This window comes from Enterobacter cloacae complex sp. IR5458 (genome assembly GCF_049238025.1).
In the GTDB taxonomy this organism is placed as follows: Bacteria; Pseudomonadota; Gammaproteobacteria; order Enterobacterales; family Enterobacteriaceae; genus Enterobacter; species Enterobacter kobei.
In genome coordinates this window covers 57,318-114,988 of record NZ_JBMKIF010000018.1, presented here as the reverse complement: position 1 = coordinate 114,988, position 57,671 = coordinate 57,318, and the positions used below count along the sequence as shown (strand labels likewise).

Sequence of the window (57,671 nt, the reverse complement as noted above, 5' to 3'; positions counted from 1 at the left end):
TCAGCGCCTGGCGCACCAGCACGTTATCAAACGGTTTTTTCTCGGTGTTAAACGCCAGATAGCCGACGTTCAGCGCATCAACCGAGTGCAGCGTCAGGTCTTTGTTCTTCTTAATCACCTCAAACTGCACCGGAGACGGCGCGGGTATAATCTGGCATTCGTTGGTCTGCAGTTTCGCCAGACGCGTCTCCACATTTGGCGTGATGGAGAAGATCAGATGTTTGGTTGGCACCTCGCCATCCCAGTAGTTCGGATTAGCGACGTAGCGGATCAGTGAATCCACTTTGTACTGCTGCAGCACATAAGGACCGGTACCGATCGGCCAGGTGTCCACGTTTTCAGGCGTACCTTTTTTCAGCATCGCATCGGCGTATTCTGCGGAGAGAATCGAGGCAAAATCCATCCCCCAGTCGGCCAGGAACGCGGCGTTGGGTTCACTCAGTGTGAACTGAACGTGGTAATCGTCGACTTTTTTGACGTCCTGAATCAGCTTATCAAGACCCACGTCGTTAAAGTATTCATAGTTACCCTGGGACACGTTGTGGTACGGATGCTTAGGGTCTTTCTGACGCATAACCGAGAAAATAACGTCATCGGCGTTAAAGTCGCGGGTCGGCTTGAAGTATTTGTTGCTGTTGAACTTCACCCCTTTGCGCAGGGTAAAGGTATAGGTCTTACCGTCCGGTGAAATCGTCCAGGATTCCGCCAGCGACGGAACCGGCGTGTTTTTCACCGGGTCGAAATTGATCAGGCGGTTGTACAGTACCTGAGAACTGGCGACAAAAGAGGGGCCGGAACTGGCGATTTGCGGGTTGAACGACTCGGGTGACGCTTCAGAACAGTAAATTAAGGTGTCGTTGTTTGCCGCCCACGCGGCACCGGCTGGTAAAAGCGCGCTCAGCGCAAGGGCGAGCAGTGTTTTCCCTGTAGACATGGTTATAACCCTGACAGTTTTATTATATAGGACAGTAATAACAGCACAGCCGTTATGACCTGGCAAATAACGAAACACTATCAGGTTATTCTAAAGCCGCGTTTTTTGCTGGTTTTACGGTCAGCATCCGAAAAGATGATTTGCCTTAAGTGCCATTATCCGTCAAGCACAACCGTCACTTTCTATGCCGCAAGAAATCGGCCCTTTTAGCCTCTCTTCCTCCGTTTGTTTTCTTCCTCGTTTCGTTAAAGTAACGGCGTGAAGAAGTATATGGGATCAAATCGTGGCTAAAACTCTTTTACGCAGCGGTAACCTGGATGATTTTCAGGCCGTGGGCGGCGGCGGACAAGCCGTTTTTGAATCAGCGTTACAAATTCGGGAAGCGCTCCGGTTGCGCAAACAACAGGCTATCGTTGACTGTCTGGCGATTCCGCAGGTCAACGACAGCGGCGACCGCGTGGACTGGTACTCCCCGGTGGAGGGAAACGTCACCAGCTGGAAAGCGGCTGATGAGGACGACCGCTATCGCGCCCTGCGCTACCTGGAAAACACCCTTGCGAGCGTAGAGTCGTTAAGCAAGAAATGCCTTCAGTCGCCGAAAACAGCGCAACAGCTCTTCGGCTCGCTGCTGTCGAAAGCATTTCAGTTCCCTGGGGAAAATTTCGTTTTTCTCGTCGACGGAAAACCGATCCTGTGCTTCTGGGGTTTTGTAAACCTGAATGAAAATGCGCGTGACGATGTCCTCGACTGCCTGCGTGAATCGCTGATCCCTGAGCCCGCCCCTGTTGTGATTGAAGATCCTGAGCCCGAGCCCGAGCGGGTGCCCGAACCGGCCATCACCTTTGAAAAAGCTGACGAGCCGCTGATTGCCCCGGTCGCCGCGATACGGATTACGCCGGAAGACCTGTATGCGCCCGAGCCCGCACCGGTTGTTGCGCAACCTGCGCCTGAACCCGCACCTGTCGTCATCACGAAGAAGCGTCGCGTTCCCCTTTGGACGCTGCCGGTCGCGGCGGTGATCGTTGCCGCTATTGCCGCCCCGCTGATGTGGCCAAAACCGGCCCCTTCTGCAGAGCCCGCGCCTGCGCCGGTCCCTGAGCCCGTGGCTATCGCCCCAAAACCGATCAAAGCCGTTGAGCCACTGGCGATGAATTTACCCCTGCATCAGGCTGAGGTGGTGGCGAGCAAAGAAAAAGAGCCTGAACCCGCTCCCGTGGTGATTGTCGCGATCCCGAAAGATGCCATGGTAATGGAGGCCGGTCAGGTGAAAGCCGGATCGACACGCTTCCTGAACGGTACCTGGCGCGCGATTCTCGACGTGAAAGACCCGGTCACCGGCAAGCCACCGTCAATGCGCTATCAAATCCAGAACAATAAAGGTTTCGTCCGCATAGTCCATGGCGACAATATTGTCTGCCGCGCGGAGATCTTCTCCGGGCTACACAGCAATGGTGAGCTGATGATCAAGAGTCGCGGCACGGCCCGCTGCACCGACGGTTCCCGCTACCCGATGCCGGAAGTCGCCTGTAAAGCCGGCACCAGCGATATCGCAGAATGTCGCGCCCGTTATGATGCCAACACCGTCGTCCCCCTGACGTTCAAGAAAGCAGGTGCCTGATCCTATGCTGGTAAATCTTTGCGACTATAAACAAAGCGTTACGCTTATTGCCAACAGCGGCGTGCAATTCCTCGATTTCGGGCTGACGCCGCAGGACACCGCCAGCCACGGGCGCTTCGTACGTAAAACCGCCAACGGCCCTCTTTTACGCCTCGATTTCGATCTGGTTAACGGGCGCTATACCGTGCCGGGAACGCACGGCGGCCAGCCTGAAGTGGTTAAACCGGAAACGACTATCCCGCTGCAGCAGTCCCTTGCGGTGCTGGACGGCGTCTGGCTTCCCGTCCCGTTTCTGCGTTTCAACCCGCCGCGCACCTTTGTGGAGGGGCCGGATAACTGGGCCCGCGTGCAGGTCCGCAAGCTCGACACCCCCGACACCGCAGGCAATACGCACCGCGTGACCCTCGCCCTCGACAGCCAGATTGCGGAACATGCCACCTCCGCGCTGTCGCCGGTTGAAAACGATATCCTGAACGGCACCCGTTTCGCGCTGGCCTGGCGCGATAGCGAGGTTGAAAGCTTCCTCGACCAGACCTGGATTGACGGCTGGCTGCGTGAAGCATTTACCCAGTATGCTGACGGCGTTGAAAATCGTTCTGAACGTGACCTGCATCAGGCGATGCGCAGCTTTGAATATCAGGCTCACTGGCTTAACCTGCTGACCATGCTCGGTGAACAGCTCACCGTGCCGGAAGTGAAATTTGTTACCCATACCCTCAGTACGCCAGCGATTCCGGTCGACCTGATCCTAGACGTCGGTAACACTCACACCTGCGGCGTCATTATTGAAGACCACGGCGATGCGAACGATGGACTGCGGCAGACCGCCGAGTTACAGGTTCGTTCATTGAGCGAGCCGCAATTCCTCAATGAGCCTCTGTTTACCAGCCGTCTCGAGTTCTCCGAAGCACGCTTTGGCAAACAGCACTTCTCGGTTGAAAGTGGCCGCGAAGATGCGTTTGTCTGGCCGTCGATCGTTCGCGTGGGTGATGAAGCCCGCAAGCTGGCGATGCAGCGTCTGGGAACCGAAGGGAACAGCGGCATCTCCAGCCCGCGTCGCTATTTGTGGGATGAAACACCGGTGGTGCAGGACTGGCGCTTTAGTCAGATGAACGGCAAAACCCAGCGTGAGCCGCTTGCCACGGCGTTCCCACTGATGAACCTGATGAACGATGACGGTGAACCGCTGTTTACGTTGCCGCAGGACGAGCGACTGCCTGTCTTCTCGCCGCAGTACAGCCGCAGCACCCTGATGACGCATATGCTGTGCGAGCTGCTGGCGCAGGCGCTGGGTCAGATCAACAGCGTCGCCACCCGCCTGCGTCTGGGCTTCCCTGCCTCGCCACGCCAGCTGCGCACCCTGATCCTGACCCTGCCCTCGGCAATGCCAAAGCAGGAGCGCGAGATTTTCCGTCGCCGCATGTTCGAAGCCATCGCCATCGTCTGGAAAGCGATGGGCTGGCACCCGCAGGATGAGGATTTTGCCACCCGCAAACAGCAGGAAAAAAGCGTGGTGCCGGTCCCTGAAATCCAGATGGAGTGGGATGAGGCCAGCTGTGGTCAACTGGTCTGGCTGTATAACGAAGCGATCTCCCATTTTGGCGGCCAGACGGAAGCCTTCTTTGCCTCGCTCGCCCGCACGGATCGTGAGCCTGAGCCGGGTGTGCAGCCCGGCCGCGCATTGCGCGTCGCGTCTATCGACATCGGTGGCGGCACCACGGATATGGCGATCACCCATTATCAACTGGATGACGGCTCCGGTAATAACGTCAAAATCACGCCGCAGTTGCTGTTCCGCGAAGGGTTTAAAGTGGCGGGCGATGATACCCTTCTGGACGTGATTCAGCGCTACGTGCTGCCCGCCCTGCAAACGCAACTGCAGAAATCCGGGATTGCGGACGCCTCGCTGCTCATGGCGTCGCTGTTCGGCGACTCCGGGCGTATTGATACCCAGGCCGTGCTGCGCCAGCAAACGGCGCTACAGCTCTTTATGCCGATTGGCCACGCCATTCTTGCCGCGTGGGAATCCAGCGACGTTGACGATCCGCTGGCTGGCCTGCATGCCACCTTTGGCGATCTTCTGCCGCAGAAACCAACCCGCAACGTCATGAATTATCTGCAGCAGGCGATTGATCATGCCCTGCCTGCGGGCTCAGAAGCGTTCGACCTGTTCGCCGTACCGCTGCACGTCAATTTCCGCGAGATGCAGGATGCGATGCTGGCCGGTCAGTTTACGCTGACCTCTCCGCTTCACGCAGTCTGTGAAGCGATTTCCCACTACAGCTGCGATATTCTGCTGATTACCGGTCGCCCTGGCTGCCTGCCAGGCGTTCAGGCGCTGATCCGTCACCTGCAGCCGGTGCCGGTCAATCGCATCGTCTGGCTGGATAAATACCAGGTACATGAGTGGTATCCGTTCAGTCAGCAGGGGCGCATTGGTAACCCTAAATCAACCGCCGCCGTGGGTGCCATGCTGTGCAGCCTGGCGCTCGACCTGCGTCTGCCGCGCTTCAACTTTAAAGCCGCGGACATTGGCGCGTATTCTACCGTGCGTTATCTCGGCGTGCTGGATAACACCGTTAATACCCTGCGTGAGGAAAACGTCTGGTATCAGGATATCGACCTCGATAAGCCGGGCGCAAAACTCGACGCACGCCTGCACTTCCCGCTACGCGGCAACGTCACCCTCGGCTTCCGCCAGCTGGCGAACGCACGCTGGCCTGCCACGCCGCTTTATACGCTCAACATCAATTCGGCTGAACTGGCGAAAGCGATTGCCGGTGACGGCGTGCTGAACGTGCGGCTTAAGCTCTGCGGCGGCAGCAAGCAGGAAGGTCCTGAGTCCTTTGAACTGAGCGATGCCTGGCTACAGGACGGCACACCGGTAGCGCCTGACGCCTTAACCTTCAAACTGAATACTCTGGCCGATCGCCGACACAGCGGTAGCCACTACTGGATCGACAGCGGGAGCGTATACCTGAAATGACAGCGACGACCACCACCACTCAGGCGTTAATCGGGTGGATTAATGAGACGCGCATGAATGCCCCTGTGCTGGACAACGATGCTGACGCCCTGCTTGCCCGCATCAACGCGGCGCAGGCGCGAGAGCAGGCTATTGAACGTGCCCTGACCCGCCAGAGCAGCATTGGACTTTACGGTCATTCGCAGAGCGCAAAAGCACACCTGCTGCTGTCGCTGTGCGGCAGCGGTAATGGACGGCTAAACGTTACGCCAGGCCAGCGCACCTTTGACTATTTTTCGCATATCAATCCGGGTCATGCCCTGACCAACATGGCCATCCGCTTTACCCGGGAAAACCGGGAGGTGGTCGATGAGGCGTTTCCGCTACGTCTGAGTCTGATCACCGAGGCCGAGCTGGTACAGCTGTTTATTGCCCGCACGACGCTGCATCCGCAGATGCGCGCAGTGGATAAGGCGGTCATTGAGACCCGTCTTGAGAAATGGCGTGGCCTGCGTCAGCCGCAGGGCGTACCGGGTATCACGGCGCAGGAAGTGGGTGCCATCGCCCGCTTCTGGCAGTGCACAATACCCGCTGCGAAACAGCAAATTGATGATACCCTGTGGTATGAGCTTGCCCAACTGGTGCCTTCACTTGATCTCAGCACCCGGGCAAGCGTCTGGTCGCTGCTGTGGGGTGAGCAACAGGAATTCACCCAACAGTGGCTGAAGCTCGCCCATGTTCTGCATCAGACCAGCCATGCCAGCGAGCTTGCTGCTCCGCTGAGTCTGCTGGTAGATAGCTTTGGCTTGCCGGGTGAAGGGTTCCTGACGCATGGCACCTTAACCCAGCAGGACGCACAGGAGACGCTGCTGCATCCGCTGAATAACGGCGACATGCTCAACGCCATCAGCCTCCCGGTTGACGTGCTGGCCTTCCTGACCCGCGAGCTGGTCCTGCCGGTTGAGAGTGGTGCGCTGGATAACGTTGATATCATTGATATTCCGGTCTTTGAAGACAGCAGTGCCGATCCGTTAGCGCAGGCAAAATGTCAGTGGCTGCTCGACCATTACCGCCAGCAGCTACAGCCTGACGTGCTGGTTATCTGCAATGCGACAGCGCAGCACGAGCAGACGGCCAAAAAAGCAAAAGTGTTAATGAACTGGGTCAAAGAGACGCAGCCTGCTGAAGAGTCTGCCCTGCCGGGGCTGGTGTGGGCGATTACCCCGCATGACGCCCGCTTTACCACCCGCCAGAATCTTGATGAAGCCGTACAGCATCTGCTCGGTAAACCGGGTTTACGCTGGGGCACGCTGCAGGCGCTGGATAGCCACAGCATGCAGCGCGTCATTGAGTGGTTGTCTCAGGCCACGCTCCCTGCGCAGCGGCAGAAGCGCCTTGGAACGCTGAAAAGCTTGCTTCGCCAGGAGCTTTCGGCGCTAATGCGCAGCTATCTCGCCCCGCTGGTTGAGGAACCGGCTACCCGACGCGCACAGGCCGAAAACATGGTGCGCACCCTGCAAAGCAGTGCCGCCCGTCACGGCGAGCTTCTTGAAGGATTGATGCCGCCGATGAAAGCGTTTGAAACGCTGCTCGCCGTCCAGCAACCGCGCGAGGAGCAGGTCAATGGGCTGTTTACGGATACCATTGATCTGTTTACCGATAACGCCCAGGAAAGTGCTGGTCAGTTCCAGACGAAGGACAAGGCGCGTCTGGCACACAGAGTATGGATAAATCATCTGCGTCAGTGGAGCCGTAATGAGGCCACGGCCGCCCGTCTCGGTCTGGAACCCGCAGTATTACAGCAAATCGCGGATGTTCTGGTGGTCACCAGCTACCGGCTTAATCTGGCGCAACAGCTTCAGCGTATTGTCGAAGCGGATAAGAGTAGCGCCGCGCAACTGCACGCCGTGATGGGCAATTTCGTTGGCTGGCTGGGGTATGACCAAACGCCTTCAGCAGAGCGTCCGGCAAGCCGCATCCGCAAGGGACAGGCTATCTTCGTTACGCCCGTCGTCAGCAGCGCCGCGCCACGTCTGACGCGTCTGGCGGAACAGCCAGTCCATGCGGCCACCGCGTACGTTTACGACTGGCTGGTTGCCCTCTATAGCCGGGCGATAGAGAACATTGATTACCAGCATCCGCATGATATTCAACCTGACGCACGTCAGGCATTACGGGCTTTAATCATGTAGTTGCCTTTCTTGCCGGGTGGCGCTGTGCTTGCCCGGCCTACATTCCGCCATAATATCAATACCTTGCACAATTCATCGTAGGCCCGTGCAAGCGTCGCGCCGCCGGGCGGAACTCACAGATTGCACGTTGCCATACACCCGGCTAACGTCTGAGCCAGTGCTGACGGATTTTCCCACGACATAGAATGCCCCGCCGCAGGGATAATTTTTACCTCAACGCCTTTCTGCTTCAGATTATCAACATCGTCGTCAGGCAGAGAATGTTCGCCGAAGATTAGCGTCACCGGGCACGTGAGCGACAGGAATTGCGTTTCCCATACCGGCACTACCCCCTCAACCAGGCTCTTTGCTCCGCGCCAGACTGCATACGGCGCATTGCTTTGCAGACACCCCGCCCACGCTGAGGTTTCTGCGCTGAGCATGGCGTCATAACCCTGTTCCAGAAACTGCTGTTCGGTTTGCGCCGCAATCGAGCGGCTGAACATCCCACCACCCGCGTGAAAATTAGGTTCCGACACCATCAGTCCTTTAACACGCGTTCCCAGCATTGCCGCCGTTTCAATCGCGATACTGCCGCCCATGCTGTGGCCGTATAACCAGAAGGCATCCAATTCAAGATGGTCAATCAGCTCTGCCACCACGCGGGCCTGATCAGTCGTGCGGTAGCTGTAATGCTCGGGTTTATCGCTGTAACCGCTGCCGGGCAAATCAATGAGAATGGCCCGGCGTGCGCCAAACTGAAGGTCACGGACAACGCGGGGATATTCATAGGAAGAGGCACACCCCAGCCCGTGGATGAAGACCACGGGCTCGCCTGAGCCGGGCAAATCATGCCAGCGCACGGTGCAACCCGCCTGCTGCGAGTAAAAACTGTTCATAAGCACTCCTTTTACGATGTACTGTGTATTTATACAGTTATCGAATCAGGAATGCCATGTTCATCTGGAAAAAGTGGAAGCGTGCTTCAGAAAAGCGAGATCAGGAGCGCAACGGGGAAGCTCATCGGCCAGGTCGACCCCACCAGAAACGCGCTGAGCAGGCGGATGCGTTTGCGATCTTTTGAAAGGAACCAGGTAATTAATGCACAGATGGAAGCCATCACTGCGTAAAAAACCAACATCTTTTGATACAACGTCATTCTGTATACCAGAGCCGAAAAAATAACCGCACGCAATATGCGTCATATGTTGATACAGATCAAGTTTTTTCGTTACAGAATAACCACTTAAATGTTATGGCTAATAACAATGGAGTAGCTTGCTTAACACGCAGGGCGAAGAAGGAGAATGCCCGGCCGCGCAAGCGGCCAGGCAGGATGGCCTAGTGTTTGATCATGACATGCCGGACGACCGTATAATCCTCAAGCCCGTACACCGACATATCTTTGCCGTAGCCGGATAACTTCATGCCGCCGTGCGGCATTTCGCTCACCAGCATAAAGTGGGTATTCACCCAGGTGCAGCCGTACTGCAACCGCGCACTCAGACGATGAGCACGGCCCACGTCTTTGGTCCAGACCGATGACGCCAGGCCATACTGTGAATCGTTCGCCCAGGCCAGCACCTGCGCTTCATCGTCAAATTCAGTGACGCTCACCACCGGCCCAAACACTTCACGCTGAACAATGGCATCGTCCTGTTTTGCCCCCGCCAGCAGGGTCGGCTGGAAGTAGTAGCCATCCCCCTCCTTTTTGCTTCCGCCCGTCACAACGCTGATATGACCGAGCGCTTTCGCCTGATCGACAGCCTGACAGACGCGGGAAAGGTGAGCGGCCGAGCTGAGCGGCCCCAGTTCGGTAGCGGCATCTTCCGGCGCCCCCATTTTGAGGCTGGCGACCGCAGCTCCCAGCTTTTCAACCAACGCAGGATATATGCCTTTCTGGGCATAAATGCGGCAGGCCGCCGTACAGTCCTGCCCGGCATTGTAGAAACCAAACGTTCGCACCCCTTCGACAACCGCGTCCAGGTCAGCATCATCAAAAACGATCACCGGAGCCTTACCGCCCAGCTCCATGTGGGTGCGCTTAATGGAGGACGCCGTATGGCCGATGATATGCTCACCGGTGGCAATTGAACCGGTCAGCGACACCATGCGGACTTTGTCATGCCCGGTGAGCGGATCGCCAACCGTCTTACCGCGACCAAATAACACGTTCACAACGCCTGCCGGGAAGATATCTTTCGCCAGTTCTCCCAGTTTTAACGCCGTCAGCGGCGTGATTTCAGAGGGTTTGATCACCACGCAGTTACCGGCAGCCAGCGCGGGTGCCAGCTTCCATGCTGCCATCATCAGCGGGTAGTTCCACGGCGCAATCGATGCAACTACCCCCACCGGATCACGGCGGATCATCGAGGTGTGCCCCTCAAGGTATTCACCTGCGGCCAGACCGTTCAGGCAGCGGGCCGCCCCGGCGAAGAAACGAAACACGTCGACCACCGCCGGAATTTCATCCCCCAGAGCACAGTGGAGCGGCTTCCCGCAGTTGAGCGATTCAAGCCTGGCAAATTCTTCACCCTGCGCCTCAATGGCGTCAGCCAGTTTCAGCAGACATTCCGCACGCACTTTGGGCGTGGTCTGCCCCCAGTCGATAAAAGCCCCATCGGCGGCCTGAACAGCCGCGTCAACTTGCGCGACAGAGGCTTCAGCAATCTCCAGCAGTACTTCTCCGGTGGCCGGGTTATATACCGGCTGCTTTTCGCCTTGTCCGGCGACCAGTTCACCCTTTATCAGCAGATGTGTTTGCATAGCATTGTCCTGTTCAAATCAATGTTATTTCCCGCTGCCGGCGATGTTCTCGCCATCGCGGGTTAGCCACCAGGCACCCAGAATGGGGAAAGTTGTCACCAGCATGACCAACAGTGCAACAACGTTGGTGACCGGCACGTCGCGAGGACGGCCGAGCTGATTGAGCAACCACAGCGGTAACGTGCGCTCGTGTCCCGCCGTAAAGGTTGTGACGATGATTTCGTCAAACGACAGGGCAAAGGCCAGCATTCCGCCCGCCAGAAGTGCTGAACCCAGATTGGGCAACACCACATAGCGGAAGGTTTGCCACCCGTCGGCCCCGAGATCCATTGACGCCTCCACCAGACTCCAGGAGGTGCGTCTGAACCGGGCAATGACGTTGTTGAACACCACCACCACGCAGAATGTGGCGTGCCCGACAACGATGGTGAAAAAACCCGGTTCAAGGTTGATCGTTTTAAATGCGGTCAGCAGCGCCAGACCGGTAATGATTCCCGGTAAGGCAATGGGCAACAGCAGCAACAGTGAAATGGCGTTTTTGCCAAAAAAGTCGCTTCGCCACAGTGCCGCTGCAGCAAGCGTGCCAAGCAGCAGGGCAATGGCGGTGGAGAGCGCGGCAATTTGAAGTGACAACGTCACGGATTCAATGATATCGCCACGCCCCGCAGCCACGCTAAACCACTTGAGCGTCAGTCCCTGCGGCGGGAAGCTGAAGGCAGCATCTTCAGTGTTAAAGGCGTAGATCGCGATAATCAGCAGCGGGAAGTGCAGGAAGATGACGCCTCCCCATGCCGCCACTTTCAGGAACAACGGTGCGCGTTCAGAGTGCATCGAATGCTCCCAGACGTTTCACGAACGCCAGATAAAGCGAAATCAGCACAATGGGAACCAGAGTAAACGCAGCCGCCATGGGCATATTGCCGATAGCGCCCTGCTGAGCGTAGACCATGTTACCGATGAAATAGCCCGGCGGCCCCACCAGCTGCGGGACGATGAAATCCCCCAGCGTCAGGGAAAAGGTAAATATCGAACCCGCGGCAATTCCCGGGATCGCCAGCGGCAATACAACATAGCGAAAGGTCTGGCGGGGGCGCGCGCCGAGGTCGGCTGAAGCCTGCAGTAACGACGCTGGCAGACGTTCCAGCGCGGCCTGCACGGGCAGGATCATAAACGGCAGCCAGATATAGACAAAGACCAGAAAGCGCCCCAGCCCGGAGGTGGATAACGTGTTACCGCCTATCGCCGGGAGCGTAAGAAGTGAGGTGAGGATCGGCTCCAGCCCCATATGACTGAGAAACCATTGCGCCACACCATCCTTCGCCAGCAGCAACGTCCAGGCGTAGGCTTTGACAATGTAGCTCGCCCACATCGGCAACATCACGGCGATATAGAAGAACGCTTTCCACTTGCCGCGGGTGTAACGCGCCATATACCAGGCCATCGGGAATGCCAGAATGGCGCTGGCCAAAGTGACCGCGATCGCCATCGTTAAGGTGCGCAGGATGATGTCGTAGTTTGCCGGATTGAAGAGCGCCTGAATATTCGCCAGCGTCAGGTCCGGCGTGACCGCCATGGTGAAGTCGTCAAAGGTGTAAAACCCCTGCCACAGCAGGGTCAGCAACGATCCGAAATAGACGATGCCAAACCACATCAGCGGGGCAAGCAGCAGCAGGAACAGGCCGAGCGACGGCTTACGCCAGAACAGTGCCGTCACGCGGCTCAAGCGGCCGTGCGGTGCGGGAGGATGAGCGACACTCATATCCATTTCACCTTTCCTCATGCAGGCGAATCATCGCCTCGCGTGACCACGAGGCCATCACCGCCTGCCCCGGCGCAATGCCGCTCAGCAGCGAGACATCGCTGAGGTTGGCCTGGCTGACCAGCAGTTTGGCCCCCTCGGCAAGCTTCAGCTCCAGGCGCGTGGCGGCTCCCTGATACTGAACGGCCTGCACGATACCCTGAACCTGAACCTCACCGCCCTCGTTCAGGCGAATATGTTCCGGGCGCAGGGAATAGATACCTTCCATGCCGCAAATTTTCTGCGCAAGCGCTGCATCAAAGACGTTGGACGTGCCCACAAAACCGGCGACAAACGGCGTGCGCGGACGCATATAGAGATCGCGCGGGGTATCCACCTGCTCGATGCGGCCGTTATTGAATACCGCCACCCGGTCCGACATGGAGAGCGCTTCGCCCTGATCGTGGGTGACGAAAATAAAGGTAATGCCGAGTTCCTGCTGAAGTTTCTTCAGCTCGAATTGCATCTGTTCGCGCAGTTTGAGATCGAGCGCGCCCAGCGGTTCGTCCAGCAGCAGGACGCGCGGTTCATTGACCAGCGCCCGGGCGATGGCGACACGCTGGCGCTGGCCGCCGGAAAGTTGCGAAGGTTTGCGGGCGATGGCAAAGCTCAGCCCCACTTTTTCCAGGGCATCACGCGCCTGGGCATGGCGTTTCTTCTTGTCGACGCCTTTCACCATCAGCCCGTAGGCGACATTATCGAGAATCGACATATGCGGGAACAGCGCATAATCCTGAAAGACGGTATTTACATCCCGCTCCCATGGCGGTAGCGCGCTCGCCTCTTTGCCGAAAATAGAAATCGTGCCGCCTGACAGCTGTTCAAAACCCGCTATCAGGCGCAGGCAGGTAGTTTTGCCGGAGCCCGAAGGCCCCAGCATGGAGAAAAACTCCCCGTCGCGAATGGCAATGGTCACCCCGTCCACCGCCCGCACGTCGCCATACAGCCGGGAAACATTGTTAAATTCTACTGTGTACGTCATGTTCTGCTCCCGGGCGATTATCGTCCACCCATGATGGCGATGTAATCCTGCGTCCAGCGGCTGTACGGCACGAATTTGCCACCTTGAGCGGTCGGGGTTTTCCAGAACAGGATTTTGTCGAACTCGTTATAACCGTTTGTTTCACAACCTTTATCACCCAGCAGCGTACTGGCTTTACACCCTTCAGGCACGACGGGCAGTGAGCCGAACCATGCCGCCAGATCGCCCTGCACTTTTGGCGTCAGCGACCAGTTCATCCATTTGTAGGCGCACATCGGGTGTTTTGCCTTGGCGTGGAGCATGGTGGTATCCGCCCAGCCGGTTACCCCTTCTTTCGGGAAGACGGTGGCGATGGGCTGGTTCTCAGCCTTCAGCGCATTTGCCTGATATGGCCAGGCGCTGGAAGCCACAACGCCTTCATTTTTGAAGTCGCTCATCTGGACGGTGGTGTCATGCCAGTAGCGGTGGATCAGGGCATGCTGGTCGCGAAGCACTTTCAGCACCGCGGCATATTGTTCTTCGGTGAGCTGGTAGGGATCGCTGATGCCCAGCTGTGGCTGGGTGGCTTTGACGAACAGCGCCGCATCGGCGATATAAATTGGCCCGTCATATGCCTGCACGCGACCCTGATTGGTTTTACCGTCCGGCAGATCCTGTTTGGTAAAGACCACACTCCAGCTGTCCGGTGGCGTCGGGAAGGTTTTGGTGTTGTACATCAGCAGGTTTGGCCCCCACTGATAGGGCGTACCGTAGACCTTGCCGCCCACGTTAAACCATTCCCCCTTCACAATGCGCGTGTCGAGGGTTTTCCAGTTCGGGATGAGTTCGGGATTTATCGGCTGAACGCGTTTGCCCATGATCAGGCGAAGCGATGCATCGCCTGACGCGGTGACCAGATCGTATCCCCCTTTCGCCATCAGGCTGACCATTTCATCTGACGTGGCCGCCGTTTTCACGTTAACGGCACAACCGGTCTCTTTTTCAAACTGGGTGACCCAGTCATAGTTTTTATCGGTCTGCCCACGCTCGATATAGCCCGGCCAGGCAATAATATCAAGACGACCTTCCCCGTCACCCATCGCCTTAGGTGGTTCTGCGGCGTGCGCTGTCATGATAGTCATGCCGAGCGCGCACAGGCTGCTGCGGGCAAATTTTTTGCTCATAAGAATTACTCCTGTCGCAATGAAATTTAGCGGCAGCCGTGCCGTAAAAATATCTCCCTTATTAAACGTAGACCGCGCAAATGCGCCGCACCGTTTGGCTTCAGGAAATTTCATCAAGGTGTGACCGAGGGCGCATTCCCCGTTAACTGGATTATAGACAAGGGGTTAGCGGCGCGAGGCAGTATGCAGATTTCCTATGACCGGGCACTGCGAAATATTCGTAGCGCCGTCATCAGGATAAGAAATGTTTATTTAAATAAGGGGAAAAAGATTATTTCAACATCGTGCTAATTAATTTTCCTAACTGAATCACCGCCTGCTCTTCTCGCTCTCCCCACGCCCAGGAGGTATTAAAACGGAAGAACGGTGTCCATGCGTCAGAGGTGGAAAACATTTTTCCTGGCGCAATGCTGATATGGTGCGTTAAGGCCTTTTCACTTAGCAGCCCGGCATCCAGCTGTGCCGGAAGCTCCAGCCATAAAAAGTAGCCGCTGTCGTTATGGTGAATTTTGACCCCGGCGGGCATATGGCGCAGCAGTGACTGCCAGGCTTGCTGTTTTCGCTCAGCGAGCGTTCGTCGCAGGCGGCGAAGATGGGCGTCGTAGCGTTTAGTCGCCAGGTAGTCCACCAGTGCCAGCTGCATAGGGGAGCTGGTCGATAACGTGCTCATCAGTTGCAACTGCTGAATGCGTCGCGCATGTTTTCCGGCCGCCACCCAGCCGATACGGAATCCTGCCACCAGACATTTTGAAAAAGAGGAGCAGTGAAGCGTCATGTCGTCCCGATCCCAGGCTTTTGCCGGAAGCGGTTTTTCGCGGCCGAAATAGAGCTCGCTGTATACATCGTCCTCAATCAGGGTGACGTTATGCTTTGTCAGGAGGGCGACCAGACGGGCTTTTTTCTCTGCACTTAGCGTAAAACCAAGCGGATTCTGGCCGTTGGTCATCAGCCAGCAGGCTTTTACCGGATAGTCATTCAGCGCCTGTTCAAGGGCGTTCAGGTCTATCCCCTCCCGGACGTCCGTGGCGACCGACAACGCTTTGAGCTTCAGGCGTTCCAGCGCCTGCAGCGCGCCATAAAAGCAGGGGTTTTCGACAATCACCCAGTCGCCAGGCTCCGTCACCGCCTGCAAACTCAGGTTCAGCGCTTCGAGCGCACCTGCGGTAATGACAATTTCGTCCGGCGAGATGTTCATCCCCTGCTGCGCATAGCGGCGCGCAATGGCGTGGCGGAGTTCAGCGTTACCCGGCGGCAGGTTTTCAATCACGCTCATCGCAGTCGCCGTTTTGCTGACGTTAGCCAGCGAGCGGTTGAGCTGCTGAAGCGGGAAAAGCCGGGGATCGGGAAAGGCGGATGCGAAAGGAACGACAGACGGATCGCGGCTGGCCTGAAGGACATCGAAGATATAGGTGTTGATATCCACCGCTTCGTCACGCATCACCTGGGCAGGCGGCACAGGCTGGTGCGTGGTCGGGCGGGAGGCAACGTAATAGCCCGATTGTGGCCTGGCGACAATGCGTCCCTGACTTTCCAGCATCTGATACGCGTGGCCAACGGTCATGAAACTCATGCCGCTGCTCGCCACCTGCTCTCGCAGGGAAGGCAGTTTATCGCCCGGCAGCCATACGCCAAGCTCAATTTGCGAGATAATTTGTTGCGCCAGACGCTGGTATTTTTTCATCAGATTCTCCTTATTGCCGACAGTGTATATCAGCAGGAGAAAAAGAGAAGATTTTGCTAACTGTTATGAAAAACCGGGTAGATTACTTACGGTACTCTGTGGTGTGATTCATCGCGGAACGCGCAGCAGCGAGGTGGTCGAGCGTGATCATCGACGATTTGCAAAAAATGCATTTTGCGCCGAATGGGTTTTTCTCAGACACATCAAAGACTGAAGTGCGGTACTGCGAGCCATGACAGCATGGGCAGCGGAAATGGATATAAGAAGTCATAGGATTCTCCTGTTAACGTAAAAACGTAAATTACTAATGGGCCGATTGGGCAATATTGGTTTTAAACAAAACGAATCGGAATGTAGATAAAGACCCAAGAGAGGCTGCGGAGAGGCACAACGTGATGAGAACTGCTTTATAAAACTACGTCAGATATTTTTTTGGACTCAAAACCAGAAATCCATTAACGCATGTTGCTGACGGCAAAGCAAGCGGATTGATGCGTAAAATTCATAAAAATAATTTTTTTATTCCGTAACGGTAATCTATATCAGTTTGTAAAAGCGGGAGTCTGAATCAAACTGTTATGGTTAAAATTCGCTGTTCTGCGTCTGATAGTCCTATCTCTGCGCCTATACCATAACAACACACCGTTTGACATTGAGGCTGTGCATGTTTGGTTTGGATGCTTTTCACCTTGCGCGGATACAGTTTGCCTTTACCGTATCCTTTCACATTATTTTCCCGGCAATCACCATCGGCCTGGCAAGCTATCTTGCCGTGCTCGAAGGATTATGGCTGAAAACAAAAAATCCGGTCTGGCGCTCGCTTTACCATTTCTGGTCGAAGATTTTTGCCGTTAACTTTGGCATGGGCGTAGTCTCCGGCCTGGTCATGGCCTACCAGTTTGGCACCAACTGGAGCGGCTTTTCACAGTTTGCGGGCAGTATTACCGGCCCACTCCTGACCTACGAAGTGCTTACCGCCTTCTTCCTTGAGGCCGGTTTCCTCGGCGTGATGCTGTTCGGCTGGAAGAAAGTCGGACCGGGACTGCACTTCTTCTCCACCTGCATGGTGGCGCTGGGGACTATTATCTCCACCTTCTGGATCCTCTCTTCGAATAGCTGGATGCAGACCCCGCAGGGCTATGAGATTGTCAACGGCCAGGTGGTGCCGGTGGACTGGTTCGCTGTGGTGTTCAACCCCTCCTTCCCTTACCGCCTGCTGCATATGTCGATCGCCGCGTTCCTCAGTAGCGCCCTGTTTGTTGGTGCATCCGCAGCATGGCATTTGCTGCGCGGGAATAATAATCCTGCCATACGGGCAATGTTTTCAATGGCACTGTGGATGACGCTGATTGTCGCTCCCCTCCAGGCTATGGTTGGTGATATGCATGGGTTGAATACTTTAAAGCATCAGCCCGCCAAAATTGCCGCCATTGAGGGCCACTGGGAAAACCCACCGGGTGAGCCGACCCCGTTGCTGCTGTTTGGCTGGCCTGACATGGAGCAAGAGCGCACCCGCTTTGGTCTGGAGATCCCGGCGCTGGGAAGTCTTATCCTGACGCACAGCCTGGATAAACAGGTCCCAGCCCTTAAGGAGTTCCCGAAAGAAGATCGCCCAAACTCGACCATCGTCTTCTGGTCATTCCGCATCATGGCGGGCTTAGGCATGCTGATGTTGCTGCTTGGGGTGATGGCGCTCTGGTTGCGCTACAAAAAGCGCGTTTATTCATCCCGCCCGTTCCTGTGGTTTGCCCTGTTAATGGGCCCATCCGGGCTGATTGCGATTCTGGCAGGCTGGGTCACCACCGAAGTGGGCCGCCAGCCGTGGGTGGTCTATGGACTCCAGCGAACGAAGGATGCGGTATCAGCCCACGGCGATCTGCATATGAGCGTGAGTTTGCTGGCCTTCTTCGTCGTCTACACCTCGGTGTTTGGCGTCGGCTACAGCTATATGGTTCGCCTCATCAAAAAAGGCCCGCAGCCACACGAATCTTTCGCCACCGCGTCCGATGGACGTCCTGCACGCCCGCTTTCAGCCGTCACTACTGAACATAAGGAGCAGCCGTAATGGGTATCGATCTTTCCATTATCTGGTTTGTGATCATTGTCTTTGCCACGCTGATGTATATCGTCATGGACGGCTTTGATCTGGGGATCGGGATGTTGTTCCCCGCAACGCCAAACGCTGACGATCGTGATGTGATGGTCAACAGCGTCGCGCCGGTATGGGACGGCAATGAGACTTGGCTGGTGCTTGGCGGCGCCGCCCTGTTCGGCGCATTCCCGCTGGCGTATGCGGTGATCGTTGATGCCCTCACCATTCCGCTGACATTAATGCTGATCGGACTTATTTTCCGCGGGGTGGCATTCGAGTTTCGTTTTAAAGCCATGCCCGCCCACCGCCCCTTCTGGGATAAAGCGTTTATTGGCGGTTCCATTCTGGCAACGTTTACCCAGGGCGTTACGGTGGGCGCCGTCATTAACGGTTTTACCGTGACAGGCCGAACGTATACGGGTGGTCCGTTTGACTGGTTTACCGCATTTAACCTGTTCTGCGGTGCGGGTCTGATGGTGGCCTACGCGTTGCTGGGATCGACGTGGCTGGTAATGAAAAGCGAAAATGCGCTGCAGCAAAGGATGCGGGCGTTATCCAAAACGTTACTGATTATCCTGCTGGCATTTATTGCGGCGATCAGCCTCTGGACGCCGCTTGCCCACCCGGCCATTGCCGCACGCTGGTTTACGCTGCCGAATCTGTTTTATCTGTTGCCGGTTCCTGCGCTGGTCGTGATTTTTAGCCTGTGTCAGTGGCGCTGCCTGAATAATCCTGACAGCCATAACCGTCCGTTTATCCTGACGTTAGGGCTGATATTCCTTGGTTTTAGCGGGCTTGGGATCAGCATCTGGCCGCATATTATTCCGCCATCCATCACCTTGTGGCAGGCCGCTGCGCCAACGCAAAGCCAGGGCTTTATGCTGGTGGGTGCGCTGTTGATCATCCCCGTCATTCTGGTCTACACCTTCTGGAGTTACTACGTATTTCGCGGCAAAGTTCAGCATGGGGAGGGTTATCACTGATGCAACAACCGGTCTGGAAAAGAGTGTTGTGGCTGGCCATTATCTGGGGCGGCAGCGTACTGGCGCTGGCTGCGGTCAGTATGCTCTTTCGCATATTGATGACGGCAGCCGGGTTTAAATCTCATTAATCGTCATTCCGGGCAACCGCTGCGTTGCCCGGCTCTCCCCGCACTTTCAGATAAACCCCATTAACGCACGTCAGCGTATCGTTACACTGGTAAAAGATTCACAGTATTTATTATTTGAGAACAAAAATGAAAAAGCTCATTGCGTTAAGTGTTATCAGTCTTGTCCTGACCGGCTGCGTTAATCCGGGCAAAGCGTCCGTTCAGCCAGAGCAGCTGAAGAACCATCGTTTTGTACTGGAAAATGTGGATGGCAAAGCCGTGAAGGGCATGACAACACCACCTGAGATCAGTTTTAACGCGCTGCCCGCTCTGAACCTGGTAGATAACATCAGCGTGTCTGGCACGATGTGTAACCGCTTCAACGGACAGGGGAAATTGTCCGAAGGTGAGCTGACAGTGAAAACGCTGGCAATGACGCGCAAACTCTGTACTGAACCGCAGCTTAACGAACTGGATCACACCCTCGGCGACATGCTGCGCAAAGGGGCGCAGGTCGACCTGACGGAAGACCAGTTAACGCTGGCGACCGCCGACAAAACGCTGATGTTTAAACGTGTTGACTGATCAGTAATTACCGCAGCTGCCAACGGCAAGCGACTGTTCACTGCAGCGTTTGCCGTTTGGCAACGCGCACATCCCAATAGCTGAACCATCAAGCTGGCGGGCAACCGACAGCGAGCCGCCAATCATGGCACAGTTGGCTTGTCCTGAGCTGGACATTGACGCTCTCATTCCCGGCGCTACGTGAGCCGCCGTCGCCTGCTGAACAGGCTCACTGCTACATGCCGACAATAATAATGCGGCACACCCAATCAAAAATGCTGAACGCATGCTCTCTCCCCCGTAAATAATGCGAAACCTATGCATAATAGGCATCACCTCCCGTGTCGTCGAGAGCGGAAGTGCGTATTTATGCGCTACTGAAACAATTTCTCGCAATTTTTTTACCCTTTAGTTGATCTACTCATTGATGACGAGAATATCGAGGACACAAAAGCGAAAATCGTAAAACCCCCTGTTTGCTAGACTAAAGAGATAATATTCAAGGCTTGTCGTCTTATGACAGGCCCTCTTTTTTGCGCAATGTAAGGGTGTCGTCCTATGCAAACTATTGACGGTAATGGTGCAGTTGCCTCAGTCGCGTTTCGCACCAGCGAAGTTATCGCCATCTACCCGATTACGCCAAGCTCGACCATGGCGGAACAGGCGGATGCCTGGGCGGGAAACGGGGTAAAAAACGTCTGGGGTGATGTCCCGAGAGTGGTTGAAATGCAGTCTGAAGCGGGAGCGATCGCTACGGTTCATGGTGCGCTGCAGACAGGCGCGCTCTCCACGTCGTTTACCTCCTCACAGGGATTGTTGTTGATGATCCCGACGCTGTACAAACTCGCCGGCCAGCTGACCCCCTTCGTCCTGCACGTCGCCGCACGTACCGTTGCGACCCATGCGCTCTCCATCTTTGGCGATCACTCCGACGTGATGGCCGTGCGTCAGACAGGCTGCGCCATGCTCTGCGCCAGCAGCGTTCAGGAAGCACAAGATTTTGCGTTGATTTCGCATATCGCCACGCTTAAAAGCCGCGTGCCGTTTATCCACTTCTTTGATGGTTTCCGCACGTCTCACGAAATCAACAAAATCGTCCCGCTGGCGGACGATACTATCCTGAATCTTTTGCCGCAGGCGGAAATCGACGCGCATCGCGCCCGTGCCCTTAACCCGGAACACCCGGTAATTCGCGGGACATCAGCCAATCCGGACACCTATTTCCAGTCCCGTGAAGCCACGAATCCGTGGTACAACGCGGTTTATGACCACGTCGAGCAGGCAATGAATGATTTTGCCGCCGCGACCGGGCGCACGTACAAGCCGTTCGAATACTACGGCCATCCGCAGGCTGAACGCGTGATTGTGCTAATGGGTTCCGCCATCGGCACCTGTGAAGAGGTGGTTGACGAGCTGCTGACACGTGGAGAAAAGGTCGGCGTACTTAAAGTGCGTCTGTATCGCCCGTTCTCGGCCAAACATCTGCTCTCTGCCCTGCCGGAAAGCGCGCGTACGGTGGCGGTGCTCGACCGAACCAAAGAACCTGGGGCGCACGCTGAACCGCTTTACCTGGACGTCATGACCGCCCTGGCAGAAGCCTTTAACCAGGGCGAGCGTGAAACACTTCCGCGGGTGATCGGCGGTCGCTATGGCTTATCCTCCAAAGAGTTCGGGCCGGATTGCGTGCTGGCGGTATTTAATGAACTGCGGGAAGCAAAACCCAAACCGCGCTTCACGGTGGGTATCTATGATGATGTCACGAACCTGTCCCTGCCGTTGCCGGAAAATACTCTGCCTTCAACCGCCAAACTTGAAGCACTGTTTTACGGCCTGGGCAGCGATGGCAGCGTCTCGGCGACCAAAAATAACATCAAGATCATCGGTAACTCGACCCCGTGGTACGCACAAGGCTACTTCGTTTACGACTCCAAAAAAGCGGGTGGCCTGACCGTTTCCCACCTGCGCGTCAGCGAGCACCCTATCCGCTCGGCCTACCTCATTTCTCAGGCCGACTTTGTTGGCTGCCACCAGCTACAGTTTATCGACAAATACCAGATGGCGGAGCGCCTGAAGCCAGGCGGTATTTTCCTCCTCAATACGCCGTACAGCGCGGATGAGGTCTGGGCGCGTCTGCCGCAGGAAGTACAGACGGTCCTGAACCAGAAAAAAGCCCGATTCTATGTGGTCAACGCGGCAAAAATTGCCCGCGAATGTGGCCTGGCTGCACGTATCAATACCGTGATGCAGATGGCCTTCTTCCATCTGACCCAAATCCTGCCGGGCGACAGCGCACTGGTAGCGTTGCAGGGCGCGATCGCCAAAAGCTACAGCAGCAAGGGACAGGAGCTGGTAGAGCGCAACTGGCAGGCGCTGGCGCTGGCGCGTGAGTCGCTGTCCGAGGTGCCGCTGCAACCGGTGAATGACGCCAGTCCGAACCGTCCTCCGGTGGTCTCTGATGCGGCGCCTGATTTCGTTAAGACCGTAACGGCAGCCATGCTGGCCGGGCTGGGTGACGCCCTGCCCGTCTCCGCGCTGCCGCCTGATGGAACCTGGCCGATGGGTACCACGCGCTGGGAAAAGCGCAATATCGCCGAAGAAATCCCGATCTGGAAAGAAGAGCTATGCACGCAATGCAACCACTGCGTCGCGGCCTGCCCGCACTCGGCCATTCGTGCCAAGGTCGTGTCACCGGAAGCGATGGAAGACGCACCGGCCAGCCTGCACTCGCTGGATGTAAAATCCCGCGATATGCGCGGACAGAAATACGTTCTCCAGGTCGCGCCGGAAGATTGCACCGGCTGTAACCTCTGCGTTGAGGTCTGCCCGGCGAAAGACAGGCAGAACCCGGACATTAAAGCAATCAACATGATGTCGCGCCTGGAGCACGTTGAAGAAGAGAAAGAGAACTATGACTTCTTCCTGAATCTGCCGGAAATCGATCGCAGCAAACTGGAACGGATTGATATTCGGACTTCGCAGCTCATCACGCCGCTGTTCGAATACTCTGGTGCCTGTTCCGGCTGCGGTGAAACGCCGTATATCAAGCTGCTTACTCAGTTGTATGGCGACCGGATGTTGATTGCTAACGCCACCGGCTGCTCGTCCATCTACGGCGGTAATTTGCCCTCTACGCCTTATACCACCGATGAAAAGGGTCGCGGTCCGGCCTGGGCAAACTCACTATTTGAGGATAACGCCGAGTTTGGCCTGGGCTTCCGCCTCACCGTTGATCAACACCGCGCGCGAGTGATGCGCTTGCTGGAGCAGTTCGCCGGGCAAATTCCTGCCGAACTGAATGCCGCGCTTCACGCCGAAGCAACACCCGACGTGCGTCGCGAGCAGGTGGCAGCGTTGCGTCACGCCCTTCAGGGGGTCGCGGGTGCAGAGCAGTTGCTGACCGACGCTGACGCGCTGGTCGAAAAATCCATCTGGTTGATTGGCGGCGACGGCTGGGCTTACGACATCGGCTTTGGCGGGCTGGATCACGTCCTGAGCCTCACCGAAAACGTCAACATCCTGGTGCTGGATACGCAGTGTTATTCCAATACGGGTGGGCAGGCGTCGAAAGCCACACCGCTGGGCGCCGTCACGAAATTTGGTGAACACGGTAAGCGCAAAGCACGCAAGGATCTCGGCGTGAGTATGATGATGTACGGCCACGTTTACGTCGCGCAAATCTCGCTCGGCGCGCAGCTTAACCGGACGGTGAAAGCGATTCAGGAAGCAGAAGCCTATCCCGGCCCATCGCTGATCATTGCCTACAGCCCGTGCGAAGAGCATGGCTACGATCTGGCGCTCAGCCACGATCAGATGCGTCAACTGACGGCGACCGGCTTCTGGCCGCTGTACCGGTTCGATCCGCGCCGTGCGGACGAGGGGAAATTACCGCTGGCGCTGGATTCGCGTCCGCCGTCAGATGCGCTGGCAGAGACGCTGATGCAGGAGCAGCGCTTCCGTCGCCTCAATGCGCAACAGCCTGAGGTGGCGGAACAACTCTGGAAAGACGCCGCCGCCGATCTGCAAAAACGGTATGACTTCCTGGCACAGCTGGCCGGGAAGGCCGAAAAATCAGCCAGCGACTAACATCACTGCCCGGCTCGTCCGGGCATTTTTATGTCATAAAAAAAGCCCGATGTTCTCACACCGGGCTAATCCAGATAATCAATGAATATCGTTTTAGTTACCTAAATAACATTCATGTGAATTATGGATAAATAATCTTAAAGGCATATAACACCGTTAAGACTACCTGAACTGACGACTCATTAAAAATTTTTATTTGTTATGGTATAACCTTAATTATTCACCAAACAAATGATCATTACCGTGGTTTAATTCAGTTTAGATTTAACTCAATTCGTAACAATTATATTTTATTACTCTTCTGCGGAGTGTTTTAGCATGAGACCACTTTCTTATTTGGAAAGTTCAACAGGTAATTAAATAAAAACAACCGCAAAGGAATACTAAAATGCAAAGAAAAGTACTGGCTCTGATGATTCCGGCTCTGTTAATGGCTGGCGCAGCACATGCGGCAGAAATTTATAATAAAGATGGCAACAAATTAGACCTGTACGGAAAAGTAGACGGCCTGCACTACTTCTCTGATGACACCTCTAAAGATGGCGACCAAACCTACATGCGTCTGGGTTTCAAGGGTGAGACGCAGATCAATGACATGATGACCGGCTACGCCCAGTGGGAGTACAACATTCAGGCTAATAACACTGAAGGGTCTGATAACCAGTCCTGGACGCGTCTGGCCTTCGCCGGTGTAAAAGTGGGTGACTACGGCTCGTTCGATTATGGCCGTAACTATGGCGTGCTGTACGACGTGGAAGGCTGGACCGATATGCTCCCTGAATTCGGCGGCGACTCTTACACCAATGCGGATAATTTTATGACTGGCCGTGCGAACGGCGTCGCAACCTATCGTAACACCGACTTCTACGGTCTGGTGCCGGGTCTGAACTTTGCGCTGCAGTATCAGGGCAAAAATGAAGATGCCAGCAACAACCAGGAAGGCACCAATAATGGCCGCGACACGCGTCATGAGAACGGTGACGGCTTCGGTATTTCGACCACCTACGACCTTGGCATGGGCATCAGCGCCGGTGCTGCGTACACCTCTTCTGACCGTACCAACGACCAGGTGACGAATACCACTGCGGGCGGTGATAAAGCAGATGCCTGGACGGCAGGCCTGAAATATGACGCCAATAATATCTATCTGGCGGCGATGTATTCTGAAACCCGCAACATGACCCCGTACGGTGATAATGCCGACGCCGTGGCGAACAAAACCCAGAACTTTGAAGTGACCGCGCAGTACCAGTTCGATTTCGGTCTGCGTCCGGCCATTTCTTATTTGCAGTCTAAAGGTAAAGACCTGGCCAACGGTCAGGGCGATCAGGACCTGGTTAAATATGCGGATGTAGGCGCTACCTACTATTTCAACAAGAACATGTCCACCTACGTTGATTACAAAATCAACCTGCTGGATGAAGATGATAACTTCTACAAAGACAACGGCATCAGCACCGATGATGTCGTCGCGTTAGGTCTGGTTTACCAGTTCTGATTGTCAGAGCCCGCAGACAATGCGGGCTCACCATTTTTGACGTTCTTAGCTTTTATGGGTCTCTCTTTTGCGAAACGAGAGATAACCAAACACCCCACTTTCGCCGTCCTTCGGATGGTTGACGCCGTCCATTACCGTCACTTCGGGGAAATCAAACGGCGAGACATTTTCAATACAGGACACATTCACGCCGTATTCATTAGGGTTAGAGCGACGCTGATGGAACGTATATATTCCGCAGACTGAGCAAAAGAAATGCCGCGCCGTCCCGGTGTGAAAACGGTACTCCGTCAGCTTGTCCTCGCCTTTGGTTACGGTAATCCCCGATAACGGAGCAGAAACCGCGACTGCGCCCCGCATACGACAAAAAGAGCAGCTGCAGCGCCGCGCGGTGTTAAAGCCATCAGTGAGTTCGACCGTAAAGGCTACCGCGCCACAATGGCACTGCGCATGACGTACTTCAGCCATCGTTATACCCCTTTTCTCACCAGCTGAGCGGCTTTAACGAAAACCTCATCTTCGACACCATCGCCTTTCTGCCTGCCCAGCCTGACCAGTTCATCCACTATGCTGTCGCGATCGATCGGTCTCTGTGCGGAAACCAGTCCAATAACAGCGGCGCCGATCGCCAGCCCCACTAATCCTGTTTGTTCGTCTTTGTTCTTCATCTTCATGCTCCTGATACAACAAACAAGCGTAGCAGGATTTTAAAAACGCGGCGTCAGACCGTATTTGGGCGTTTTGATATTTGCCGCCCAAATCTTGATATCATTTTGCAGGAGTAGCGTGAAATCGGATTTTAGATAGGTCACCAGGCTATTGACGCTGTTCGCATCCACCACGGAGAAATGGTCTATTCTGTTCTGTCCAACCTGAACACAGCGATATTTTGCGGCCAGCACTTTGCCATTTACATTAAGCTGCTGGTTATTTTCATCGCAACGGCCTTCAGTGATGTACGACACCACCAGATTTGCGGATTTACGCTCAGGCTGGAATATGCTCACCATGACAGGAAAACCGTCCGAGGTCTGCGTCATGTCATAGAGAACGGCATTTTTTATATACCAGGTATTATATTCCCGCTCCTGAAACGCTGACCAGCCAGGCGCAGAGAAAAACACCAGTGCTGCCAGTGCAATAGATTTTCTATTCATGGGATGCTGTCGTCCGTGTTGTTGCACGTATTATTCAGATTGTGCAAAAAACAGCAACCCACCAGGAATTGGCCTACTACTTTTGGCAGTAGGCCCGTTTCACGTTATTCAGATGCGTTCTCACCCGTCGCCGCCAGCCCGACACGCTGACCATATGAGAGCTCTAAGGTATTTCCGTCAGGATCGGCAAAGAATACGTAATACCCGACGGGATCACCCAGATCCTCCGGTGCTTTACGTAATACCCCTTCCTCAGTGGCCATCGCCGTTTTTCTGTCAATTTCTTCACGCGTAGCGCAGGCAATCCCAAGGTGGCCAAAATTCCCCAGCGGCGTATCGGTCACGTTGTCTGCCTGCACCAGAACCAGCGCAAAAGGACGGGTGTGGTCAGTCAACCATGCCACTTTTCGGGCATCAGGAAGGCCGGGTTCACGCGAATGCATAACGTCCATCCCGGCGTATCGGCGATAGAACGTGATGCTTTTTTCCAGGTCCCTGACCATAAACGCAACATGCGTGAAGCCTACATCGATGTCTTTCATTTTAAGTTGTTACTCCTGTATCAACATGTCGAAGACATCTTAAAAGCTCAAGTTAACTTGAGGTCAACGGGAATGTGTGCGGTCCTGACAACGCTCAATAAGGGGTAAAAGGAGAGAAATAATACAGCGCCATCATGGCTGAAAGACTCACCACAACACTGATCCAAAACCAGGTTTTGAACGGCTGCTTTTGCGTTTTATGGCGAAAGAGTTGTTGACCCAAAATCGCGCCAGGCCACCCTCCCACAACACCGTACAGGAGTAACGTTGTTTCCGGCACCCTGCGCATCCCTTTCCGTGCTGCCGTTTTATCGGCGCCATAAATGACCACCGTCAGCACATTGATCAGCAGGAACCACACGGCAAAGGAAGACGAGGAGAAAAAGCTGCCGATCGCAGCGACAAGCAGGAGCAAAAAACAAAAACGATTGAGCGTCATAGGAACAGTCACTGGATTGGCGGGCGGATCTGGAAAGCCATTATACGCTATCTTAAGATAGTGTCAGGTTAAGGTGATTATTCCGTAAAACATGCTGGCATTCGTCGCAGCAATCCGTACCATACACGGCACACTTTCGCAGGCTGGTTTTCACTGCAGGCGCGAACCCGTCTTTTATTACCCGTCGGATGGGCACACAAATGCGCAGAGGGTGTTTGAAATCATGCTATCCCGCTGGTGCCCATTTGAGGTTTGAGTTAAGAATAAATGCAAGCTAATCAAGAAATTAACAAGAAAGAGCAATACAACCTGAACAAACTGCAAAAGCGTCTGCGCCGTAATGTGGGCGAAGCCATTGCAGACTTCAACATGATTGAAGAAGGCGACCGCATCATGGTTTGCCTGTCAGGCGGTAAAGACAGCTACACCATGCTGGAGATCCTGCGCAATCTTCAGCAAAGCGCGCCGGTTAATTTTTCGCTGGTAGCGGTCAACCTTGACCAGAAACAGCCGGGCTTTCCGGAACACATTCTGCCGGAATACCTGGAAAATCTGGGCGTTGAGTACAAGATCGTCGAAGAAAATACCTACGGCATTGTGAAAGAGAAGATCCCGGAAGGGAAAACGACCTGCTCGCTTTGCTCCCGTCTGCGCCGTGGCATTCTCTATCGTACCGCGACGGAACTGGGTGCGACCAAAATTGCGCTGGGCCATCACCGCGATGATATCCTGCAGACGCTGTTCCTGAATATGTTCTACGGTGGCAAGATGAAAGGCATGCCGCCTAAGCTGATGAGCGATGACGGCAAGCACATTGTGATCCGCCCTCTTGCCTACTGCCGCGAAAAAGACATTGAGCGTTTTTCACAGGCGAAAGGGTTCCCGATCATTCCATGTAACCTGTGCGGCTCTCAGCCAAACCTGCAGCGTCAGGTGATTGGCGACATGCTGCGCGACTGGGACAAACGTTACCCGGGTCGCATCGAAACCATGTTCAGCGCGATGCAAAACGTGGTCCCTTCACACCTCGCTGACGTTGAGCTCTTCGACTTCAAAGGCATCAACCATGATTCAGAAGTGGTGAATGGCGGTGACCTGGCATTTGACCGGGAAGAGATCCCCATGCAGCCTGCGGGCTGGCAGCCGGAAGACGATGATAACCAACTGGACGAACTGCGTCTGAACGTGCTGGAAGTGAAGTAATCGGTTAGCGTCTCAGAAAGAACTTCTGAGACGCTTTATGCCTTATTTCAGTAGACGAACGCGGCAGGTTTTACCTTTAATCTTGCCCTTTTGCAGCTGCTTCCATGCCTTATGGGCAACTGCCTGACGCACGGCCACATAAACATGCGCCGGATGAACCGCAATCTTACCGATATCCGCCCCTTCCAGACCGATATCGCCAGTTAATGCCCCTAACACATCACCCGGACGCATCTTGGCTTTTTTGCCGCCATCAATACACAGCGTCGCCATTTCGGCCTCCAGCGGCACGAGTTTAACGCTGCCCGGTGCATTCACCCAGTTCAGCGTGATCTGCAGCATTTCAGCGAGAATATTGGCGCGCTGCGCCTCTTCCGGCGCACAGAAGCTGATGGCAAGACCGCTGTTTCCTGCACGTGCGGTACGGCCAATACGGTGGACGTGGACTTCGGGATCCCATGCCAGCTCAAAGTTCACTACCAGCTCAAGGGATTTGATATCCAGACCGCGCGCCGCCACGTCGGTCGCCACCAGAACACGGGCACTACCGTTGGCGAAACGCACCAGGGTCTGATCGCGATCGCGCTGTTCCAGATCGCCATGCAAAGATAAGGCGCTCTGCCCCGCCGCATTCAGCGCATCACACACCGCCTGACAGTCTTTTTTAGTATTACAAAACACCACGCACGACGCAGGCTGATGCTGGCTCAGCAATTTCTGCAGGAGCGGGATTTTTCCCTGCTGTGAGGTTTCAAAGAACTGCTGTTCGATGGCCGGGAGCGCGTCGACGCTGTCTATCTCGATAGTGAGCGGATTTTTCTGCACGCGACCGCTGATTGCGGCGATGGCTTCAGGCCAGGTCGCAGAGAATAGCAACGTCTGGCGATCGTCCGGCGCGAAGCGGATCACTTCATCAATGGCATCACTGAAGCCCATATCCAGCATTCTGTCCGCCTCATCCATCACCAGCGTGCTTAATGCATCCAGCGAAACGGTGCCTTTTTGCAGGTGATCCAGCAGGCGGCCAGGGGTCGCGACAATAATGTGTGGCGCATGCTGGAGCGAATCACGCTGTGCGCCGAACGGCTGTCCACCACAGAGCGTCAGGATCTTGGTATTAGGCATAAAGCGCGCCAGGCGACGCAGTTCACCCGCGACCTGGTCTGCCAGCTCGCGGGTCGGGCACAATATCAGCGACTGAGTCTGGAACAGCGACGCGTCAATATGCTGCAGCAGACCAAGACCGAATGCGGCCGTTTTCCCACTGCCGGTTTTCGCCTGCACGCGTACGTCGCGGCCCTCAAGGATAGCGGGCAGCGCGGCCGCCTGAACAGGCGTCATCGTGAGATATCCCAACTCGTTGAGGTTGTCGAGTTGGGCGGCAGGCAGAACATTCAGGGTAGAAAAAGCGGTCACAGTAGTCTCTCGTGGTGATCTTTACGGTCAGATGGCGCGTATCCTCGCAGATCTCAGGGTTCGATGCGACAATTTAATCGGTTCTTCATCCGGCGGCGGATCGGGCATCGGCTGCGGACGCGGTATGGGATCGGGCATCGGCACAGGATCGGTGGGAACAGGGTCGGACTGACGCGATTGTTGCACGAGCAGAGCGAGTAAAATGCTCATCTTTCCCTCCAGGCTTGGTTGTCGTCCCTTTTAGGGTAGACGCTGAGAAACAGGAGGCAAAAAAAAGCCGACTATTAAAGTCGGCGTCGTACGAATCAATTGTGCTATGCAGTAATTCAAAAAAGGAAGTAAGACAATATGGAGCGCAACGCCCATCGCTTGACGTTGCATTCACCTGCGGGAGTAATATTGCACCTTGCCGGGCTGATGTTTATTGACTTCGCTCAATTAAAAGAGCGTTTTAATCTCTGCAAAAGGGCAAAAAAACGTAAATTTACAGCCATTTACTACGATGCAACCACCATGCAACACCACCAATCAAAACAACTAACATGACGCAAAACGCGGTGAAGCCGTAATGGTAAGCACCACCGGGGATCCCCCCCAGATTGACGCCAAACAGCCCTGTCAGGAAGGTACTGGGTAAGAAGACCATCGCCATCAGAGACATCGTATAGGTTCTTCTCGCCAGCGACTCCTGCATCACCTGAGCAATTTCATCCGCCATCACCGTCGTTCGCGCGATACAGGAGTCGATCTCATCGAGTCCCCTGCCGAGTCTGTCAGCTATGTCCTGCATTCTGCGGCGCTGATCGTCATTCATCCAGTTGAGTCTTTCGCTGGCCAGACGGGCATACACATCCCGCTGCGGTGTCATATAGCGACGCATCACGATCAATTGCTTACGCAATAACGCCAGAAAGCCGCGCGGCGGTATCTGTTGATCGAGCAGGTTATCTTCCAGGTCGATGATTTTATCGTGCAGCTCTTCAATAAACTCGCTCGCATGATCGGTCAGGGCGTCGCAGACGTCCACCAGCCAGCTTCCGCAGTCGACCGGTCCGGTCCCCTCTTTGAGATCGTTCACAATGTCGTCCAGCGCCAGGACCTTCCGCTGGCGGGTGGACACAATCAGCCCGTCGTCCATATAGACGCGCATCGCCACCAGTTGATCGGGACGTTCATCCGTACTGCCATTTATGCAGCGCAGGGTGATAAGCGTTCCGTCACCCATTCTGCTCACACGTGGGCGCAGGCTTTCTCCTGCCAGGGCGTCGCGCACGTTGTTGGGCAACAACGGGGTCGTGGCCAGCCAGTCAGCACTTTCCGGATGGGTATAGTTGAGATGTAGCCAGCAGGGATGCTCTTTATCTATGACATCATTATCTTCCAGCGGCCTGGCACCGCCGCGACCGTCCAGCACCCACGCAAAAACTGCGTCAGGAACGTTAAGTTCTGATCCTTTAATGCTCTCCACTGCGCCTCCCCCCTGTTTAGCTCTTTCGATGTGAGTCTAGCTTCCGTCGGGGGTTAAGCAACAACTATGTCTCGCATGGCGCTGAAATCGCTCAGGAATTGTACATACTGTGTTTCAGGAGAAGAAAAGCCTGGCATGCCAGGCTTTGAAGTGCTGTCAGAGCGAGTGCTCGGGCCGCTGGAGGAAAGGTGCAGGGCCGGTCAACGATGACGGCGAGTGACCCTGCTCAAGCCTGAAATTGCGTGTCCGCGTTTGCAGTTCAATCACCTGATTACGCAGGACATCAGAGGAACCATTGAGTTCCTCCGCCATCGCGACGTTACTTTGCGTGACCCGCTCCAGTTCAGACAGCGCCAGGGTGATCTGGTAAATGCCTTTCTCCTGCTCAGCGGTCGAGGTAGAAATCTCATCCATCAACCGGCTGACATTGCCGGAACCGGTCACGATTTCATGCATATTCTTTTCCGCTTCCGACACGACGCTGGCACCCTGGGTAACATTACTGCTGGTGACGTCAATCAGCGTCTTGATGTTTTTCGCGGCCTCCGCACTGCGGTGCGCAAGGTTTCTCACCTCTTCCGCGACGACGGAGAACCCTTTGCCGTGATCGCCCGCCCGCGCCGCCTCAACCGCCGCGTTAAGCGCCAGGATATTTGTCTGGAATGCAATCCCGTCGATTAGGGAGATAATTTCCGTCATCTGCTGCGCGCACTCGGTTATGGATTGCATATTGCTGGCAACCTGCTCCATCAGCTCTCCTCCCTTACGCGCCTGCAATGTCGCGACGTTTGCCTGCTCGCTCGCCAGACGGGTATTATCGGCATTGTTTCGGGTACTTGCCGCCATCTGCTCCATACTGGCAGCGGTTTGCACCAGAGAGGCAGACTGCTGCTCGGTTTTCACCGAGAGCTGAGCGCTACGGGCAGAGAGTTGATCCGACAAGGTCATGGCGTTTTGAGATGACGCCCTGATCTCACGCACCAGCGTCGCAATGTTACTGGAAAGACTATTAATTCCGGGGATTAATCGTCCCGCGCAGTTATTGCCAAACTCAGGGATTGAGACACCAAGATTACCTGCGGTCACTTCTTCAATACTTTTTTTCACAGTATTGATCGGCGTCACAAGAAACTTCGTCATATAACTCCAGAGCAAAAACAGCGCAACGAAATTAACCAGATTAATCGAAATGAAGAGAGAGAAATTGCTGGAAAATAGAGCAACGATACCTGCATTTACCAAAAAAAGGCATAACAGGAACCAGGCAATGAAGGTCCTGACACTAATATTTCTTAGCATGATTTTACCCACAACTGATATTTTGGTCGGCATTAAGACTTATAGCATTCACTTTTACGTTTGTCCTCACCTAACGCGCTGGTTTCTCGTTTCGCCGTTACGCACCCGATATTTAGCTTAAGTCAGGTAAAAAAAGCGTATTAGTAAAAATGTGCTGCGCCGAATGCTGTGATACTGGTTCACAACCACGTTAAGCGATACCATCACCTGCGACGAGACGATTCGTTCGTCCACGTATTTAAGGCGCTTTGCTAGTGATAGTGGTCTATGTTTAGCAATGCTTAATAAGTTAAAAACGAGAATATATTTTATATTCCCGGTGAGTATAGAGTTGTTATATGACTGGTCATTTTTCACGATAAATAACTAATATGGTTTGAATGCGCATTTTCGTTGCCCGATAAAAATGTGCCGGCAGGCGAAATCGGTAACCCTCTCAGGCGTGGGATTGCATAATGCTCAATATATCGTGGGACCCTGTGTTGATTGCTGTCTCTTATCTGGTGGCGTTTATTGCCTCCTTTGTAGCTCTGGACAGCGCCGGGAAAATTCCCCTTTCCAGCCGAAAAGCGGCTTTGTTCTGGCGGATTGCCGGAGGCGTAACGCTGGGCATCGGGATCTGGTCAATGCATTTCATCGGCATGCTGTCGATGCAAATGCCCATGATGATGAGCTACGACCTCTGGATAACCCTGGCCTCACTTGGTGCGGCGGTTATAGCCTCCACAACGGCCATTAATATTGCCGTTACGGGCAAACACCTCTCCCTGTTTAGACTGACAGTCGCCACGATCATTCTCAGCGCTGGCGTGGTCTCGATGCACTATATCGGTATGGCCGCATTGATGCTGGAGGGAAGCATCCTATGGGATCAGCGGATTGTCGGTTTGTCCGTGGTAATTGCGGTTGTCGCCTCCGGTGTGGCGTTGTGGCTGGCTTTTCGTCTCCGGGATAAGCACAAAGGGGTCTTTGTAAATCGCATTCTCGCGGCCTTAGTCATGGGTGCCGCCATCTGCGCAATGCATTATACGGGCATGAGTGCCGCGCATTTCCATGAGATGGCACGCACGCTTCCCGGCGGGATCGGCGAGCTGGGATTATCCATATGGGTTTCCGTCACCACGCTCTCACTTCTCGGCGTGATGTTAATTATTTCGCTAATCGATTCGCACTGGCGCACCACCCGGCTGACGGACAATTTGCGACAACTCAATCGCCAGCTTGAGCTTCAGGCTCGCTTCGATGCCCTCACCGGGCTCGCAAACCATCATCAGATGGATATCCGAATGCAGGACTGTCTTCGCAGCGCCTTGCTGAGCAAGAGACAGTTTGCCGTGATCTTCCTGAATGTCGATCACTTCAAACGCGTGAATGATACCTGGGGCCACAGCGTGGGTGATGAGTTATTAATCACTATTGCCCAGCGCATTACGTCCCGGCTTACCCGTGAGATGACGCTGGCCAGACTGGGCGGGGATGCTTTTATCCTGCTGGTTCCCGAATGTGATGATGAAAAGCTTAATACCCTGCTCACCACCCTCCTCGCGGATATGCGCCGCCCGCTTTCACTCTGCGGTCACACGCTAAACACCACCATCAGCGCGGGGATCAGCCTCTATCCGAAAGATGGCGAAACGCTACATGAACTGAAGTTTAAGGCTGATGCAGCCTTACAACATATTAAAGAGGATGGACGTAACGGCTGGGCAATTTACCGTCCGGAGATGTCAACAACAGTGCCGGCGCAACCGGGTTTTCTGCAGGCGCTTTCTCAGGCCCTGGAACGCGATCAGTTTGAGCTCTGGTATCAGCCAACCTGGCACGCGGAAGATAAGACGATCCACGGTTTTGAAGCTCTTCTCCGCTGGCGTCATCCGGAGCAAGGCGTTTTGCTGCCGGGACTGTTTTTACCCACGCTGGAACAAACGGGTTTGATTATTCCGGTTGGCAACTGGGCGATTGAGGTCGCGTGTCGGCAGCTTCATTTCTGGACGGAACAGGGTTTCAGTCAGTGGACATTGTCGCTCAATTTATCCCCCGTTCAGTTCGAACAGCCGGATATCTTTCACATCGTCTCGTCGATGCTGGAAAAATATAATCTGTCTCCCTCCCGGCTGATTCTGGAGGTAACAGAGAGTACCGCGCTTAAAAATCTCGACCGCAGTATCGAGCTCCTGAACGCCTTTAACCATGCGGGTGTCACCGTCTCTATTGATGATTTTGGTACTGGCTATTCTAACCTGCTGATGTTAAGCGTTCTCCCGGCAAAAGAGCTAAAAATTGATAAGAGTTTTGTCACCTCTATGCTGGAAAACGAGAAAAGCCGTAAGCTGGTGGAAACCATTATTAATATCGCCCGGACCATGGAGATGAATGTGGTAGCTGAGGGCATTGAATCGGACGAACAGCAGGCGATACTGACCAGTCTTGGCTGTGACTATCTGCAGGGGTTCCTTTTTTCCCGCCCATTGCCTGCGGAACAGGTTCCGTGGCTACTGCTACAGAAAAACTCAGATAAACAAATTATACCCATGAGTAAAATTCATACGGATCCCGCCTTTATTTCACAAAAAAATCATGCCTGACAGGATTGAATAGCGTATGTTTCAGAGGAGTGGACGCGAGTTAATCTGACGGGATAGTCAGGCATAACATGCCGATGAACAGGAAATGCCTATGTCGCAAAATGGTTTTGATGCGCTGAATGCAATTAAAACGCCCGTGTGGCTCATATCTCCTGTTTCAGAACAGATCATTTTTGCCAATGTGGCCGCAACACAGCTGATGGGTAATAAAACACTGGATGGCTTGCGTAAAGGCACCTGTTCCGCAAGTGCGCAAAGCGTGTTGTCGATGTATGTTCCTGAACTGAAAAACGATCACGATATTGTCGAGATCTGGACGATTAGCCGTGCCGGGCAAGATACACCGTTAAGCTGCCGCCTCTCTCTCTCCCACTTCACGCCTTATGGCGATGTTATCGTTTTTGAAGGGATTTCTTCTCAGGCCCCATCAGGTCTGAAAGCCAGCCGTTCCACAACCTATCAGCGTAAAAAACAGGGTTTTTACGCCCGTTTTTTCCTGACCAACAGTGCGCCAATGCTGTTAATCGACCCTGCTCGCGACGGGCAAATTGTCGATGCAAACCTGGCCGCGCTCAGCTTTTATGGCTATTCGCATGATGAAATGTGCAATAAACACACCTGGGAGATAAATACCCTGGGGAGAGGTGTCATGCCCATTATGACGGAGATTGCCGCACTGCCAGGCGGACATAAGCCGTTTAATTTTGTTCACCGTCTTGCCGATGGCACCACCCGCCATGTCCAGACCTACGCGGGGCCCATTGAGATTTACGGTGACAAACTGATGCTGTGCATCATCCATGATATCACCGAACAAAAAAGGCTCGAGCTGGAGCTGGAAAATGCTGCGCTACGTGACTCAATGACAGGCTTACTTAACCGACGCCAGTTCTACAATATTATCGATCAAACCAACCTGAGCCACCTTTCCGCGCAACAGCAATTTAGCCTGCTGCTGGTGGATACCGATCATTTTAAAAACATCAACGACCTCTTCGGCCATCTGAAAGGTGATGAGGTGCTTATCGCCCTTTCCCGCACGCTGGAAGCCTGCAGCAGGCAAGATGACCTCGTGTTTCGCTGGGGAGGGGAAGAGTTTGTCATCCTGCTGCCGCGCACCTCTCTCGACACTGCCATGAAGATTGCCGAATCCGTCCGCGCGGCGGTAACCCGTATCACCATACCCGGATTACCCCGTTTTACCGTCAGCATTGGTGTGGCAAGGCATGAACCGGAAGAGAGTATTGATGAGCTGTTTAAACGCGTAGACGACGCGCTCTATCGCGCCAAAAACGATGGACGTAATAAAGTCCTTGCGGCATGAGACTGGAGTATACGGGAAAGCGTCGTTACAATGCCCCACTTATGTAAATCACTGACAGGTGGGTAGTCGCTACAATGGGAAAGACTGAAATAATACTCACCTTAATCATTTTCATCCTTATTATATTTGGCTTGTGGTTTATTTTTAGCGGTGAGATCTGGTATTTCGTTGAATATCTGGAAAATACCCTGTACCCGACCTTCGATGCGCTGTAGTGCAATAATTCATTTGCTTATATCGCCCGTGCTCTGACGGGCTTTTTTATTTCCGGCAATTGAGCCATACCAGGCTATATCTTAATCATCTCTAAAAATAAAGGTGAGGAAAGATGAGCAAGAAAATCCTGATGTTGGTTGGCGATTACGCCGAAGATTATGAAACCATGGTCCCGTTTCAGGCATTACAGATGATTGGTCATCAGGTGGATGCCGTTTGCCCCGACAAACCGAAGGGGGACTACATCATGACGGCAATCCATGACTTCGACGGTGCCCAGACCTACAGCGAAAAGCCCGGCCACCGTTTTGTCCTCAATGCTGACTTTTCCGCCGCACGAGAGCAGGATTATGACGCACTGCTTATCCCAGGCGGCAGAGCGCCAGAATATTTGCGGTTAAATGACGATGTACTCAAGCTGGTGCAGGCATTTGACGCGGCACGTAAGCCAATCGCCGCCGTGTGCCATGGTCCGCAACTGCTTGCTGCTGCCGGCATACTAAAAGGCCGAACCTGCAGCGCCTACCCGGCGTGCGCGCCTGAAGTGCGTCTTAGCGGTGGACACTACGCCAGTATCGGCATCGACCAGGCACATGTAGACGGTAATCTGGTCACCGCCCCCGCCTGGCCCGCTCATCCACAGTGGCTGGCGAAGTTTAGCGCTTTGCTGGAGTAACAGTGGTGCTGCCCATCAGCGGCACGCGCGGGCATAAGTAAAAACTGGCGCCAGAATGCGCCAGTTTTCAGTGCGACAAGGTCATTCTCTCCCGTCAGTGCTTCTCAATATACATCGTCCGGCTATACGCCACGTCTTCCGGGTTATTAATAGGATAGCCTTTCACCCACGGCTTAATCAGGCGGCCATTGGTGTACTGATAAATCGGCGCGATAGGCGCTTTCTCCGTGAGGATTTTTTCCGCCATGTTGTAGTCCGTATTGCGCGCTTTCGCCGTGGTTTCCAGCGTCGCCTGGTGGATAATTTTATCGTAGGCCGGGTCGTTGAAACGCGAGATGTTACCGCTGTGGGTTGAGGTCAGCAGCGAAAGGAATGTCGATGGCTCGTTGTAATCGCCCACCCAGGAGGCGCGGATCACGTCAAAGTTACCGGTATTACGGCTGTCAATATACGTTTTCCACTCCTGGTTTTGCAGTTTGACATCCACACCGAGATTTTTCTTCCACATGGACGCCACCGCGATGGCAATCTTCTGATGATTTTCTGAAGTATTGTACAGCAGGGTCAGCTTCAGCGGACGCTGAGGGCCATACCCCGCGGCCTGCAGCAAGGTTTTCGCCTGGGCGTTCAGCTCCTGCTGCGACATCTGTTCAAATGGCGAGGCCTCCGGGGTGAACCCGGCCGTCACGTCAGGCGTGAAGTGCCATGCGGGCTTCTCTCCCGTGCCTAACACTTTTTCCGCCATAATGCGGCGATCGATGGTCATGCTCAGCGCCAGGCGAACGCGGGAGTCGGCCGTTGGGCCCTTTTGCGTATTGAACGCATAGTAATACGTGCCCAGCTGAGGCGGTGTGTAAACCTGGCCCGGAATATCCTTCAGGAGCTTCTGATACATGTTTTTTGGGAACGATTCGGTAATATCAATATCACCCGCCAGATAACGTTTGGTGGCCGATGATTCCTGGTTAATCGGTACGAAGGTGACCTTTTGCAGGACGGTTTTTGCATTGTCCCAGTAGTGGGTATTGGGGACGACGACCAGTTTTTCATTCACCACGCGGTCATTCAGGACATAGGCACCATTGCCGACCAGAGATCCCGGACGGGTCCACTCTTTACCCCTTTCTACGTTGGCTTTTTGCACCGGGTAGAAGGCAAAGTTAGCCGTCAGATTACTGAACCACGGCAGCGGTTTGTCCAACTGGACGCGTAATGTTCTGGCATCGACCGCCGTTACGCCAAGCGTATCGGGTGCCGCTTTACCATCAATAATGGCCTGCGCGTTGTTGATACCCGCCAGGGCAGCAAACCAGGCAAACGGAGAGGTCGTTTTCGGATCAACCAGACGCTGCCAGCTGTAGACAAAATCCTGGGCGGTGACAGGCGAACCGTCGGACCACTTCGCGTTATCGCGTAGGGTAAATGTCCAGATGCGGTTATCGTTGCTCTGCCAGCGCGTTGCCACTCCCGGCGTCAACTCCCCTTTCTCATTCTGATTCACCAGACCTTCGAAGAGATCGCGAATCACCTGAATCTCTGGCAGCCCCACCGCTTTTGCCGGATCGAGTGAAGCCGGTTCGTCTTTAATGTGTCTGACCAGCTCCTGTTTTTGCGCCAGTGCCGTACCCTGTGGCACATCCGCAGCGAAAGAGAGTGAAGAGAGTCCGCACAGGCACAGTGCGGCAAAAAGACGCGAAACAGGATGCTTCATAAGATCCCCTTTAATGAATTCAGGTAACAAGCAGATGCGTAATTATTTGTTTCGACAAAAAGAAATGCAAATAACTTACTCCCGAATAGTGATTTAAGGCAATTCTCAACCATTTCGGAAACTATTTGATTAACCGCGTGTTTTGCACAACACTGCGAGTAGTGATCTTTTTATCAGGATTTCGTATGACAACCACCCGACCGAGAGCGGAACGCGGCGCCTTTCCGCCGGGCGCTGAGCAATATGGCCGCTCATTTTTAGGCGCATCGTTGATCTGGTTCCCCGCCCCCGATGCCGACCGCGACAGCGGCTTGATTCTTGCCGGCACGCACGGTGACGAAAACTCCTCCATCGTGACGCTTTCATGCGCGCTGCGGACACTAACGCCCTCATTGCGGCGTCATCACGTGATTCTGGCGGTTAACCCGGACGGCTGTCAGCTCGGTCTACGCGCCAATGCGAGAGGCGTAGACTTAAATCGTAATTTCCCGGCAGCAAACTGGCGCGCCGGAGAAACCGTTTATCGCTGGAACAGCTCCGCCGAGGAGCGTGATGTGGTTCTGCTGACGGGAGATAAACCGGGCTCGGAGCCTGAAACCCAGGCGCTGTGCCAGCTCATCCATAAGATCCACCCTGCATGGATTGTCTCTTTCCACGATCCGCTGGCGTGTATTGAAGATCCGCGTCACTCCGAGCTGGGCGCCTGGCTGGCGAAAGCATTTTCCCTGCCACTCGTCACCAGCGTCGGCTATGAAACGCCAGGATCATTCGGTAGCTGGTGCGCCGATTTGAGCCTGCCCTGCATTACCGCTGAATTCCCGGCGATCTCGTCCGACGAAGCCAGCGAAAAGTACTTAAAAGCCATGATGGAGCTTTTACGCTGGCAGCCTCAGAGATGAAGCACGCCGCTGGTAAAATTAAGCGCGGGTGACACATCAACCGCCAGCCACGTCGGGCCATCCAGATCGGCGAAACGGACCTGATTAACCAGCGGTAGCGCCGCGCCGATCGCCCGGGACGTGCAGAGCATGCAGCCCAGCATCAGCGCAAATCCCTGCGCCCGGGCCTCTTCCGCCAGGGCCAGCGCCTCTGTCAGGCCGCCGGTCTTGTCGAGCTTAATATTGACCATCTCATAGCGCCCCTGAAGGTCGCTCAAACGTTCCCGGGTATGGCAGCTTTCATCCGCGCAGACGGGCAATGGATGGATAAAATTATTCAGCGCCGCATCATCTTCTGCTGGCAGAGGCTGCTCCAGCATGGCGACCCCCAGGTCGGCCAGCAGCTGACATCGTGCGGCCAGCCCTTCCGGGTGCCAGGATTCGTTGGCGTCAACAATGAGCGTGGCGGCGGGAACCGCTGAGCCAATAGCGACCATTCGCTCGCTGATCAGGCGATCGTCGAGTTTCACTTTCAATAGCGTTGCCCCGGCGTCATAGAGCGCTTTTGCGCTGGCGGCCATCTGTTCCGGCTCACCGATTACCACCGTTTGCGCGGTAACCACCGATTCCGGCAGCACCACGCCCAGCAATGACGTCAGCGATGTTTGCTGTTTCGCCGCTTCCAGGTTCCAGAGCGCACAATCAATGGCGTTGCGCGCGGCCCCGGCGGGTAAACGTTGCTGGAGCGCCTCGCGAGAGAGTCCGGTTTGCAGGTCCGGAACCAGCGTCATGATATGCGCCATGACCGACGCGAGGCTTTCCCCATAGCGTGGATAAGGCGTGCATTCACCCACGCCTTTAAAACCGTCCTCTTCGATTTCAACGACCACCACGCTGGCTTCGCTTCGGCTGCCGCGAGAGATCACAAACGGGGTATGCAATGGCCAGGCTTCTTCATAGACCTTAACGCTTCTCATCACTGACTCCTTGCGGCCCGGAAAGGCGAAAAAATTGGTTTGCCGTGTTATCTGCTGATGGCATACACTAGCCCCGACGTTAACTATATGTAAACAGGAAGATATCTATGTCACAACTCGTTCATTTCCAGGGCAACCCGGTTGCTGTTGCAGGTTCCATTCCGCAGGCTGGCAGCAAAGCGCAGGCTTTTACTCTGGTGGCTAAAGATCTGTCTGACGTCACACTGGCTCAGTTTGCGGGTAAACGCAAAGTGCTGAACATTTTCCCAAGCATTGATACCGGCGTTTGCGCTGCCTCCGTGCGTAAATTCAACCAGCTGGCCACCGAAATGGACAACACCGTGGTGCTGTGCATTTCCGCTGACCTGCCGTTCGCCCAGTCCCGCTTCTGCGGCGCTGAAGGCCTGAGCAACGTTATCACCCTCTCCACCCTGCGTAGCCCGGATTTCCTCGAAAAATACGGTGTTAGCATCGCGGAAGGTCCACTGAAAGGTCTGGCTGCACGCGCTGTACTGGTTATTGATGAAAACGACACTGTCCTTTTCAGCGAACTGGTTAACGAAATTACGACTGAGCCGGATTACACCGCCGCACTGGATAAGCTTAAAGCATAACAGTGACTTAGCAATTTATACTCCGTTTTCAAAACCTCGCGATGGCGGGGTTTTTTATTACCCACACGCTGAATCGTTAAAGCATAAATATGATAACTTCACAGTATTTATGCAATTCAATATCAGAAACTCAACAATAACGCGATCTTACCCACATAATACTGGTTAATATTTATCATCTTCGCCCTCAGTGAAGCCCATCACATTTCCCTTTACGGCAAAACATTAGATTTGCTTACGAAATCAAATAATCGTTTCAGCAAAAAGGGATCAAAATGAAAATAAAACTGGCTTTAACGTTCCTTGCGGTACTGGTTTCGGGTCACGCCGCAGCAAAAACGTGGGTGCTGACCAGCGCTGAAAGCAGCGTAGAAAAAGGAAACTGGAAGATTTCCAGCGATGAGCTGAAAATTAACGACCAAACGTTCAGCATTGAGCAGAAAGTGTTGCACGGCGGAAAGCAGGAAGGCAGTAAAGTTATCATTATCAGCAGTAAAAACGGTCTGACAATTACCCTGAGCCCGACGCGCGGAATGAATCTTCTGCATGTTGAAGGTTTTGGTACCCGACTGGGGTGGAATTCTCCCGTTAAAGAGGTCGTTAACCCGGCGTATATAAATCTGGAAAGCAGAAACGGCCTCGGCTGGCTGGAAGGATTCAATGAGATGATGGTCCGCTGTGGTTATGAGTGGACGGGACACCCGGTCACGGCTGACGGCCAGATTTATACGCTTCACGGCAAGGCCGGTAATACCCCGGCTTCTCAGGTCGAAGTTGACGTTGCGGATACCGCCCCGTATGAAATTCGTATTCGCGGGTTAATCAAAGAGAGCACGTTTAAAAAAGCGGATCTGCAAACCATGACCGAACTGCGTTACGTTCCAGGCACTAACCAGTTCAGCCTGCATGATGTCCTGACAAACCATGCCGATTACCCTCATGACTATCAAATCATCTATCACAGTAACTTCGGGACGCCGATCCTCGAAGAAGGCGCACGCTTCCTTGCTCCGGCGATAAGCGTGAGCCCCTTCAACGATTACGCTAAAGCGGGCGTAGACAACTGGCAAACCTATGCCGGGCCGACAAAAGGCTTTGATGAGATGGTCTTTAACATCAAACCGCTTGCGGACAACAACCACGAAACCCTCGCGGCGGTGGTCAACAAAGCCGGCGATAAAGGCGCGTCAATTCAGTTTGATACACGCCAGCTACCCGTGCTGACCTTATGGAAAAATACCGATACGCCAAAACAGGGGTACGTTACGGGGATTGAGCCGGGTACGAGCTACGCCTACCCCGTGACCATAGAACGTGAGCAGAAACGGGTTAAGCAATTACAGCCTGGAGCCAGCGCGCAGTTTGATCTCACCTATACCCTGCTTCATAGCCCACAACAGGTGAAAGAGGTTGAAAACAGGATTGCGGCCATTCAGGGAGAGACAAAAACAGAAATCGTGACCACACCGCTGGCGAAGGAATAAACATTAAAAAAGCCTCTTTACAGAGGCTTTTTGCTATTCGTCACCTTTCTTATGATTCAAACCATACTCACGTAGCTTATTCGCAATCGCGGTATGCGATACGCCAAGCCGTTTTGCCAGTTTGCGAGTACTTGGATAGCTGCGATAAAGCTGCGTCAGGACGGAGCGTTCAAAGCGACTGGTAATATCATCCAGCGACCCTTCCATCGCCTCTTCACCTACCGATACAGTTCCGGCGTCGTAATCAGGCAGCAGAATATCCTGCGGACGTAGTTCATACCCTTCAAGCTGGGTAAGTGCACGATAAACGGCATTTTTAAGCTGACGGATGTTGCCCGGCCAACCGTAGCGCATTAACACCGTGCCGAGATCGGCAGAAAGCTTCGGACGCGGGACGCCCTGCTCGTCGGCAAAGCGGGCGACAAACAGTTCCGTTAACGGCATGATGTCCTGCGGACAATCGCGCAGCGGTGGAATGTTCAGCGTAAGGACGTTAAGGCGGTAATAGAGATCCTCGCGAAATATCCCCTTTTGCACCAGTTCCACCAGGTTTTTCTGGGTGGCACAGATGACGCGCACGTCCACATGCACCTCATGATCTTCACCAACGCGGCGGAAGGTTCCGTCGTTCAGGAAACGCAGCAGCTTGGCCTGCATGCGCGGCGACATTTCACCGATCTCATCCAGCAGCACGGAGCCGCCGTTAGCCTGCTCGAAGAACCCTTTCTTGCCTTCCGGCGCGTGTCCAAACAGTTCGCTTTCGACAGCATCTTCCGGGATAGAGGCGCAATTAAGTGCCAGATACGGTTTTGCCGCACGCGGGCTTGCCAGATGCACAGCGTGAGCCAGCAGATCTTTCCCGGTACCGGTATCACCAGTAATCAGCAGCGGCGCGGTCAGGCTGGCGAGCTTGCGCGCCTGGTCAACCACATGACGCATTTTCGGGCTGACGGCAATAATCTGGCTGAATGCGCCGACATCCTGGCTGGAGAGGTTTTGCAGCTGGCGGCCCATACGTAACGTCGAGCGCAGCATAATTACGGCACCGGTCAGTACGCGAGTGTCGCTTTCCCCTTTCAGATAAACCGGTGTGATCTCCATCAGGAAATTCTGTCCGTTTATCACTACATGCTCGCTATGGGTATTCTGCGGGTTGCTGTCCAGCCAGCGCTGGAAGTTAAAACCCGGGACCAGCTGTGCGGCATGTTGATTGCTGAGCTTCTCCTGGCTCTGTGCAAATAGCTGACAGCTTGCGTGGTTAACGCGCTCGACTTTACTTTTCAGATCCAGAGAGAGGAACGGTTCAGGCATGGCTTCCAGCAGCGCGCTCAGTGCCAGGTGCTCTCGCTCGGAGGGCATCCAGGGGATAGTGCGCACATCCGTAACGCCAGCGATACGGCGGATTTCCGCCATCAGACTGCTAAAGGTATTGAATTCAATTTCGGCAAAATTGAGGTAAATTCGCCCGACAGGATCGATCTCAATGCCACGTAAATCAATGCTACGTAAAACAAGAAGATCGAGTAACTCGCGGGTCAGACCGAGACGGTCTTCACAGAAGACTTCAAGACGCATGGGAAATTCACCGTTTTAAGCCAGTAACGTTAAAATGATATGTCAGAACACGGTGAACCGGAAGATGGCTGTCAACAAATATTGACAGCCAGCACGATAAGTGAACAAAACCTCACGGAGCAGGTTTTTTATTGAGCGTCTCTTTAAGCTGGCCGATCAGTTCGCGTCGAAAATCCCCCAGCCGTGGCTTATCGCCATCGATCCACGGCAACGGTCGGCACACTTCCATCGCCTTGATACCCAGACGCGCCGTCAGTAAGCCCGCGCCAATACCCTGCGCAGCGCGAGCCGAAAGACGCGCAGCCAGATCCTGCGACATCCAGTCCATGCCCACTTCACGCACCAGTTCGCTCGCACCAGCAAAGGCGATATTGAGTAACACCAGCTTGAACAGTCTGAGTCGACTGTAGTAACCCAGCTCGATACCGTAGAGATGAGCGATACGGTTAATCAAACGCAGGTTACGCCAGGCGATAAACGCCATATCCACCAGCGCCAGCGGGCTGACGGCAATCATCAGCGTGGACTCTGCCGCAGAACGGCTAATCTCGCGTCGCGCCTGGGCATCCAGTACCGGCTGAACCATATGGGAATAGAGCGTTACCACTTCCCGGTCATTCTGCGTTTCATGGATGGCGGCATACCAGCGCTGAAGCGCCGGATGCGACTGATCGATACCGGCCTGGCTGGCCAGTTTCTCACAAAACGCGCGGCCTTTGCCGGTTCCGTGGCTGTGGAGGAGATCCCGCGCTTCATCACGCTCATGCGCGCGCTGTCGCAGACGCCAGAGACGTCGCCACTCCGTCGCAACAGACCCCACGCCCGCGCCAACAATCAGCGCACCTGCGGCACATCCGCCCAGTGCGACCCAGTCCTGCGTTTGCCAGGCGTTCATCGCCCACTGGACGCCCTGCCCGACCACGCTGACGCCGAACAGTGCCAGACCGGCGGTGACCATCCTGCGCCACAAACTGCGTTTTGGACGCAAAGCAGCCTCCACGACCGCCTCCGCTGGCCCCTCCTCAACCGCGGGATCGTCCGGCAGTGCCGGGGCAAAGTTCTCTGCCTGCGTACCGCTGAACCTCTGCGTCGTTTTAAACGCTTCTCGATCCGCCTGCTCGAGCGTTCCGGTAAAATCTATGCGTGGTTTTAACGGTTCCGTCATCGCAATTTATCTCCAATCAAAAACTCCAGCGCCGCATCCAGACGGATGTGTGGTAACGGCCGATCGACGCTCATGGCCTGAGGGCGGAAGGCTTCAAACTGGAAACCCTGGCTCTGCCAGAAGGCCTGGCCCGGCAGCCTGGCAGGCACTTCGCCCGGATAGACCGTAAGCGGCTCACCGTCGCTGAGGCGATTCCCGCGCAATGCCGGTATTTTCTCGCCGTTGAGATCAATCAGCCCGCTCTGCGTCGCCTGGACGGAGGCCAGCCCAAGACAATCCATGCTAATCCCTTCAAACGCGGCATTTTGCCACGCATCCTGCACCAGCTGCTGCAGCAGAGAAACCATGTTGGCATGCTGATCGACCGTCACGTGATCGGCTTTCGTGGCTGCGAACAGCAGCTTATCGATCACCGGCGAGAAAAGACGACGGAATAGCGTCCGCTGCCCGTAGTGAAAACTCTGCATCAGCTGGGTCAGCGCGAGGCGCATATCGTTAAATGCCTGCGGCCCGCTGTTAAGCGGCTGCAGGCAATCTACCAGCACAATCTGGCGGTCGAAACGCAAGAAGTGATTTTTATAAAATCCTTTGACCACTTTTTCGCAGTAGTAATTGTACCGCTCGCGCAGCATCCCGGCGTTCGTGTGTTTACCGGCCTGGGCCAGCTTCGATTCACCGGCGCCGTCCACATCTGGCCAGGGGAAGAACTGCAGCGCGGGCGCTCCGGCTAAGTCCCCCGGCAAGACAAAACGACCCGGCTGGATGAAGTGCAGCCCTTCCTGTTTGCACTGATGAAGATAGTCCGTCCAGGCCTCGGCAATCGCCGCCAGACGGTTTTCATCCGCTGGTGCCAGCGGATCCAGGCCTTCACACAGCGCTCGCCATTTCGTTGACCACGCAGCGCGTTGTCCCTGCAGCAACCCTGTCATCTGACGGGACCAGCTGAGGTAGTCCTGTGCCAGCATCGGCAAATCGAGCAGCCATTCGCCCGGGTAATCGACGATTTCCAGATACAGGGTGGAGGTATCTTTGAAGTGGCGCATCAGGGATTCATTTGAGCGGAAACGCAGCGCAAGGCGAATTTCACTCACCCCTCGCGTCGGCGTCGGCCACGTGGGCGGATCCCCGTAGAGCTGTGCCAACCCTTCGTCATAGGTAAAACGAGGAATACCAAAATCGCGCTGAGGGACGCGCTTAACGCCCAGCAGACGCTCTTCTCTTACGGCGCTGAGCAACGGCAGGCGCGCTCCGGCGTGCAGGTTCAGGAGCTGGTTTACCATCGCCGTTATGAATGCCGTCTTGCCGCTGCGGCTTAGCCCGGTGACGGCCAGGCGCAGATGTCGGTCAACGCCACGGTTCACCAGTGAATTGAGTTCGTTCTTAAGTCGCTTCATCGCCATCCTTCATTGCCCGGAAGCCTGGAATGCATGGCTTCAGAATACAATAAATGGGGGCAGATCGTTGATTATCAATTCTTATTTATTGCTATTGCCGTTTTCTCTCCAGTAAGATGAGCGGCATTGCTGTCAGTCCGGAGTGAGTAAGGTGTATGTCACCCACCATCTATGATATCGCACGGGTTGCGGGCGTATCGAAATCAACCGTATCCCGCGTTCTGAATAAACAAACGAATATATCCCCCGAAGCACGTGACAAAGTGCTGAAGGCGATAGACGAATTAAATTATCAGCCCAACAAACTGGCCCGCGCACTGACCTCTTCTGGCTTCGATGCCATTATGGTTATATCGACCCGCTCGACCAAAACCACAGCCGGTAACCCTTTTTTCTCTGATGTTCTTCATGCGATTACAACAAAAGCGGAAGAAGAAGGTTTTGACGTTATTTTGCAAACATCCAAAAGCAGCGAAGACGATCTGCTGAAATGTGTGAGCAAAATAAAGCAGAAAATGATCAAAGGCGTCATCATGCTGAGTTCACCGGCAAATGAATCTTTTTTCAGCACGCTGGATGCGTATGGCGTACCCGTCGTCGTCATCGGCAAAGTGGAAGGTGATTATCAGAATATCTATTCCGTCGATACGGATAATTTTAATGACAGCGCCACGCTGACGGATAACTTCATTAAAAATGGGCGACGGAAAATTGCCTGTCTGCATGCACCGCTTGATTACCACGTTTCAATTGATCGTCTGGCGGGTTATAAAGCCAGTCTGGCAAAACATAATATTGCTATTCATTCCGACTGGATCATGGATGGTGGTTATACCCACGAGAGTGCACTCGCTGCGGCGATTACATTATTATCCTCGCCAGTTCCTCCTGATGCGGTATTCGCCACCGACAGCATGAAGTTGCTAAGCCTCTATCGTGCTGCGGATGAGTTAAATCTGATGATCCCTGAGCAGGTCGTGATAGCCGGATACAGCGACTCGATGCTCTCTCTCATTCTCACGCCAGCGCCAGGTGGGTTTGATATCCCTACTCGCAAGCTGGGTGAAGAGAGTTGCGATCTGCTCTTCAGGCGCATTAGTGGTCAACCTGCCCCGCAAAAAGTGCTTGTCGACACCCACTTTGTATTAGCGGCTTCTCTGCGCTAAAACCAGGGGCGGATCGCCCCTGGTAAGTGATGTATCAGAACGCGTAATTCACACCTACGCCCGCATAGTGGAAGCGGTCGCTCTCGCCCTCATCGTGGTTTTCCCATTCATACGCATATTCCAGCGTCATGGATAAACCGTTGTTGAAGTCATAGGCATACAGCATACCCAGGCGGTTGAAATCATGCCCTTCACGCGACGGATCGTCCTGCCAGTCCCAGTTTGACCAGCGGTCAAGACCCAGGCGGGTGTAAGGCGTTAAGGTTGTCTGGCCCAACGAAACAGGCAGATAGGCGCGAATTTCCTGCGTGGAAAACTCGCCGTTATTACGTGAGCTGTCCATATTGAAACCGCGCTCTAAATAGTAATTTACTTTTGCGGAGACGGTTTCATTGATAGTCCAGGTAAAGCCCGTTTCGGTCTCAACGCGGCTGTCAGCATAACCGGTTTATTCCAGATCGTTAGCAAACTGATACATAGCAAGCCAGCCACTAAAGCGCCAGTCATCGGTTAATTTAATATCCCAGTCTGGCTGGACTTTGTAGCGCTGCATATTTGCGCTGCCGTCTTTGGCACCGTGCTCATCTTTAAAGTGATAACCATAATTACGGAAGCCGCCGGTCAGACCAAAAGTAAAATCATCGGTTCCAATAAAGCGATAGCGTAATTCAAATTCCGGACGGTCAAAATAGGTTCCGCGCGTCATGCTGCTGTAATCAACGGGCCCTTCCTGATACATCGCCAGAGAAATTGTCCAGGCATCCCAGGTCGCATTAAACCATACGGAAGGTTCATATAATCCATCTTTATCGTCGCCCTGACCTTCGACGTTTTCAATTTCATACATGGCCCCGATATTAAATTCCCACTGTTTCGCAGTTTCTGCCGCTTGCGCACAGCTAACCCCTGCGCACAGAACAAGCGCAGCACTTTTTAGTAGAGTACTCATGAGATATTCCCTTTCTAATTAACCAACAAAAAAACCGGAAATTTGCATTTCCGGCAAACACCTTTCTTATCTAATAGCCGCTTCTGTATCAGCGTCGAAGAAATGGCACTTATTCATATCGAACTGGATGCCAATATTATCTCCGGCGACGTAGTCATTCGCTGCACCTGCACGGACAACCAGTTCATGCCCCCCTACGGTGGCATAAAGCATAAATTCAGCGCCGGTCAGTTCAGCCACGCTGACTTTCGCCGTGATGTCTTCTCCGCTGCTCTGCAGGGTAAGAATGTCTTCCGGACGGATACCGAAGACGACCGCTTTACGCTGGTAACCTTGCGCATTCAGTTCGGCCAGCTTGTCTTCAGGGATCTCCAGACGCAACGTTTCCGTTACGAAATAACGATCGTCGATAGCGCCACGAATGAAGTTCATCGCCGGTGAGCCAATGAACCCTGCGACAAACATATTGGCCGGCTCGTTGTACACCTGCTTCGGCGCCCCGACCTGCTGAATAATGCCGTCTTTTAAGATCACGATGCGGGTGGCCATCGTCATGGCTTCCGTCTGATCGTGCGTGACATAAATCATGGTGGTATTAAGCTTCTGGTGCAGCTTGCTGATTTCAGCACGCATCTGCACGCGAAGCTTGGCATCAAGGTTGGACAGCGGTTCATCCATCAGGAAGACACCGGCTTCACGCACGATCGCCCGGCCTAACGCCACGCGCTGGCGCTGACCACCGGACAGTGCGCCAGGCTTACGCTTGAGATAATCACGTAACCCCAAAATCTGCGCCGCCCAGTTAACACGCTCCTCAATCACCGCAGGCGCTATTTTTTGCATTTTCAGGCCAAACGCCATGTTGTCGTAGACCGTCATATGCGGGTAAAGCGCGTAGTTCTGGAAGACCATCGCGATATCGCGAGATTTAGCGGGGACATCATTCATGCAGACCCCGTCAATGATCAGCTCACCGGCGCTGATCTCCTCCAGCCCGGCAATCATGCGCAGGGTCGTGGATTTACCACATCCCGATGGACCAACGAACACAATGAATTCTTTGTCTTCTATTTCGAGGTTGAAATCTTTAACCACATGGACCTGGTTATCGTAGATTTTCTGAATATGTTTTAGAGACAGTTGAGCCATAATTTATTCCTTATTAATACGCCGGGTTGCCCAGAATTCAGTCAGGCATGTCCAGGTCAGGTCCTGCGTTGAATGAAGTTGTAGTCCTGCATGGTTAAGGCCAGGCCCAATCCCTACCGACAACATCCCTGCGGCGTTGATTGCCTGAACGCCCGCAGCGGCATCTTCGATACCGATCGCCTCTTCAGGACGTACGTCCAGACCGGCACAGGCGGCGAGAAAAATCTCCGGGTCTGGCTTTGAGTGACGAATGCGGGAAGCATCCGCGCAAAAATCAAATGCCTGATCTATGCCCAGCGCGTGCAAAATCCCCGGGGCATTGAGCGATACGGACGCGAGCCCAATTTTGACTTTCGCTGCACGGATCTCCGCCAGCACGTCTCGAATCCCCGGAAGCAGCGAATCCTGCGTCAGCGATGCCAGCGACTGGACATAACGCGCGTTTTTTTTCGTCGCAAGCGCAAGGCACTGCTCATCGCTAAACATCCCCTCTTTTCCGCCATGCTTCAGAATGCGCAGGAGAGAATCCATACGGCTTATTCCCTTCAGCTGTTCGTTAAAGACTTCGTCGAAAGTGATGCCAATTTCCTCCGCCACGGCTCGCCAGGCCAGAAAGTGGAGGTGTGCGGTATCGGTGATCACACCGTCCAGATCGAATACAACAGCCTTAAGCGCCATGGTGCCCCTCCGTGGTAGCGGTCCCATTTTCAGATGCAAGAAAGTCCTTACGGGTGATAACTTTTCGCGCCGACACATGTAGCGTTTTGCCCCACAGCGTTACCGTGGCAGGTGCCGTCGTTTCAATGGTTAACACCTCGTTTTCATAGGTGAAATGCAGGGTTGCGTTGCGCCACCGCAGTGGGAATGCCAGTTTCTGCCAGTGAGCAGGCAGTTTCGGCGCAAGATGCAGTTCCCCTTCGATAATTTGCAGGCCAGCAAACCCCTGAACCGCGCCAGACCAGATCGCACCGGTGGCGGCAGCATGTATCCCTTCATCACTGCTGTGCGGATCGTCACCCAAATCAATGCCGATGCCATCACGCCAGAAGGCATAGGCCCCCTGCGTGTCACCGCATCGCGCGAGAACAATCCCGTGAATGGCTTTGCTCAATGACGAATCATGGATCGTGCGTGGCTCATAAAACGCCAGATTGGCGGCACACTGCTGCGGCGTAAACCGTTCCGGCAGCAGGTAGTTAAGCATCACCACATCGGCCTGCTTCAGGATCTGCATCTCGTTCACTTCCGCACGCGAATAATCGAGCAGAATCGTCTGCTTACCCGCTTTGGCTTTATAGCGGGTCAGATCAATGGCAGGTTTTGACATAAAGGAGTCATCCTGCGGGATCACACCCTCTGCATCGGCCTCTGGCAGCCATAAGCGCGCCAGGAACTGCGTGGCATTCTCCGTAAAACGCGCATCTTCACGCCCAAACATCGCCATAAACTGACCGGCACAGGCAACGTTGTGCCAGGCCAGATAGTTGGTGTAGGCATTGTTATTCACATGCTCGGTATATTCATCCGGCCCTATTACGTCATGGATTTCGAGACGACCATTGATTTCCGTTGCGCGTCCCATCCAGAACGAGGCGGTTTCCATCAGCAGCGTCAGACCCTCATTACGCATAAAGGCATCATCATGTGTCGCCTGCCAGTAAGCGACGACGGCCCAGGCGATATCTGCCACGATGTGATGCTCAGCAAGCGCGGAGGCCACCTTCTGGCGTATCCCGGTACGGATGTTGATCGCCGCGAACTCGGGCGTTTCTTCCTCCCCACTCGCCGCGCTTTCCCATGGGAACAACGCGCCGGGCCAGCCGTTACGACGGGCTTTCTCCCGGGCGCCAGCGAGATTAAGCCAGCGATAACGCAGCAGGCTGCGGGCAATCTGCGGGCGGGTAAACAGATGGAAAGGCAGCAGGAATATTTCGGTATCCCAGAATACGTGGCCTTTATACCCCTCTCCCGTCAGCCCTTTCGCGGCGATACTGCTTCGCTCGTCATGGGCAGGCGTCATCGTGGTCAGGTGCCAGACCGCATAATCCAGCGCCATCTGATCCTGAGGTTCCGCAGACGTCACTTCCACACGAGCGTCACGCCAGACGGCTTTCCAGGCATACGCTGAACTTTCCAGCAAGGCGTCGTAGCCTCTTGCTGCGCAGACTTTGAGATCGGCCAGCGCGTTGCGAGCGAAAGACTCCTGCGACAGCGCTTTATCACTGCGATGGGTTACCCAGACAATTTTTTCAAGCGTGACAGTGTCACCCTGCGCAATCGTCAGGGAATGGTGCACGTTGAGACGACGATTTTTTGCGGTAAAACAGCTGTCGCTCTTCGTTGAGAGCTGACAAAACGCCGAAACGACGACATCTGACGCCCGGTCCTGCGTTTCATACACGCCCTGCATGTAGTGCTGGTCAAAGACTCTGACCGAGATTTCATCCAGATGCTGTCTGCCGCTGTTCGTTTGCGTTGCATCAATACCGGTTTTCAGCACGGCCTGCGAAGCAGCATCAAGCGGCGTGATCGAAAGCTGCATGGCCACCAGAGGCAACTGGTCCAGCGACACAAAACGACGGCTTTCCAGCCGATAACGGTTTCCGTCGGGCGAACGCCAGACAACGCGACGATGCAGCTCGCCGTTAGCGAAAGCCAGCTCGCGCTGCCACTCCAGAATGTCCCCTGCGAGGAGGGTGAAATTGACGCCATTCAACTCAACATCAATGCCGGTGATATCGGGCAGATTGACGAGCTCGGTGGTTTCGTTGCGTCCCGCACGATGATACAGACCCGCAAGGTACATGCCTCTGGTTTGCAGGGTGTAATCTTCTTCATGCGCAGCGCGAATGCCCATGTAGCCGTTGCCGCAGGCCATAACAGAGGCGTATTTATTCAGGCTGTGAGGACAAAAGCCCGGATCGGTTAAGACAGACACGTTCAGCATAATGTCACGCATTCCCCTGTTTCTGCTGATTCATAAAGCGCGGCGACAAGCTGCTGAATAACCAGGCCCTGTTCTGCATCCGCGATCATGACGGGCTCACCCTGAACATGGCGTACGAAGGCATCCATACTGCGTAAATGTCGCTGGTCATCAGCCTCTTCACGCTGCGCGAGGGTGACTAACGCCCCGGCTTCGTCGTTATAGATGTGCGCCGGGAACAGCGTTGCCCCCGCTTTTTCGCCGCAGAAAGCGACATTCATGATGGACTGCTCGCGGATGTTAAGCGCAAAGGAGGTGTCCAGACGCAGAATGCCGCCGTTACAGAATTCAATCGTGCCAAACAGGGCATCCTCAACGGTGTATTGCGTAGGATCCCACTCGCCAAACTGGCCGGTACTTTTGCGGTTTCCCAGCCTCTGAAAGCTGTGCGCGGTCACACGCTTTACCGCAGGGAAACCCAGGACATACATGGCGGCATCAAGCATATGAATGCCGATATCAATCAGCGGTCCGCCACCCTGTAATGATTTGTTGGTAAACACGCCCCACCCCGGCACACCGCACCGCCTCACAGCCTGCGCCGATGTGAAGTAAACTTCACCGAGCGTGCCATTCATTACCGCCTCTCGCAGTTGCTGGGTATCCAGGGCAAAGCGGTGGTGAAAATCATAGGCCAGCACTTTGCCTGCTTTACGCGCCGCGATGCGCATCTGGTCGGCCTGTTGCGGCGTCATCGCCGGGGGTTTTTCACACATCACATGACACCCCGCTTCGAGGGCAGCCATGACATGTTCAAAATGGAACCGGTTAGGCGAGCAGACGCTCACCACGTCCGGCTTCACCGTTTGCAACATCTCGTGAGCGTCCTGCCATGCCGATGGAATAGCATAACGTTCCGCGAACGCCTGTGCCTGCTCAAGGCGGCTGTCCATGACAGCCACCATGTGAACATCACTGCGCGTGGCGTAATACGAGGCATGCACTTTGTCCGCGACCTGCCCGGCGCCAATAATGGCGACGCGCAGAGGCGAAGGTGTAGTAGCACTCATCACGCTCGTCATCCTTAGCATTCACGCAAATAAGTGAGTGAGTCCTGATAAGCCTGAGCCGGATTGTCGGCGCGAACGCGGCACTCATACACCACATAACCCTGGTAGTTATCGGCACGCAGCTGATCGAACAGGCTGGCGAAATCGAGGCTGCCGCTGCCCGGCTGATAGCGGTGGTTATCAGCAATATGCACATGCCCCAGCAGATCGCGGTTCTGATGCAGCGCATCCGTCAGCGAGTCTTCTTCAATGTTCATATGATAGAAATCACCGATGATCTGCACGTGCTTGAGATCGTTCTCTTCGATATAACGACGCGCGTCTGCCAGGGTATTGATCATATGATCCTGGTAGCGGTTCAGCGGTTCCAGGTAGACGGTCGTACCGGTGCGTGCAGCAACCTCATCCAGCCAGCGCAGCGACGCGCTTACCGCTTTGCGGTCGCCGTCCAGGCTGCGTGGGGAAGTCATTGGCGGCAAACGGTAGGTAAACATTCCCCAGGCCGCAGGCACGATAATGCCCTTTCCACCCACTTCCGCCAGGGCTTGCAGAATGCGTTCAATCTGCTGTAGCCCGTTGAGACGACGTTCTTCGATAAAATCACCGATCCAGCCATCGTATCCGCCACATGCCGTCGTCACCGGCAGACCCGTGGCTTTGATAGCCGCTTTCACTTCGTCGAGGTTTTCGACCAGCAGTTTGCCGTCAATTTCGTAGCCATCAAAACCCATCGCTTTGATGTACTCGAATTTTTCCATAATGTTGGCTGGGAAAAAGGCCTGGTTTTGCGTTGCGATTTTCATGATTTGCTGTCCTTAGCTTAAAAAGTGACGCCCATTTTGATACTGAGTTCCGGATGCTGATCGACATACTTCATGTAGCTTTCCGGGCTGGAGGTGAAGGTCACGACCGGGTCAATCAGATCGTCACAGTTGAGATAACCGTTCATCAGCAATTCCCAGCAGGTCTCTTCGATACGCTTACGGCTCCAGCGCGGGTAGTCTGGGTTGGGTTCGCTGCAGGCGCGGGAGAAAACAATCTTCGCGTTATTGAAGTGTGCTTCGCGGCCGAGGTTGAAACCCGCGGCAAATGGTTTAGCGAACGCAACGTAGGAGATGGTGCCGCCGTAGGCAAGTCCACGCAGCGCAGACTGCAGCGCATCCGCAAAACCGCTGGTCTCGATGATCACGTCCGCGCCCTGCTTGCCGGTCAGCTTTTTAATTTCCAGACCCACATCGGTACCGATTGGGTTCAGACAGTGATCTGCGCCATGACGGCGAGCGATCTCACAGCGGTGCTCGATAGGATCGACACCGATGACCACTGACGCACCGGCTTTTTTTGCCAGCTGAATGGCAATCTGTCCGATGGCACCCAGACCGACCACCACCACAAAGTCGCCTACACGGACATTGGCATCACGCACGCCGCTCATGGCGAACTGCGCCGGATCGTAGCAAACAGCATTTTTCCAGGATGCGCCCTGCGGCATTTTGCGCAGCTTGTAGTTGTTAACCGCATTGACAATGACCGTCTCCTGCAGCGGACCATAGCAACAGACGCTGTCGCCTGGCTGGTATTCCGTTACGTCAGCACCGCATTCAATAATGTCGCCGACGATCATGTTCCCCAGCTGGAACTTACCGAATTCGATACCGCGCGCAGCGCCCTCTTCACGCGGCGTAAACATCTGCCACTCCGCGTTGAACTCTTCATCAATAAACGGGCTTGCCGCACGGAAATCCACAACTTCGGTACCGTGTTTTGGTGCACCAAAACGGGCACGAATTTTCACTTCATGTGCTTCCACAGCACGATCTTCATATTCCACGAGCGCCGCCACGCGAGGCGCTGTCGCAACTAACTTTTTCATAACTTGCTCCTGATAAAAAATTGGCCGCCTCAGCCCTTAACGCCACCGGCGGTCAAACCACTTTTAATAAAAAGTTCAGAAAGTGCGTACATGATGACCACCGGAAGCGCCGTCACCAGCGATGCCGCCATCATGCGACCCCAGATATAATCTGGTGTGCTAAAGAGCGTGTTCAGCCCGACCGGCAGCGTAAAGTTGCTGGCGCTGGACAGGAAAATGGAGGCAAACAGGTAGTCGTTCCATGCCACCATGAAGCAGTAAACAAACACCGACACGAGTCCGGAAATCGCCAGCGGCACGGTAATGCGGAATATGATTTGCAGGCGGTTCAGACCATCCATCATCGCGGCCTCTTCTATTTCGTCCGGGATGGTGTCGAAATAGCTGCGCAGCATGAATACCGCCGTAGGCAATGTCTGGGTCACCATGGTGATGATCAGCGCCAGTTCCGTGTCATAAATGCCGAGCGCGGTGATGATCTTGAACAGCGGCACCACCAGCAAAATCCCGGAGAACATATAGACGGTGTAGAAGCTCGCATTGATCGTCGTGCGTCCTTTAAAACGCAGTTTGGACAAGGCGTAAGCCCCCAGCGTGCCAAGGAACACCGCAATCACCGACGAGGTCAGCGATACCACCATGCTGTTGCGGAAGTAATCCACAAACGGGAAGATCAGCGGGTTAAAGATGTCGACATAATGCTGAAGCGTCCACGCCTGCGGCAAAATAGTCGGGTGCAGCGATATAGCCTCTTTCGCGCTCTTAAACGACGTCATCAGCATCACGAAGAACGGGAACAGCGTGATGATCAGAAATACCGCCAGCCCCAGATAAAAACCAATACGGCTAAGTACGCGTTTATTTGTTGCCATTGAGGTTTACCCTTTTTCTGGTCAGCAGAATCACAGCGAAGATGATCACAAACAGCACCACAGAAATTGCTGCTGCTTTACCCAAGTCATTGAATGCGAATGCGGTTTTATAGAGATAGACGCCTAAAATATCGACCT

The 57,671-nt window shown here is 54.5% G+C and carries 51 protein-coding genes and 2 pseudogenes (2 of these 53 cut by a window edge); 19 read left to right on the top strand and 34 right to left on the bottom strand.

The features are described from left to right. Positions 1-934 carry the 5' portion of an ABC transporter substrate-binding protein gene (locus tag ACOTYN_RS15715; protein WP_332958248.1) on the bottom strand. The gene continues 665 nt to the left of window position 1, outside the view, so 934 of the gene's 1,599 nt are visible here — the first part of the coding sequence; it begins with the start codon at positions 932-934; its stop codon lies beyond the left edge, outside the window. Positions 935-1,217: 283 nt separating this feature from the next. On the opposite strand from ACOTYN_RS15715, the gene ACOTYN_RS15710 reads away from it, so the two are divergent. Genes ACOTYN_RS15710 through ACOTYN_RS15700 form a run of 3 tightly spaced genes read left to right on the top strand, consistent with a single transcriptional unit; the run spans position 1,218 to position 7,709 of the window. Beyond that, entirely contained in the window at positions 1,218-2,552 is a 1,335-nt protein-coding gene (locus ACOTYN_RS15710; RefSeq protein WP_045135197.1) for an SrfA family protein, read from the top strand. A gap of 4 nt (positions 2,553-2,556) precedes the next feature. Further along, positions 2,557-5,538 (top strand): virulence factor SrfB, encoded by a 2,982-nt coding sequence (locus tag ACOTYN_RS15705; RefSeq protein WP_063861410.1) that lies wholly within the window; start codon positions 2,557-2,559, stop codon positions 5,536-5,538. Next, the gene (locus ACOTYN_RS15700; protein ID WP_332958253.1) at positions 5,535-7,709 is read left to right on the top strand and encodes a virulence factor SrfC family protein; all 2,175 of its coding nucleotides are present in this window, start codon (positions 5,535-5,537) and stop codon (positions 7,707-7,709) included. Before ACOTYN_RS15705 ends, ACOTYN_RS15700 begins: the two co-directional genes overlap by 4 nt. Before the next feature lie 113 nt (positions 7,710-7,822). Here the strand turns inward: ACOTYN_RS15700 and ACOTYN_RS15695 are convergent, their stop codons facing one another. From ACOTYN_RS15695 to ACOTYN_RS15655, 9 genes are all read right to left on the bottom strand, one after another. Beyond that, positions 7,823-8,587 carry an alpha/beta hydrolase gene (locus ACOTYN_RS15695; RefSeq protein ID WP_332958255.1) on the bottom strand — a complete coding sequence of 255 codons (765 nt, stop codon included), beginning with the start codon at positions 8,585-8,587 and terminating at the stop codon, positions 7,823-7,825. An 86-nt stretch (positions 8,588-8,673) separates the two neighbouring features. After that, positions 8,674-8,847: a GhoT/OrtT family toxin gene (locus ACOTYN_RS15690; RefSeq protein WP_014883956.1), complete on the bottom strand. Its 174-nt coding sequence runs from the start codon at positions 8,845-8,847 to the stop codon at positions 8,674-8,676. A 182-nt stretch (positions 8,848-9,029) separates the two neighbouring features. Next, positions 9,030-10,454, bottom strand: coding sequence for an aminobutyraldehyde dehydrogenase (gene patD, locus ACOTYN_RS15685; protein ID WP_332958257.1), 1,425 nt, complete (start codon positions 10,452-10,454; stop codon positions 9,030-9,032). Positions 10,455-10,478: 24 nt separating this feature from the next. Further along, complete coding sequence (locus ACOTYN_RS15680; protein WP_332958259.1) at positions 10,479-11,285, bottom strand: ABC transporter permease; 807 nt, start codon at positions 11,283-11,285, stop codon at positions 10,479-10,481. Beyond that, a complete protein-coding gene (locus ACOTYN_RS15675) occupies positions 11,275-12,219 on the bottom strand; it encodes an ABC transporter permease (RefSeq protein WP_248196714.1) in 945 nt (314 codons plus the stop codon). The genes ACOTYN_RS15680 and ACOTYN_RS15675 overlap by 11 nt, the downstream gene beginning before the upstream one ends. A 1-nt stretch (position 12,220) precedes the next feature. Continuing rightward, complete coding sequence (locus ACOTYN_RS15670; RefSeq protein WP_332958264.1) at positions 12,221-13,234, bottom strand: ABC transporter ATP-binding protein; 1,014 nt, start codon at positions 13,232-13,234, stop codon at positions 12,221-12,223. A 17-nt stretch (positions 13,235-13,251) separates the two neighbouring features. Further along, the gene (gene ydcS, locus ACOTYN_RS15665; RefSeq protein ID WP_071922186.1) at positions 13,252-14,397 is read right to left on the bottom strand and encodes a putative ABC transporter substrate-binding protein YdcS; all 1,146 of its coding nucleotides are present in this window, start codon (positions 14,395-14,397) and stop codon (positions 13,252-13,254) included. A gap of 271 nt (positions 14,398-14,668) precedes the next feature. Continuing rightward, the gene (locus ACOTYN_RS15660) at positions 14,669-16,078 is read right to left on the bottom strand and encodes a PLP-dependent aminotransferase family protein (protein ID WP_032636344.1); all 1,410 of its coding nucleotides are present in this window, start codon (positions 16,076-16,078) and stop codon (positions 14,669-14,671) included. Between the two features lie 82 nt (positions 16,079-16,160). Continuing rightward, positions 16,161-16,349 (bottom strand): hypothetical protein, encoded by a 189-nt coding sequence (locus ACOTYN_RS15655; protein WP_023330507.1) that lies wholly within the window; start codon positions 16,347-16,349, stop codon positions 16,161-16,163. 393 nt (positions 16,350-16,742) lie between these two features. On the opposite strand from ACOTYN_RS15655, the gene ACOTYN_RS15650 reads away from it, so the two are divergent. The 4 genes from ACOTYN_RS15650 (at position 16,743) to hslJ (ending at position 19,845) form a co-directional block, all read left to right on the top strand. After that, positions 16,743-18,143: a cytochrome ubiquinol oxidase subunit I gene (locus tag ACOTYN_RS15650; protein WP_014883967.1), complete on the top strand. Its 1,401-nt coding sequence runs from the start codon at positions 16,743-16,745 to the stop codon at positions 18,141-18,143. Continuing rightward, on the top strand, positions 18,143-19,153 hold the full coding sequence (gene cydB, locus ACOTYN_RS15645; RefSeq protein ID WP_071922185.1) for a cytochrome d ubiquinol oxidase subunit II: 1,011 nt from the start codon (positions 18,143-18,145) through the stop codon (positions 19,151-19,153). Before ACOTYN_RS15650 ends, cydB begins: the two co-directional genes overlap by 1 nt. Beyond that, positions 19,153-19,281, top strand: coding sequence for a DUF2474 domain-containing protein (locus tag ACOTYN_RS15640; RefSeq protein WP_023330509.1), 129 nt, complete (start codon positions 19,153-19,155; stop codon positions 19,279-19,281). The genes cydB and ACOTYN_RS15640 overlap by 1 nt, the downstream gene beginning before the upstream one ends. A 126-nt stretch (positions 19,282-19,407) precedes the next feature. Beyond that, positions 19,408-19,845, top strand: a complete 438-nt coding sequence (gene hslJ, locus ACOTYN_RS15635; RefSeq protein WP_014883970.1) for a heat shock protein HslJ — start codon at positions 19,408-19,410, stop codon at positions 19,843-19,845. Here hslJ and ACOTYN_RS15630 read toward each other — a convergent pair whose 3' ends face one another. Further along, positions 19,846-20,112, bottom strand: coding sequence for a DUF333 domain-containing protein (locus tag ACOTYN_RS15630; RefSeq protein ID WP_023330510.1), 267 nt, complete (start codon positions 20,110-20,112; stop codon positions 19,846-19,848). Between the two features lie 270 nt (positions 20,113-20,382). Here ACOTYN_RS15630 and nifJ point away from each other — a divergent pair, with 270 nt between their 5' ends. Continuing rightward, entirely contained in the window at positions 20,383-23,907 is a 3,525-nt protein-coding gene (gene nifJ / locus ACOTYN_RS15625; RefSeq protein ID WP_332958268.1) for a pyruvate:ferredoxin (flavodoxin) oxidoreductase, read from the top strand. 388 nt (positions 23,908-24,295) lie between these two features. Beyond that, positions 24,296-25,405 carry a porin OmpC gene (ompC, locus tag ACOTYN_RS15620; protein WP_071922183.1) on the top strand — a complete coding sequence of 370 codons (1,110 nt, stop codon included), beginning with the start codon at positions 24,296-24,298 and terminating at the stop codon, positions 25,403-25,405. Between the two features lie 45 nt (positions 25,406-25,450). On the opposite strand, the gene ACOTYN_RS15615 is transcribed toward ompC, so the two are convergent. From ACOTYN_RS15615 to ACOTYN_RS15595, 5 genes are all read right to left on the bottom strand, one after another. Beyond that, positions 25,451-25,873, bottom strand: coding sequence for a GFA family protein (locus tag ACOTYN_RS15615; protein WP_045135218.1), 423 nt, complete (start codon positions 25,871-25,873; stop codon positions 25,451-25,453). Between the two features lie 2 nt (positions 25,874-25,875). Further along, entirely contained in the window at positions 25,876-26,073 is a 198-nt protein-coding gene (locus ACOTYN_RS15610; protein ID WP_014883975.1) for a hypothetical protein, read from the bottom strand. A gap of 39 nt (positions 26,074-26,112) precedes the next feature. Continuing rightward, positions 26,113-26,562 (bottom strand): hypothetical protein, encoded by a 450-nt coding sequence (locus ACOTYN_RS15605; protein WP_071922182.1) that lies wholly within the window; start codon positions 26,560-26,562, stop codon positions 26,113-26,115. 104 nt (positions 26,563-26,666) lie between these two features. Then, positions 26,667-27,104 (bottom strand): VOC family protein, encoded by a 438-nt coding sequence (locus tag ACOTYN_RS15600; RefSeq protein ID WP_071922181.1) that lies wholly within the window; start codon positions 27,102-27,104, stop codon positions 26,667-26,669. Positions 27,105-27,198: 94 nt separating this feature from the next. Continuing rightward, complete coding sequence (locus ACOTYN_RS15595) at positions 27,199-27,543, bottom strand: DUF1294 domain-containing protein (protein ID WP_014883978.1); 345 nt, start codon at positions 27,541-27,543, stop codon at positions 27,199-27,201. A gap of 81 nt (positions 27,544-27,624) precedes the next feature. Here ACOTYN_RS15595 and ACOTYN_RS15590 point away from each other — a divergent pair. Together ACOTYN_RS15590 and ttcA are read left to right on the top strand one after the other, a co-directional pair. Next, a pseudogene (locus tag ACOTYN_RS15590) lies at positions 27,625-27,799 on the top strand (hypothetical protein); the annotation flags it as partial. 11 nt (positions 27,800-27,810) lie between these two features. Next, positions 27,811-28,746 carry a tRNA 2-thiocytidine(32) synthetase TtcA gene (ttcA, locus tag ACOTYN_RS15585; RefSeq protein WP_023337352.1) on the top strand — a complete coding sequence of 312 codons (936 nt, stop codon included), beginning with the start codon at positions 27,811-27,813 and terminating at the stop codon, positions 28,744-28,746. 42 nt (positions 28,747-28,788) lie between these two features. Here the strand turns inward: ttcA and dbpA are convergent, their stop codons facing one another. The 4 genes from dbpA to ACOTYN_RS15565 form a co-directional block, all read right to left on the bottom strand. Next, a complete protein-coding gene (gene dbpA / locus ACOTYN_RS15580) occupies positions 28,789-30,162 on the bottom strand; it encodes an ATP-dependent RNA helicase DbpA (protein ID WP_332958275.1) in 1,374 nt (457 codons plus the stop codon). Between the two features lie 27 nt (positions 30,163-30,189). Beyond that, entirely contained in the window at positions 30,190-30,372 is a 183-nt protein-coding gene (locus ACOTYN_RS15575) for a hypothetical protein (protein ID WP_000025608.1), read from the bottom strand. A gap of 274 nt (positions 30,373-30,646) precedes the next feature. Further along, positions 30,647-31,630, bottom strand: coding sequence for a zinc transporter ZntB (zntB, locus tag ACOTYN_RS15570; protein WP_332958277.1), 984 nt, complete (start codon positions 31,628-31,630; stop codon positions 30,647-30,649). Between the two features lie 156 nt (positions 31,631-31,786). After that, positions 31,787-32,929, bottom strand: coding sequence for a methyl-accepting chemotaxis protein (locus tag ACOTYN_RS15565; protein WP_023338360.1), 1,143 nt, complete (start codon positions 32,927-32,929; stop codon positions 31,787-31,789). 455 nt (positions 32,930-33,384) lie between these two features. Here ACOTYN_RS15565 and ACOTYN_RS15560 point away from each other — a divergent pair, with 455 nt between their 5' ends. The 4 genes from ACOTYN_RS15560 to ACOTYN_RS15545 all read left to right on the top strand — a co-directional run bounded on the left by ACOTYN_RS15560 (position 33,385) and on the right by ACOTYN_RS15545 (position 37,730). Then, the gene (locus tag ACOTYN_RS15560; protein ID WP_332958279.1) at positions 33,385-35,514 is read left to right on the top strand and encodes a putative bifunctional diguanylate cyclase/phosphodiesterase; all 2,130 of its coding nucleotides are present in this window, start codon (positions 33,385-33,387) and stop codon (positions 35,512-35,514) included. 91 nt (positions 35,515-35,605) lie between these two features. Then, positions 35,606-36,838: a sensor domain-containing diguanylate cyclase gene (locus ACOTYN_RS15555; protein WP_023330521.1), complete on the top strand. Its 1,233-nt coding sequence runs from the start codon at positions 35,606-35,608 to the stop codon at positions 36,836-36,838. A 74-nt stretch (positions 36,839-36,912) separates the two neighbouring features. Next, positions 36,913-37,053, top strand: coding sequence for an Ecr family regulatory small membrane protein (locus ACOTYN_RS15550; protein ID WP_014884038.1), 141 nt, complete (start codon positions 36,913-36,915; stop codon positions 37,051-37,053). Between the two features lie 113 nt (positions 37,054-37,166). Then, positions 37,167-37,730 (top strand): DJ-1/PfpI family protein, encoded by a 564-nt coding sequence (locus ACOTYN_RS15545; protein WP_023330522.1) that lies wholly within the window; start codon positions 37,167-37,169, stop codon positions 37,728-37,730. A 94-nt stretch (positions 37,731-37,824) separates the two neighbouring features. Here ACOTYN_RS15545 and ACOTYN_RS15540 read toward each other — a convergent pair whose 3' ends face one another. Further along, positions 37,825-39,441: a peptide ABC transporter substrate-binding protein gene (locus ACOTYN_RS15540; protein WP_045268217.1), complete on the bottom strand. Its 1,617-nt coding sequence runs from the start codon at positions 39,439-39,441 to the stop codon at positions 37,825-37,827. A gap of 185 nt (positions 39,442-39,626) precedes the next feature. Between ACOTYN_RS15540 and mpaA the strand changes: the two genes are divergently transcribed. Then, positions 39,627-40,340, top strand: coding sequence for a murein tripeptide amidase MpaA (gene mpaA, locus ACOTYN_RS15535; protein WP_014884041.1), 714 nt, complete (start codon positions 39,627-39,629; stop codon positions 40,338-40,340). On the opposite strand, the gene ycjG is transcribed toward mpaA, so the two are convergent. Further along, positions 40,331-41,296 (bottom strand): L-Ala-D/L-Glu epimerase, encoded by a 966-nt coding sequence (gene ycjG / locus ACOTYN_RS15530; protein WP_332958283.1) that lies wholly within the window; start codon positions 41,294-41,296, stop codon positions 40,331-40,333. The two genes, mpaA and ycjG, sit on opposite strands and share 10 nt — an antisense overlap. A gap of 107 nt (positions 41,297-41,403) precedes the next feature. On the opposite strand from ycjG, the gene tpx reads away from it, so the two are divergent. After that, positions 41,404-41,910 carry a thiol peroxidase gene (gene tpx, locus ACOTYN_RS15525; protein ID WP_014884043.1) on the top strand — a complete coding sequence of 169 codons (507 nt, stop codon included), beginning with the start codon at positions 41,404-41,406 and terminating at the stop codon, positions 41,908-41,910. Between the two features lie 275 nt (positions 41,911-42,185). Next, a complete protein-coding gene (locus ACOTYN_RS15520; RefSeq protein WP_332958285.1) occupies positions 42,186-43,394 on the top strand; it encodes an aldose 1-epimerase family protein in 1,209 nt (402 codons plus the stop codon). Positions 43,395-43,427: 33 nt separating this feature from the next. On the opposite strand, the gene tyrR is transcribed toward ACOTYN_RS15520, so the two are convergent. The 3 genes from tyrR to ACOTYN_RS15505 all read right to left on the bottom strand — a co-directional run bounded on the left by tyrR (position 43,428) and on the right by ACOTYN_RS15505 (position 47,528). Continuing rightward, entirely contained in the window at positions 43,428-44,969 is a 1,542-nt protein-coding gene (tyrR, locus tag ACOTYN_RS15515) for a transcriptional regulator TyrR (RefSeq protein WP_014884045.1), read from the bottom strand. Between the two features lie 112 nt (positions 44,970-45,081). Then, complete coding sequence (locus tag ACOTYN_RS15510; protein ID WP_332958289.1) at positions 45,082-46,134, bottom strand: YcjF family protein; 1,053 nt, start codon at positions 46,132-46,134, stop codon at positions 45,082-45,084. Continuing rightward, a complete protein-coding gene (locus ACOTYN_RS15505; RefSeq protein ID WP_045282162.1) occupies positions 46,131-47,528 on the bottom strand; it encodes a YcjX family protein in 1,398 nt (465 codons plus the stop codon). The genes ACOTYN_RS15510 and ACOTYN_RS15505 overlap by 4 nt, the downstream gene beginning before the upstream one ends. Before the next feature lie 155 nt (positions 47,529-47,683). Between ACOTYN_RS15505 and ACOTYN_RS15500 the strand changes: the two genes are divergently transcribed. Beyond that, a complete protein-coding gene (locus ACOTYN_RS15500; protein ID WP_332958291.1) occupies positions 47,684-48,694 on the top strand; it encodes a LacI family DNA-binding transcriptional regulator in 1,011 nt (336 codons plus the stop codon). A 34-nt stretch (positions 48,695-48,728) separates the two neighbouring features. Here the strand turns inward: ACOTYN_RS15500 and ACOTYN_RS15495 are convergent. The 9 genes and pseudogenes from ACOTYN_RS15495 to ACOTYN_RS15455 all read right to left on the bottom strand — a co-directional run. Next, positions 48,729-49,643, bottom strand: a pseudogene (locus ACOTYN_RS15495) (OmpG family monomeric porin). 66 nt (positions 49,644-49,709) lie between these two features. Continuing rightward, on the bottom strand, positions 49,710-50,792 hold the full coding sequence (locus ACOTYN_RS15490) for an ABC transporter ATP-binding protein (RefSeq protein WP_014884050.1): 1,083 nt from the start codon (positions 50,790-50,792) through the stop codon (positions 49,710-49,712). Positions 50,793-50,795: 3 nt separating this feature from the next. Then, on the bottom strand, positions 50,796-51,470 hold the full coding sequence (gene pgmB, locus ACOTYN_RS15485; RefSeq protein WP_332958293.1) for a beta-phosphoglucomutase: 675 nt from the start codon (positions 51,468-51,470) through the stop codon (positions 50,796-50,798). Continuing rightward, positions 51,460-53,739, bottom strand: a complete 2,280-nt coding sequence (locus tag ACOTYN_RS15480) for a glycoside hydrolase family 65 protein (protein ID WP_332958322.1) — start codon at positions 53,737-53,739, stop codon at positions 51,460-51,462. The genes pgmB and ACOTYN_RS15480 overlap by 11 nt, the downstream gene beginning before the upstream one ends. Beyond that, positions 53,733-54,791: a Gfo/Idh/MocA family protein gene (locus ACOTYN_RS15475; protein ID WP_086527826.1), complete on the bottom strand. Its 1,059-nt coding sequence runs from the start codon at positions 54,789-54,791 to the stop codon at positions 53,733-53,735. Before ACOTYN_RS15475 ends, ACOTYN_RS15480 begins: the two co-directional genes overlap by 7 nt. Before the next feature lie 11 nt (positions 54,792-54,802). After that, positions 54,803-55,591 carry a sugar phosphate isomerase/epimerase family protein gene (locus ACOTYN_RS15470; protein ID WP_332958295.1) on the bottom strand — a complete coding sequence of 263 codons (789 nt, stop codon included), beginning with the start codon at positions 55,589-55,591 and terminating at the stop codon, positions 54,803-54,805. A 17-nt stretch (positions 55,592-55,608) separates the two neighbouring features. Continuing rightward, the gene (locus tag ACOTYN_RS15465; RefSeq protein ID WP_023338367.1) at positions 55,609-56,661 is read right to left on the bottom strand and encodes a zinc-dependent alcohol dehydrogenase; all 1,053 of its coding nucleotides are present in this window, start codon (positions 56,659-56,661) and stop codon (positions 55,609-55,611) included. 29 nt (positions 56,662-56,690) lie between these two features. Beyond that, the gene (locus tag ACOTYN_RS15460) at positions 56,691-57,533 is read right to left on the bottom strand and encodes a carbohydrate ABC transporter permease (protein WP_332958297.1); all 843 of its coding nucleotides are present in this window, start codon (positions 57,531-57,533) and stop codon (positions 56,691-56,693) included. After that, positions 57,520-57,671: the 3' portion of a carbohydrate ABC transporter permease gene (locus ACOTYN_RS15455; RefSeq protein ID WP_014884057.1), read on the bottom strand. The gene runs 730 nt beyond the window's last position; 152 of the gene's 882 nt are visible here — the last part of the coding sequence; its start codon lies beyond the right edge, outside the window; it ends in the stop codon at positions 57,520-57,522. The genes ACOTYN_RS15460 and ACOTYN_RS15455 overlap by 14 nt, the downstream gene beginning before the upstream one ends.

Excerpts from the sequence above, each read along its gene's own strand:
- mpaA (WP_014884041.1), top strand. The coding sequence starts at position 39,627 with ATGACAACCACCCGACCGAGAGCGGAACGCGGCGCCTTTCCGCCGGGC.
- ACOTYN_RS15505 (WP_045282162.1), bottom strand. The coding sequence starts at position 47,528 with ATGAAGCGACTTAAGAACGAACTCAATTCACTGGTGAACCGTGGCGTT.
- ACOTYN_RS15540 (WP_045268217.1), bottom strand. The coding sequence starts at position 39,441 with ATGAAGCATCCTGTTTCGCGTCTTTTTGCCGCACTGTGCCTGTGCGGA.
- ompC (WP_071922183.1), top strand. The coding sequence starts at position 24,296 with ATGCAAAGAAAAGTACTGGCTCTGATGATTCCGGCTCTGTTAATGGCT.
- ttcA (WP_023337352.1), top strand. The coding sequence starts at position 27,811 with ATGCAAGCTAATCAAGAAATTAACAAGAAAGAGCAATACAACCTGAAC.
- ACOTYN_RS15545 (WP_023330522.1), top strand. The coding sequence starts at position 37,167 with ATGAGCAAGAAAATCCTGATGTTGGTTGGCGATTACGCCGAAGATTAT.
- patD (WP_332958257.1), bottom strand. The coding sequence starts at position 10,454 with ATGCAAACACATCTGCTGATAAAGGGTGAACTGGTCGCCGGACAAGGC.
- ACOTYN_RS15640 (WP_023330509.1), top strand. The coding sequence starts at position 19,153 with ATGCAACAACCGGTCTGGAAAAGAGTGTTGTGGCTGGCCATTATCTGG.
- ACOTYN_RS15460 (WP_332958297.1), bottom strand. The coding sequence starts at position 57,533 with ATGGCAACAAATAAACGCGTACTTAGCCGTATTGGTTTTTATCTGGGG.
- ACOTYN_RS15670 (WP_332958264.1), bottom strand. The coding sequence starts at position 13,234 with ATGACGTACACAGTAGAATTTAACAATGTTTCCCGGCTGTATGGCGAC.
- ACOTYN_RS15705 (WP_063861410.1), top strand. The coding sequence starts at position 2,557 with ATGCTGGTAAATCTTTGCGACTATAAACAAAGCGTTACGCTTATTGCC.
- ACOTYN_RS15675 (WP_248196714.1), bottom strand. The coding sequence starts at position 12,219 with ATGGATATGAGTGTCGCTCATCCTCCCGCACCGCACGGCCGCTTGAGC.
- ACOTYN_RS15695 (WP_332958255.1), bottom strand. The coding sequence starts at position 8,587 with ATGAACAGTTTTTACTCGCAGCAGGCGGGTTGCACCGTGCGCTGGCAT.
- hslJ (WP_014883970.1), top strand. The coding sequence starts at position 19,408 with ATGAAAAAGCTCATTGCGTTAAGTGTTATCAGTCTTGTCCTGACCGGC.
- ACOTYN_RS15605 (WP_071922182.1), bottom strand. The coding sequence starts at position 26,562 with ATGAATAGAAAATCTATTGCACTGGCAGCACTGGTGTTTTTCTCTGCG.
- ACOTYN_RS15465 (WP_023338367.1), bottom strand. The coding sequence starts at position 56,661 with ATGAAAAAGTTAGTTGCGACAGCGCCTCGCGTGGCGGCGCTCGTGGAA.
- ACOTYN_RS15660 (WP_032636344.1), bottom strand. The coding sequence starts at position 16,078 with ATGAAAAAATACCAGCGTCTGGCGCAACAAATTATCTCGCAAATTGAG.
- ydcS (WP_071922186.1), bottom strand. The coding sequence starts at position 14,397 with ATGAGCAAAAAATTTGCCCGCAGCAGCCTGTGCGCGCTCGGCATGACT.
- ACOTYN_RS15500 (WP_332958291.1), top strand. The coding sequence starts at position 47,684 with ATGTCACCCACCATCTATGATATCGCACGGGTTGCGGGCGTATCGAAA.
- ACOTYN_RS15595 (WP_014883978.1), bottom strand. The coding sequence starts at position 27,543 with ATGACGCTCAATCGTTTTTGTTTTTTGCTCCTGCTTGTCGCTGCGATC.
- ACOTYN_RS15650 (WP_014883967.1), top strand. The coding sequence starts at position 16,743 with ATGTTTGGTTTGGATGCTTTTCACCTTGCGCGGATACAGTTTGCCTTT.
- ACOTYN_RS15510 (WP_332958289.1), bottom strand. The coding sequence starts at position 46,134 with ATGACGGAACCGTTAAAACCACGCATAGATTTTACCGGAACGCTCGAG.
- ACOTYN_RS15480 (WP_332958322.1), bottom strand. The coding sequence starts at position 53,739 with ATGCTGAACGTGTCTGTCTTAACCGATCCGGGCTTTTGTCCTCACAGC.
- ACOTYN_RS15550 (WP_014884038.1), top strand. The coding sequence starts at position 36,913 with ATGGGAAAGACTGAAATAATACTCACCTTAATCATTTTCATCCTTATT.
- tpx (WP_014884043.1), top strand. The coding sequence starts at position 41,404 with ATGTCACAACTCGTTCATTTCCAGGGCAACCCGGTTGCTGTTGCAGGT.
- nifJ (WP_332958268.1), top strand. The coding sequence starts at position 20,383 with ATGCAAACTATTGACGGTAATGGTGCAGTTGCCTCAGTCGCGTTTCGC.
- ACOTYN_RS15615 (WP_045135218.1), bottom strand. The coding sequence starts at position 25,873 with ATGGCTGAAGTACGTCATGCGCAGTGCCATTGTGGCGCGGTAGCCTTT.
- ACOTYN_RS15560 (WP_332958279.1), top strand. The coding sequence starts at position 33,385 with ATGCTCAATATATCGTGGGACCCTGTGTTGATTGCTGTCTCTTATCTG.
- ACOTYN_RS15610 (WP_014883975.1), bottom strand. The coding sequence starts at position 26,073 with ATGAAGAACAAAGACGAACAAACAGGATTAGTGGGGCTGGCGATCGGC.
- ACOTYN_RS15655 (WP_023330507.1), bottom strand. The coding sequence starts at position 16,349 with ATGACTTCTTATATCCATTTCCGCTGCCCATGCTGTCATGGCTCGCAG.
- ACOTYN_RS15680 (WP_332958259.1), bottom strand. The coding sequence starts at position 11,285 with ATGCACTCTGAACGCGCACCGTTGTTCCTGAAAGTGGCGGCATGGGGA.
- ACOTYN_RS15575 (WP_000025608.1), bottom strand. The coding sequence starts at position 30,372 with ATGAGCATTTTACTCGCTCTGCTCGTGCAACAATCGCGTCAGTCCGAC.
- ACOTYN_RS15690 (WP_014883956.1), bottom strand. The coding sequence starts at position 8,847 with ATGACGTTGTATCAAAAGATGTTGGTTTTTTACGCAGTGATGGCTTCC.
- ACOTYN_RS15630 (WP_023330510.1), bottom strand. The coding sequence starts at position 20,112 with ATGCGTTCAGCATTTTTGATTGGGTGTGCCGCATTATTATTGTCGGCA.
- cydB (WP_071922185.1), top strand. The coding sequence starts at position 18,143 with ATGGGTATCGATCTTTCCATTATCTGGTTTGTGATCATTGTCTTTGCC.
- ACOTYN_RS15470 (WP_332958295.1), bottom strand. The coding sequence starts at position 55,591 with ATGAAAATCGCAACGCAAAACCAGGCCTTTTTCCCAGCCAACATTATG.
- ACOTYN_RS15520 (WP_332958285.1), top strand. The coding sequence starts at position 42,186 with ATGAAAATAAAACTGGCTTTAACGTTCCTTGCGGTACTGGTTTCGGGT.
- ACOTYN_RS15555 (WP_023330521.1), top strand. The coding sequence starts at position 35,606 with ATGTCGCAAAATGGTTTTGATGCGCTGAATGCAATTAAAACGCCCGTG.
- ycjG (WP_332958283.1), bottom strand. The coding sequence starts at position 41,296 with ATGAGAAGCGTTAAGGTCTATGAAGAAGCCTGGCCATTGCATACCCCG.
- ACOTYN_RS15490 (WP_014884050.1), bottom strand. The coding sequence starts at position 50,792 with ATGGCTCAACTGTCTCTAAAACATATTCAGAAAATCTACGATAACCAG.
- ACOTYN_RS15565 (WP_023338360.1), bottom strand. The coding sequence starts at position 32,929 with ATGCTAAGAAATATTAGTGTCAGGACCTTCATTGCCTGGTTCCTGTTA.
- ACOTYN_RS15700 (WP_332958253.1), top strand. The coding sequence starts at position 5,535 with ATGACAGCGACGACCACCACCACTCAGGCGTTAATCGGGTGGATTAAT.
- ACOTYN_RS15600 (WP_071922181.1), bottom strand. The coding sequence starts at position 27,104 with ATGAAAGACATCGATGTAGGCTTCACGCATGTTGCGTTTATGGTCAGG.
- pgmB (WP_332958293.1), bottom strand. The coding sequence starts at position 51,470 with ATGGCGCTTAAGGCTGTTGTATTCGATCTGGACGGTGTGATCACCGAT.
- tyrR (WP_014884045.1), bottom strand. The coding sequence starts at position 44,969 with ATGCGTCTTGAAGTCTTCTGTGAAGACCGTCTCGGTCTGACCCGCGAG.